Annotated in this window: 58 protein-coding genes and 1 other RNA gene (1 of these 59 cut by a window edge); 41 read left to right on the top strand and 18 right to left on the bottom strand. The window is 48.4% G+C overall.

Annotated features, from left to right (window positions below; genetic code table 11):
• The 7 genes from FHS16_RS06280 to FHS16_RS06250 form a co-directional block, all read left to right on the top strand.
• Positions 1-261: the 3' end of a M14 family metallopeptidase gene (locus tag FHS16_RS06280; RefSeq protein ID WP_183560037.1), read on the top strand. Its footprint begins 624 nt before the window's first position; only the last 261 of its 885 coding nucleotides appear in the window; the start codon falls outside the window, past its left edge; it ends in the stop codon at positions 259-261.
• Between the two features lie 59 nt (positions 262-320).
• The gene (locus tag FHS16_RS06275) at positions 321-560 is read left to right on the top strand and encodes a hypothetical protein (RefSeq protein WP_183560034.1); all 240 of its coding nucleotides are present in this window, start codon (positions 321-323) and stop codon (positions 558-560) included.
• A gap of 44 nt (positions 561-604) precedes the next feature.
• The gene (locus tag FHS16_RS06270; protein WP_183560032.1) at positions 605-907 is read left to right on the top strand and encodes an iron-sulfur cluster assembly accessory protein; all 303 of its coding nucleotides are present in this window, start codon (positions 605-607) and stop codon (positions 905-907) included.
• A gap of 35 nt (positions 908-942) precedes the next feature.
• Complete coding sequence (locus FHS16_RS06265; protein ID WP_183560030.1) at positions 943-1,167, top strand: YuzB family protein; 225 nt, start codon at positions 943-945, stop codon at positions 1,165-1,167.
• Positions 1,168-1,246: 79 nt separating this feature from the next.
• A complete protein-coding gene (locus FHS16_RS06260) occupies positions 1,247-1,861 on the top strand; it encodes a DUF3990 domain-containing protein (protein WP_183560028.1) in 615 nt (204 codons plus the stop codon).
• Entirely contained in the window at positions 1,824-2,123 is a 300-nt protein-coding gene (locus FHS16_RS06255) for a hypothetical protein (protein ID WP_183560026.1), read from the top strand. The genes FHS16_RS06260 and FHS16_RS06255 overlap by 38 nt, the downstream gene beginning before the upstream one ends.
• A gap of 85 nt (positions 2,124-2,208) precedes the next feature.
• The gene (locus FHS16_RS06250) at positions 2,209-3,639 is read left to right on the top strand and encodes a S16 family serine protease (protein WP_183560024.1); all 1,431 of its coding nucleotides are present in this window, start codon (positions 2,209-2,211) and stop codon (positions 3,637-3,639) included.
• 1,010 nt (positions 3,640-4,649) lie between these two features.
• On the opposite strand, the gene FHS16_RS06245 is transcribed toward FHS16_RS06250, so the two are convergent.
• Together FHS16_RS06245 and FHS16_RS06240 are read right to left on the bottom strand one after the other, a co-directional pair.
• Complete coding sequence (locus FHS16_RS06245; RefSeq protein WP_183560022.1) at positions 4,650-6,683, bottom strand: LTA synthase family protein; 2,034 nt, start codon at positions 6,681-6,683, stop codon at positions 4,650-4,652.
• A gap of 18 nt (positions 6,684-6,701) precedes the next feature.
• Positions 6,702-7,853, bottom strand: coding sequence for a THUMP domain-containing class I SAM-dependent RNA methyltransferase (locus tag FHS16_RS06240; protein WP_183560020.1), 1,152 nt, complete (start codon positions 7,851-7,853; stop codon positions 6,702-6,704).
• A 146-nt stretch (positions 7,854-7,999) separates the two neighbouring features.
• Between FHS16_RS06240 and FHS16_RS06235 the strand changes: the two genes are divergently transcribed.
• On the top strand, positions 8,000-8,629 hold the full coding sequence (locus FHS16_RS06235; protein WP_183560506.1) for an O-methyltransferase: 630 nt from the start codon (positions 8,000-8,002) through the stop codon (positions 8,627-8,629).
• A gap of 511 nt (positions 8,630-9,140) precedes the next feature.
• On the opposite strand, the gene FHS16_RS06230 is transcribed toward FHS16_RS06235, so the two are convergent.
• Positions 9,141-10,361, bottom strand: coding sequence for an MFS transporter (locus tag FHS16_RS06230; RefSeq protein ID WP_183560018.1), 1,221 nt, complete (start codon positions 10,359-10,361; stop codon positions 9,141-9,143).
• 394 nt (positions 10,362-10,755) lie between these two features.
• Between FHS16_RS06230 and FHS16_RS06225 the strand changes: the two genes are divergently transcribed.
• The 5 genes from FHS16_RS06225 (at position 10,756) to FHS16_RS06205 (ending at position 16,164) form a co-directional block, all read left to right on the top strand.
• Positions 10,756-12,423, top strand: a complete 1,668-nt coding sequence (locus FHS16_RS06225; protein ID WP_183560504.1) for a GspE/PulE family protein — start codon at positions 10,756-10,758, stop codon at positions 12,421-12,423.
• A 34-nt stretch (positions 12,424-12,457) separates the two neighbouring features.
• Complete coding sequence (locus FHS16_RS06220) at positions 12,458-13,495, top strand: type IV pilus twitching motility protein PilT (protein WP_183560016.1); 1,038 nt, start codon at positions 12,458-12,460, stop codon at positions 13,493-13,495.
• Positions 13,496-13,528: 33 nt separating this feature from the next.
• A complete protein-coding gene (locus tag FHS16_RS06215) occupies positions 13,529-14,740 on the top strand; it encodes a type II secretion system F family protein (protein WP_183560014.1) in 1,212 nt (403 codons plus the stop codon).
• 217 nt (positions 14,741-14,957) lie between these two features.
• A complete protein-coding gene (locus FHS16_RS32235) occupies positions 14,958-15,323 on the top strand; it encodes a prepilin-type N-terminal cleavage/methylation domain-containing protein (protein ID WP_183560012.1) in 366 nt (121 codons plus the stop codon).
• A 67-nt stretch (positions 15,324-15,390) separates the two neighbouring features.
• Positions 15,391-16,164, top strand: a complete 774-nt coding sequence (locus FHS16_RS06205) for a prepilin peptidase (RefSeq protein ID WP_183560009.1) — start codon at positions 15,391-15,393, stop codon at positions 16,162-16,164.
• Here the strand turns inward: FHS16_RS06205 and FHS16_RS06200 are convergent.
• Both FHS16_RS06200 and FHS16_RS06195 read right to left on the bottom strand, forming a co-directional pair.
• A complete protein-coding gene (locus tag FHS16_RS06200) occupies positions 16,161-16,676 on the bottom strand; it encodes a PulJ/GspJ family protein (RefSeq protein WP_183560007.1) in 516 nt (171 codons plus the stop codon). The two genes, FHS16_RS06205 and FHS16_RS06200, sit on opposite strands and share 4 nt — an antisense overlap.
• Positions 16,677-16,690: 14 nt before the next feature.
• Positions 16,691-17,146: a prepilin-type N-terminal cleavage/methylation domain-containing protein gene (locus FHS16_RS06195; protein WP_183560005.1), complete on the bottom strand. Its 456-nt coding sequence runs from the start codon at positions 17,144-17,146 to the stop codon at positions 16,691-16,693.
• Between the two features lie 72 nt (positions 17,147-17,218).
• On the opposite strand from FHS16_RS06195, the gene FHS16_RS06190 reads away from it, so the two are divergent.
• The 12 genes from FHS16_RS06190 to FHS16_RS06135 all read left to right on the top strand — a co-directional run bounded on the left by FHS16_RS06190 (position 17,219) and on the right by FHS16_RS06135 (position 30,118).
• A complete protein-coding gene (locus tag FHS16_RS06190) occupies positions 17,219-19,159 on the top strand; it encodes a hypothetical protein (protein ID WP_183560003.1) in 1,941 nt (646 codons plus the stop codon).
• A gap of 36 nt (positions 19,160-19,195) precedes the next feature.
• Positions 19,196-20,239 (top strand): type IV pilus biogenesis protein PilM, encoded by a 1,044-nt coding sequence (pilM, locus tag FHS16_RS06185; RefSeq protein WP_183560001.1) that lies wholly within the window; start codon positions 19,196-19,198, stop codon positions 20,237-20,239.
• Positions 20,236-20,838 carry a PilN family protein gene (locus FHS16_RS06180; protein ID WP_183559999.1) on the top strand — a complete coding sequence of 201 codons (603 nt, stop codon included), beginning with the start codon at positions 20,236-20,238 and terminating at the stop codon, positions 20,836-20,838. The genes pilM and FHS16_RS06180 overlap by 4 nt, the downstream gene beginning before the upstream one ends.
• A 2-nt stretch (positions 20,839-20,840) precedes the next feature.
• Entirely contained in the window at positions 20,841-21,530 is a 690-nt protein-coding gene (locus tag FHS16_RS06175) for a hypothetical protein (RefSeq protein ID WP_183559997.1), read from the top strand.
• A gap of 209 nt (positions 21,531-21,739) precedes the next feature.
• The gene (gene hemE, locus FHS16_RS06170; protein WP_183559995.1) at positions 21,740-22,810 is read left to right on the top strand and encodes a uroporphyrinogen decarboxylase; all 1,071 of its coding nucleotides are present in this window, start codon (positions 21,740-21,742) and stop codon (positions 22,808-22,810) included.
• Positions 22,803-23,756: a ferrochelatase gene (hemH, locus tag FHS16_RS06165; protein ID WP_183559993.1), complete on the top strand. Its 954-nt coding sequence runs from the start codon at positions 22,803-22,805 to the stop codon at positions 23,754-23,756. The genes hemE and hemH overlap by 8 nt, the downstream gene beginning before the upstream one ends.
• A 5-nt stretch (positions 23,757-23,761) precedes the next feature.
• Positions 23,762-25,231, top strand: coding sequence for a protoporphyrinogen oxidase (gene hemG, locus FHS16_RS06160; RefSeq protein WP_183559991.1), 1,470 nt, complete (start codon positions 23,762-23,764; stop codon positions 25,229-25,231).
• A 95-nt stretch (positions 25,232-25,326) separates the two neighbouring features.
• Entirely contained in the window at positions 25,327-26,655 is a 1,329-nt protein-coding gene (locus FHS16_RS06155; RefSeq protein ID WP_183559989.1) for a CapA family protein, read from the top strand.
• 28 nt (positions 26,656-26,683) lie between these two features.
• Positions 26,684-27,409, top strand: a complete 726-nt coding sequence (locus FHS16_RS06150) for a glycerophosphodiester phosphodiesterase (protein WP_183559986.1) — start codon at positions 26,684-26,686, stop codon at positions 27,407-27,409.
• Positions 27,410-27,499: 90 nt separating this feature from the next.
• The gene (locus FHS16_RS06145) at positions 27,500-28,360 is read left to right on the top strand and encodes a DUF92 domain-containing protein (protein ID WP_183559984.1); all 861 of its coding nucleotides are present in this window, start codon (positions 27,500-27,502) and stop codon (positions 28,358-28,360) included.
• Positions 28,361-28,518: 158 nt separating this feature from the next.
• Positions 28,519-29,385, top strand: a complete 867-nt coding sequence (locus tag FHS16_RS06140) for a serine/threonine-protein kinase (RefSeq protein ID WP_183559982.1) — start codon at positions 28,519-28,521, stop codon at positions 29,383-29,385.
• A gap of 34 nt (positions 29,386-29,419) precedes the next feature.
• Positions 29,420-30,118, top strand: coding sequence for a GNAT family N-acetyltransferase (locus FHS16_RS06135; protein ID WP_246431627.1), 699 nt, complete (start codon positions 29,420-29,422; stop codon positions 30,116-30,118).
• 68 nt (positions 30,119-30,186) lie between these two features.
• Here FHS16_RS06135 and FHS16_RS06130 read toward each other — a convergent pair whose 3' ends face one another.
• The 4 genes from FHS16_RS06130 to FHS16_RS06115 all read right to left on the bottom strand — a co-directional run bounded on the left by FHS16_RS06130 (position 30,187) and on the right by FHS16_RS06115 (position 33,790).
• Positions 30,187-30,900 carry a glycoside hydrolase family 25 protein gene (locus FHS16_RS06130; RefSeq protein WP_183559980.1) on the bottom strand — a complete coding sequence of 238 codons (714 nt, stop codon included), beginning with the start codon at positions 30,898-30,900 and terminating at the stop codon, positions 30,187-30,189.
• A gap of 177 nt (positions 30,901-31,077) precedes the next feature.
• A complete protein-coding gene (gene pepF, locus FHS16_RS06125; RefSeq protein WP_376769659.1) occupies positions 31,078-32,868 on the bottom strand; it encodes an oligoendopeptidase F in 1,791 nt (596 codons plus the stop codon).
• Positions 32,869-33,062: 194 nt separating this feature from the next.
• A complete protein-coding gene (locus FHS16_RS06120) occupies positions 33,063-33,245 on the bottom strand; it encodes a hypothetical protein (protein ID WP_183559976.1) in 183 nt (60 codons plus the stop codon).
• Between the two features lie 311 nt (positions 33,246-33,556).
• Positions 33,557-33,790 (bottom strand): hypothetical protein, encoded by a 234-nt coding sequence (locus FHS16_RS06115; RefSeq protein ID WP_183559974.1) that lies wholly within the window; start codon positions 33,788-33,790, stop codon positions 33,557-33,559.
• A 145-nt stretch (positions 33,791-33,935) separates the two neighbouring features.
• Between FHS16_RS06115 and FHS16_RS06110 the strand changes: the two genes are divergently transcribed.
• The 3 genes from FHS16_RS06110 to FHS16_RS06100 all read left to right on the top strand — a co-directional run bounded on the left by FHS16_RS06110 (position 33,936) and on the right by FHS16_RS06100 (position 35,799).
• Positions 33,936-34,637 (top strand): class I SAM-dependent methyltransferase, encoded by a 702-nt coding sequence (locus tag FHS16_RS06110; RefSeq protein WP_183559972.1) that lies wholly within the window; start codon positions 33,936-33,938, stop codon positions 34,635-34,637.
• Positions 34,638-34,716: 79 nt separating this feature from the next.
• Positions 34,717-34,914, top strand: coding sequence for a cold shock domain-containing protein (locus FHS16_RS06105; protein ID WP_053376915.1), 198 nt, complete (start codon positions 34,717-34,719; stop codon positions 34,912-34,914).
• Between the two features lie 165 nt (positions 34,915-35,079).
• Positions 35,080-35,799, top strand: coding sequence for a YebC/PmpR family DNA-binding transcriptional regulator (locus tag FHS16_RS06100; protein WP_183559970.1), 720 nt, complete (start codon positions 35,080-35,082; stop codon positions 35,797-35,799).
• 92 nt (positions 35,800-35,891) lie between these two features.
• Here the strand turns inward: FHS16_RS06100 and FHS16_RS06095 are convergent, their stop codons facing one another.
• On the bottom strand, positions 35,892-37,079 hold the full coding sequence (locus FHS16_RS06095; RefSeq protein WP_183559968.1) for an MFS transporter: 1,188 nt from the start codon (positions 37,077-37,079) through the stop codon (positions 35,892-35,894).
• A 132-nt stretch (positions 37,080-37,211) separates the two neighbouring features.
• Here FHS16_RS06095 and FHS16_RS06090 point away from each other — a divergent pair, with 132 nt between their 5' ends.
• The 3 genes from FHS16_RS06090 to pfkA are packed head-to-tail and all read left to right on the top strand — an operon-like array spanning position 37,212 to position 39,636.
• A complete protein-coding gene (locus FHS16_RS06090) occupies positions 37,212-37,529 on the top strand; it encodes a hypothetical protein (protein WP_183559966.1) in 318 nt (105 codons plus the stop codon).
• 25 nt (positions 37,530-37,554) lie between these two features.
• The gene (locus FHS16_RS06085; protein WP_183559964.1) at positions 37,555-38,637 is read left to right on the top strand and encodes a tetraprenyl-beta-curcumene synthase family protein; all 1,083 of its coding nucleotides are present in this window, start codon (positions 37,555-37,557) and stop codon (positions 38,635-38,637) included.
• A gap of 30 nt (positions 38,638-38,667) precedes the next feature.
• Positions 38,668-39,636 carry a 6-phosphofructokinase gene (gene pfkA / locus FHS16_RS06080; RefSeq protein WP_183559962.1) on the top strand — a complete coding sequence of 323 codons (969 nt, stop codon included), beginning with the start codon at positions 38,668-38,670 and terminating at the stop codon, positions 39,634-39,636.
• A 76-nt stretch (positions 39,637-39,712) separates the two neighbouring features.
• On the opposite strand, the gene FHS16_RS06075 is transcribed toward pfkA, so the two are convergent.
• The 3 genes from FHS16_RS06075 to FHS16_RS06065 all read right to left on the bottom strand — a co-directional run bounded on the left by FHS16_RS06075 (position 39,713) and on the right by FHS16_RS06065 (position 42,248).
• Entirely contained in the window at positions 39,713-40,909 is a 1,197-nt protein-coding gene (locus FHS16_RS06075) for a putative glycoside hydrolase (protein WP_183559960.1), read from the bottom strand.
• 207 nt (positions 40,910-41,116) lie between these two features.
• A complete protein-coding gene (locus tag FHS16_RS06070) occupies positions 41,117-41,305 on the bottom strand; it encodes a hypothetical protein (protein WP_183559958.1) in 189 nt (62 codons plus the stop codon).
• 145 nt (positions 41,306-41,450) lie between these two features.
• Positions 41,451-42,248, bottom strand: coding sequence for a YitT family protein (locus FHS16_RS06065; protein WP_183560499.1), 798 nt, complete (start codon positions 42,246-42,248; stop codon positions 41,451-41,453).
• A gap of 196 nt (positions 42,249-42,444) precedes the next feature.
• On the opposite strand from FHS16_RS06065, the gene cshA reads away from it, so the two are divergent.
• The 4 genes from cshA to FHS16_RS06045 all read left to right on the top strand — a co-directional run bounded on the left by cshA (position 42,445) and on the right by FHS16_RS06045 (position 45,951).
• On the top strand, positions 42,445-44,061 hold the full coding sequence (gene cshA, locus FHS16_RS06060) for a degradosome RNA helicase CshA (RefSeq protein ID WP_183559956.1): 1,617 nt from the start codon (positions 42,445-42,447) through the stop codon (positions 44,059-44,061).
• Positions 44,062-44,442: 381 nt separating this feature from the next.
• A complete protein-coding gene (locus FHS16_RS06055; protein WP_183559954.1) occupies positions 44,443-45,219 on the top strand; it encodes a YesL family protein in 777 nt (258 codons plus the stop codon).
• 47 nt (positions 45,220-45,266) lie between these two features.
• Positions 45,267-45,449: non-coding RNA, 6S RNA (gene ssrS, locus FHS16_RS06050), on the top strand.
• 109 nt (positions 45,450-45,558) lie between these two features.
• Positions 45,559-45,951, top strand: a complete 393-nt coding sequence (locus FHS16_RS06045) for a DUF1499 domain-containing protein (protein ID WP_376769655.1) — start codon at positions 45,559-45,561, stop codon at positions 45,949-45,951.
• Positions 45,952-46,027: 76 nt separating this feature from the next.
• On the opposite strand, the gene tpx is transcribed toward FHS16_RS06045, so the two are convergent.
• Positions 46,028-46,546 carry a thiol peroxidase gene (gene tpx, locus FHS16_RS06040; protein WP_183559952.1) on the bottom strand — a complete coding sequence of 173 codons (519 nt, stop codon included), beginning with the start codon at positions 46,544-46,546 and terminating at the stop codon, positions 46,028-46,030.
• Between the two features lie 99 nt (positions 46,547-46,645).
• On the opposite strand from tpx, the gene FHS16_RS06035 reads away from it, so the two are divergent.
• Positions 46,646-47,293 carry a rhomboid family intramembrane serine protease gene (locus FHS16_RS06035; RefSeq protein WP_183559950.1) on the top strand — a complete coding sequence of 216 codons (648 nt, stop codon included), beginning with the start codon at positions 46,646-46,648 and terminating at the stop codon, positions 47,291-47,293.
• Between the two features lie 34 nt (positions 47,294-47,327).
• Positions 47,328-48,224, top strand: coding sequence for a glutamate biosynthesis transcriptional regulator GltC (gene gltC, locus FHS16_RS06030; protein ID WP_183559948.1), 897 nt, complete (start codon positions 47,328-47,330; stop codon positions 48,222-48,224).
• 79 nt (positions 48,225-48,303) lie between these two features.
• Here the strand turns inward: gltC and FHS16_RS06025 are convergent, their stop codons facing one another.
• Positions 48,304-48,984 (bottom strand): zinc metallopeptidase, encoded by a 681-nt coding sequence (locus tag FHS16_RS06025; protein WP_183559946.1) that lies wholly within the window; start codon positions 48,982-48,984, stop codon positions 48,304-48,306.
• Positions 48,985-49,020: 36 nt separating this feature from the next.
• Positions 49,021-49,446 carry a MerR family transcriptional regulator gene (locus FHS16_RS06020; protein WP_183559944.1) on the bottom strand — a complete coding sequence of 142 codons (426 nt, stop codon included), beginning with the start codon at positions 49,444-49,446 and terminating at the stop codon, positions 49,021-49,023.
• Positions 49,447-49,952: 506 nt separating this feature from the next.
• On the opposite strand from FHS16_RS06020, the gene FHS16_RS06015 reads away from it, so the two are divergent.
• From FHS16_RS06015 to FHS16_RS06005, 3 genes are read left to right on the top strand one after another with little or no spacing between them, the layout of a single operon-like run.
• Positions 49,953-51,317, top strand: coding sequence for an ammonium transporter (locus FHS16_RS06015; RefSeq protein WP_183559942.1), 1,365 nt, complete (start codon positions 49,953-49,955; stop codon positions 51,315-51,317).
• A gap of 40 nt (positions 51,318-51,357) precedes the next feature.
• Positions 51,358-52,425 carry a DUF294 nucleotidyltransferase-like domain-containing protein gene (locus tag FHS16_RS06010; protein WP_183559940.1) on the top strand — a complete coding sequence of 356 codons (1,068 nt, stop codon included), beginning with the start codon at positions 51,358-51,360 and terminating at the stop codon, positions 52,423-52,425.
• Positions 52,426-52,437: 12 nt separating this feature from the next.
• Positions 52,438-53,172, top strand: a complete 735-nt coding sequence (locus tag FHS16_RS06005; protein WP_183559938.1) for a 3'-5' exonuclease — start codon at positions 52,438-52,440, stop codon at positions 53,170-53,172.
• Here FHS16_RS06005 and FHS16_RS06000 read toward each other — a convergent pair.
• Complete coding sequence (locus FHS16_RS06000; protein ID WP_183559937.1) at positions 53,158-53,604, bottom strand: M67 family metallopeptidase; 447 nt, start codon at positions 53,602-53,604, stop codon at positions 53,158-53,160. The two genes, FHS16_RS06005 and FHS16_RS06000, sit on opposite strands and share 15 nt — an antisense overlap.
• 250 nt (positions 53,605-53,854) lie before the next feature.
• Here FHS16_RS06000 and FHS16_RS05995 point away from each other — a divergent pair, with 250 nt between their 5' ends.
• Positions 53,855-54,394 carry a TlpA family protein disulfide reductase gene (locus FHS16_RS05995; RefSeq protein WP_183559935.1) on the top strand — a complete coding sequence of 180 codons (540 nt, stop codon included), beginning with the start codon at positions 53,855-53,857 and terminating at the stop codon, positions 54,392-54,394.
• A gap of 132 nt (positions 54,395-54,526) precedes the next feature.
• Here FHS16_RS05995 and cimA read toward each other — a convergent pair whose 3' ends face one another.
• On the bottom strand, positions 54,527-56,143 hold the full coding sequence (gene cimA / locus FHS16_RS05990; protein WP_183559933.1) for a citramalate synthase: 1,617 nt from the start codon (positions 56,141-56,143) through the stop codon (positions 54,527-54,529).
• Positions 56,144-56,297 lie beyond the last annotated feature (154 nt).

Below are 56,297 nucleotides of genomic sequence, written 5' to 3'. Positions count from 1 at the left end.
AGGGAAATTTATTGGAACTACCGTGATTATGAGCCTGCCGATTCGGAGCAGCTTGCTAAGAAGCTGGCAAGGGCAAGCGGATATGAGGCGGTGAAGTTGTCCGGCAGCGATGCAGGTTACAAGGATTGGTATATTCAGCGCTATCGCAGGCCCGGATTTACGGTAGAGGCGGGGTATGGAGAGAATCCGCTTCCGATGAGCAAGTTTGACCATATTTACATGGAGCTGCAGCCGCTGCTGCTAGAGATGCTACGTCTTTAGCGGCCTTCGGCCATTTATGCTATAATAGTTCGAAAAGCTCAGCAAAGGTGGGGTGTCAGATGCGCAAGTTGCTGTCGCTGCGGCATTGGCAGCGGACGTTTGTCCGTATTTTCCAGCTGCTTCGGTCAAAAAACGTTTCACTGCTGGACAAGCTGATTTTTACCGTGCCTGTTTTCCTCTATTGGGTGCTGCCTGACGTGCTGCCGCTGCCGTTTCTGCCTATTGACGATATTGCAGTTACGATGGTCATTGCGGAATGGTTTGCCCGTAGAATGGAGACCAAGTATAATATAAAATAATAAATATTGCCGCAAGGCTAACGATAAGAGGAGCTGGATGATTAATGAACTGCAAAATTTCGAAGAATGCCGCTAAAGTATTGCAACTCGAGCTGGACAAGCCTGAAAACGAAGGCAAGCTGCTTCGAGTTTACGTAACTCATTCCCATGGCGATCATGCGCATTATGGCATGGGAATTGACGAGCCGACTGAAAAGGATATTGTTGTATCTACGGACAAAGGAATTGATGTCATTCTCGAGAAAGACAATGCTTTCCTGGACGGCGTACGCATCGATTATTTCTATGTGCCTGAAGAGGGCTTTGCCATTACGAATCCAACCAAGGGCAACCACGGCGATCACTAAGCTCCCTCGGTATCCGGTTGAAATAGGAAGATATCATGGCAAATGACATACGTGTTTGCGACAAATGCAAGCATACACAATTGAAATCAATCGTACCGAAGCTGCAAAAGCTAGCTCCTGACGCTGAAATCCGCGTGGGCTGCAAGTCTTATTGCGGGCCATGCGCCCGCTACGCATTCATTTTTATTAATGGCCGGTACATCAAGGCAGCAAACGAGGATGAGGCGATCGAGAAGGTCCGTCCTTATATCAAGAAATAATCGTACTTACACCAGGACCCTGCGAGCTATTTTTCGTAGGGTCTTGTTGTCTACACAAGGATATGAAAGGAGCAAGAGAGTGGATATTACGACTCCGCAGCTGCTATATCATGGGACGACAAGCGATACTGTACAATCCTTTGGGCAAAAGCTGCTCAATTCGCCTTATTGGAAACCAGGCAAAGACTTCGGGGAGGGCTTCTACACGACGATCTCCATCGCGCAAGCGCGGAAATGGTCGCATAAAGCGGCGAAGGAGTCGTGGAACGGCAGCAAGCCCTGCGTGCTTGTTGTCGAGCTGGCTTCCGTGCCAGAGAAGGTGGAACCGCTTTTGTTTCTATCGGATTCACCGGCATGGGCGTCCTTTATTTATGCCCACCGGAGGGCAAACGTCAAGGGAGAAGACCCCTGTACAATCCATCCCGATATCATTATAGGTCCGATGGCAGACAATGATACTGGAAAAATCGTACATAAAGCAGTACAATTATATAAGGATGAGCAATGGTTTTATGAACAAATAACGGTGTCGCGCAAGGGTAGGAAGATGGACTCGCTTCGGCTCGGCAATCAAGTTGTTTTTTGCTCCGAGCGATGGGAGTCGCATGTAAAGCTTGTTGGCTACCATATTTATACGGGAAGCAGGTGGACGTATCATGAAAGTGAAGGCACAGGTGAGGTTAAGCTTGTATGAGCGGGGAATCGTTGAAGCTCTGTCTGCGGATCACGGTTATCCTGCTTCGGAAGCGAGGGCGCTGGTGGTGGAATATATCGAGATCGTACGCAAGCTTGGCGGATATGAGAATTGCACGCATTACGCACAGCTGCTGGACCTAGCACGGCGGTCTGAGCATTCCCCGGCGGAATGGCTTGAGCGTATTCAAGGCATAGAGAAAGGCGAGCTTAGGGATCGGGGCATCGGATCGGAAGAACGCCAATATTTGCAGACGAAGTAAGACCCCGCGACGTCGTTCGTCGGGTCTTTTGTTTGTTATGCGGCTGAAAACGAGATGATCTAGAGGAATAGTAGGAGGAAAGTGAATGCGCAAGCCAGCCGTTTATTATTTGTTCGGGTTAACAGCAGCCTTTGCTTGTTTAATCGCATCGGAGCTCATTTGGCTGCCAGCACCTCTAAAGACAGGAAGCGGCATGCAATGGATTGAGATGATTGATTGGCTATTTTACTTCGTTGCATGCATCCCGCTTAGCTGGGCTGTAGGTGCGCTGCTTGCCATTTGGGAGCAGCGGAGTGGGAAAGGGATCGTTTTTGCCATGCAACTGCTGCGGGCTGCTATAGCCATCCTTAGTGCAATAGGTACATTTTACATTGTATTTTTGCCGGAGGAGCTGTTTCGGCTGCTGCTCGTGACTGGCGCAGCTGTGCCGCTCGTATACGTTGATTTGCTGATCAGTGAGGGAATCGAGAGAAGAAGATCAGCGAATCGAATGAGCGGCAATGGGCGGCAGCTGAGCCGCGGTAGATTGCCTGTATGGCTGCCAAAGCGGGGTGGGACTGTACTCGTTGTGTCGCTTATGCTGCTATTTGCTCTGCTGTGTCCAACCGGCTATCAGGTTACTTATCCAGGGATGACTTTGAATATGAATCGATATGCGCATGTGGATGGCGGTCAGCATGGGGGAACGGTCAACGGGGTTCTCGTATTTGATCGGCCTGCCGTACCTGCGGATTGGCTGTATGCGAGTATTCTGCCATTGTACAGTTTCCAAAAAACGCCGGAAAATGAGCCACCGCTTACAGAAACATATGCACAAGTCGTCATGATGAAGACGGATGCGAACAGCGTGGCAGCCGCCGTTGCTATGAAGATGGCTGGAATAGGAGAAGGATTAACACCGGATGGCGTTCGAGTTGTCGCTATTGTGAAGGACAGTCCAGCCGAGGGTCGTCTGATGGCTGGTGATATTATTGACAAGCTGAATGGACAAGCTGTACGAACGATAAGCGATATGACCGGTTATATGGAGGAGTCGGTTAAGCCGGGGGATATCGTTGAGGTTACCCTTAGAAGGGCAGGAGAAGTTAAGAGGGAAGAGGTTGCTGCAAAAGCTTCGGCTGATCAGGCTGAGAGGCCGGTATTCGGTATTTCCGTACAGACGGAGCTGCTGGTCGATATTCCTCGCAGCATCGATTACAAACGATTTATGGCCCATATTGGCGGGCCCTCGCATGGAGCGATGCTGACGCTAGCCATTCTGGATCAACTGACGCCAGGCGGGATTACGTTCGGTAATCAGGTCGCAGGCACGGGTACCATCGAGGCGGATGGAAGCGTAGGCCTTATCGGCGGCATTAAACAAAAGGCATATGCGGTGAGCCGAACGGATGCGGACGTCTTCTTTGTCCCTAAGGAACAGGAAGCGGAAGCACGCAGCGGGGCGGCTGAGCTTAATATTGTGCCGGTAGAGAAGCTGGATGACGCGGTCGACTGGCTGAAGCAGCATAAGAAATAATGCTTGCAATAGCTATTGAGATAGAAGTTGAAAGAAACGAAGATATATAAAGTGAAAGTGAAAGTGAAAGTGAAATAAAAGATGGAATTAAGGATGGAATTGAAGATAAAACGAAACAAAAGATGAAATAGAACAGCGAAAGTTACATGTGACGCAAAAGAAATTGATTATGTAAGCTTAGAACTCGCAATTGAAGAAGCAATAGAAGTCATAGAAGCCATAGAAGCCATAGAAGCCATAGAAGCAGCAAGTGAAATGGAAAATGAAATCCTATTTGAAAAAGCGCATGAAACAAAGAAGCTCCCTGGCCGCTGGCTGAGGAGCTTCTTTGTTTCAAATATAGGAAAGTATATGATTTCGCCAACTTTCTCTAAATTTCTACGCGAAACGTATGCTTAGCCGCCAGAGGACGGCTTCAGCCGTTTACGCTTGCTGCGACGCTTGATAGGTTGAACTAAACATTTACGTTTTGGACGCTTCGCTAAATCTTCATTTTTAAGTTCCAGGTATATCGTTTAATGAGAAGCAGCCTAGCCTGCACTTTGTACAATAGAAACCTCACATGAGAACTGTTTCGGATGGCTACACTGTAATTATGCAGTAGAATGAGCTCCAAACTAACGAATATCTCCTTAGAATAGGCCATCGATTGCACAAAGTACAGTGTATGTATCGAGTTAGGCAAGTTACGTCGATTACGTTGTACAAACCGCAGCGCAGCCTCGTCCGATAGCGCTATTTTCTAAACAAACTACCCCAACTATATAAGTTGAACCACAGAACTCGGCGATGTCCTTTACTGATTTTCCCATAAGATATACATAGCTTGATATGGTTCATACCTGCGGCGTTCTTTTGTATATTTCATAGCTTGTGTCACTTCATTTCGTGATGTTTAGTTTTCCAACTTCATCTCTGCCTGTTCAAATTATTTTCTTTCTTATTCGACATGCAGGTCGTTATTTTCTTACCATAGGTTTCTAAAACTTTAGTTCAACGTATATAGCAGATTATTTTGCTGCGGTTTCCAGTTGACTGCCTGCACGCGCTTCCGTGGCCGATTGCTCTTTGAAGTGCTCGATCAGGTTGTTCATAACGATCTGATCGGATACGGTGAGCTCGGTACGAGCGTTCTCGGCTGCGGCTGCGCAGGCGTTCATATCGGTTAATGCCTGACTAGGGATGCTCCAGCAGGCACCATTGTCCATTATTCCATCCGATGATGGCAAATAATAGACAGAGCCGTCAGTGAAAGATCCATTCCGCTGTACAACAAGCTTGCCTTGAAGCGGGAGCTCGGTTAGAAGAGGCGTCCCGATTAAGTACTGATCAGCAGTCGACATGCCAAGCAGATGCATGATCGTCGGCGTTACATCAAGCTGTCCGCCCACTCCCGAATAGGTGCCGGCATGCTCGTCGCCAGGCAAATGTACGAGCAGAGGAACCTGCTTCAGCATCATCTGGCGCTCCATTTCATTGAGAGGCTTGCCAAGGAATGTCTCTAGCAGCGACCAATCCTTTATCGAATTGTCGTGGTCGCCGTACATCGCTAGAATCGTGTTGTCCCAAAGTCCTTCTGCTTTCATCCGTTCAATGAGCTCGCCGAGCGCGGCGTCAACATAATGGATAGATTGCAGATAGTCGCCCATGATCGTACCGTCCAGCTCGCCTAAGCTAAGCTGCTGCTCCGCTTTGGGCATGGTAAAGGGATAATGGCTCGACAAGGTAATAAGAAAAGAGTAAAAAGGCTGCTTTTGGTCCGAAATCACGTCCATGGACTGCCTGAAAAAGGATTTATCTCCGAGCGCCCAGCCGATTTTCTCATCGAGCGTGAAATGCTTCAAGCTGTAAAACTGATCATATTGCATATTGTGATACATTGTGTTCCGATTCCAGAATCCACCCTCGTAAGCGTGGAAGACGGAAGTTCCGTAGCCACTCGTCTTTAAGGTGCTGGACATGCAATCAAACTCATTCGGCGCATATTGAATGAATACGGAGCCGTTCGGAACAGGCTGCATGGAGCAATTGGCCGTAAAATCTGCATCAGAGGTCCGGCCTTGCGCGGTCTGGTGATAGAACTGGCTGAAATAAGCGCTCTGCTTGATCAGGCCATTCAAATGAGGCGTAATTTCTTGACCGCCAATCGATTTGTTGATCATAAAATTTTGGAAAGCCTCGAGCTGAATCATAAGAACGTTGCTGCCGGTGTATGCTCCAAAGAGCTTGTCCTGCTCAAGCGCTCCGCGAAGGGCACCGCGGGCCTCGATCCAGCTTTTCGTTTCCGACGCTTGCTCAGCACTGACCGTCTCCGCGTCCAGCCAGTTCCGTTTCACATAGCGGTAAGCGTCATAGCCATGGAAGCCGAGTGCTCCAGTCACGTTGTAGATGGATAGGTTCCACCAATTCCCTTCAAAAATGCCCTGGCCCCACGTACGCTTCGCCTCATTGACGTTCGTGAAAACGAGCGAGGCGCCAATCCCGAAGATGGCTGCGCTCATGACGATGCGGACGAGCGCTTTTTGCCAAACGGGAGAAATCCGGCGATACTCATTAGCGAGGCGCAGATCACGCTTCCCGCGCATAAGCATGTAGATTGCAAATGGCACTATGACAATCCAGTCAAGGAATAGAAGGAAGTCTTTGACGTGCAGCAGAGTGCCGATGCTCTCTCCGAGCGAGTCTACTTGGCTGAATTGCAGCAGCACAGGTATTGAAATTAAATCTTGGAAATAACGATAGTAAATAATATCTGCGTACAATACAAAGGACGCAAGCATGTTCAAGCCGATAAGTGAAAGTATCCTGCCCCGCGCGGGAAGCCAGACTGTCCAAAAGCTGAACAGCATAATGGCGCCAAGCTCGATGATAGCGTCCGTGCTGGTCATTTTCATATTCTTGACATGCAATATGTCCGAGAATAAATATACTTTTGCCAGCAGCGCGGCCGTGAACAACAGCAGGTCGATAGCTTTATAGCGTTCAAGCCAGACAAGCATCATGCTCATGCTGCGGCGCAATGGTTTTTGATGATTCGATAGCATTTGTATTAAGCTCCTCCCTTATGGCTGCGAGCGATTGCCGCGCGGAGGAAGCGGGCCGAAAAATTGCAAGTAATTACATTCGATGCGGCCGTTGAACAACTTGCGTTTTTTATCGGCTGGACGGCCAAAGTAATGCTCTATGGAAGTTGACGGGCTGATCGAGAAATAGGACCATGTCGGATAATGAAGTGCAGTTAAGCCGAATTGGCGCATGGCTGCTTCTGCTTGGACATCATCGCCAAGACGTTCTCCGTAAGGCGGATTCGTAATAATGACGCCATAATCGCCTTCCAGCTTTACTTTAGCGACAGGCTGCACGCTTAGCTTGATTTCTTTGCCAAAGCCCGCTTTCTTGATGGCAGCTTCGGCGATTTCAATGGCGCCTGGATCGATATCGGAGCCGGCAATCTGAAGCGGAACGTCATCTTTTACTAGATCGAAGGCTTCGTCGCGCGCTTCATCCCAAAGCTCATTCGGGATCAAGGGCCAGCCCTCGCTGTTGAAGCTGCGGCGAAGTCCCGGTGCGATATTCCAGCCTATCATGGCTGCTTCAATGAGGATCGTGCCTGAGCCGCAAAACGGATCATATAAAGGACGCTCCGGATTCCAACGGCTCAGTTGCACAAGTGCTGCGGCCAGCGTTTCTCGAATCGGCGCCTCTGTCGCTACTTTGCGGTATCCGCGCTTATGCAAGCCGTCACCGGTCGTATCGAGCGTCAGCATGGCGCGGTCGTTCATAAGCGTAACCTCAATCACGTAGCGTACGCCGTTCTCGGGGAACCATTCGGTGCCGTATTGTGCGGACATTTTGTCAACAACGGCTTTCTTAACGATGCTTTGACAGGCGGGTACGCTTGTCAGCTGCGATTTCTGCGAACGGCCATTAACGGGGAATTCTCCATCGTTCGGAATCCATGTCGGCCAATCAAGCGCTTTTGTGCCCTCGAACAGCTCATCAAAGGTCGTAGCCGGGAATTCTCCCATTTTGATAAGTATGCGGCCAGCTGTGCGCAGCCAAAGGTTGGTACGGCAAATGTCGAGCGGACCACCTGTGAAATTGACGCGTCCGTTCTCGACCTGCAGGTCGGTATAGCCTAAATCTTTCAGCTCACGTGCGACAACCGCTTCAAGTCCCATCGGCGCGGTTGCGATTAGCTGTAATTTTTCCATTGTACACTCTCTTTTCATTCATACTTTGCAATATTGGATGCTGCTTCATAAGCCTATGCTTGTATCCCCGTGAACAAAAACATACAATCAAGTATAGGGCAAACTAGATGGTTTTTACAAATTGTAAAATTGGAGAGAGTGGAATGATGTTACAAGACGAGCAATATGTGGATTCCCTTTATAGTACGGATGATGATTTAGAGCGTGTAAAAGCAGGGATTGCAGCAAACGGAATGCCGGATATTTCGGTTGCGGACGGCTACGGGCGTTTGCTTACGATGCTCGTATCGCTATCCGGCGCAAAAACGATCGTAGAAATCGGCGCTCTCGGCGGTTACAGCGGCATCTGTCTGGCACGTGGGCTGAAGGAAGGCGGAAAGCTTACATCGCTTGAGCTTTTGCCGAGCTATGCGGAGCTGGCACAGGTGCATATGGAAGCAGCAGGACTGGGAGAGAAAGTAGAGTATATGGTCGGGGATGCAAAGCAGAGCTTGGCACAGCTGCAGGAAGCGGGCCGGAAGTTTGACTTCTTTTTTATCGACGCAGATAAGGAAGGTTATCCGGTATATCTGGAGCATGCAATTGCGCTTGCCAATCCCGGAGCGGTAATTGTAGGGGATAATATTTTGCTGCGAGGCAGGACAACTAACCCTGCGAAGGCAGGGCCGTCTGTACAGGCGGTGCGTTTCTTTAATGAAACGATTGCATCGGATGAACGCCTGCAGAGCACGGTGCTGCCGGGATATGACGGACTCGCCATCGCGATTGTAAAGTAACTCTCATTGGCACCATGAGCAGGTTCGGTATTAGCCGATCCGGCTCAGGGTGTTTTTTTGTTTGCGGTTTGGTCTGTAACTGCGGATATGTGCTTACGTAGTGACATCGGTGTGGGGGGAGGCGGGAATGATGCTGTAAGCACGCAAGCGTGCATACGGAGTGAAATCGGTGTGGGAGAGAGGTGGGAACGATACTGTATGCACGTATGTGTTCCAACCGCGATTATGTAACTGGTTTGTTTGTACTGAAAGCACGCATGCGTACTTACAGCGTGAAATTGACTTTTTTACTTACTGAAGTCGGAGCAGCCGGTTTTTGGGAAATAGCCGTTGGAGATGTTTAAACCAGCGTAACTCTCGTTAGATTATATGAGCTGCAATGAAATTTGTCGGAAAACGACAATATATGTCATTGACCGTGGCGGAGAATTTCCAGCTCGTCGGACAGCGGAAAAAGGGCACACGAGGAAGTAGAATTCCCGTATGCCCTTTTCTAACTCATCACAACGAATCAGTTATCTTTGCCCTGCTGCGAAAACGGACTTTTGCGCAGCAGGGATTGGTAAACCCACCCCGCGTTGATCATCAGCATGACCGCAGAGAGCAGAAACAGTCCTTGAATGCCAATCCAGCCTGACAATGCTCCACCCGTGATCGGGCCGATCATATTGCCGAGGCTCATCGTACTGGTGTTGAAGCTGTAGGAGCGGCTCTCCATGCCGTCCGGCGTATATTTTCGAATCAGGGAGTTTACGGCTGGAATAAGACCCCCCAGAAAAATACCCAGTATGAAGCGTGCGATCAGCAATTGCCAAACGGTTCCCGCTAAAGCCTGCGGAATAAAAGCAAGCGATGAGCCAACGAGCGCGACGCCAAGCACTCGTTCTGCACCAACCCGGTCGCTTAACTTTCCTAGCAGAGGCGAGGCGACGAGATTGGAGAGGCCGGTAACCGAGCCGACGAAGCCGGCAAAAAATGCAAGGTTGGCGGTTGTTCCATGCAGCTCCTGTACATATAGCGGGATAAGCGTCATCGGGCTCATCATCGCGAATTGGATGAGGAAGGTGACGGCAAACAGCGCTGTTAGCTGAGGAATCCCGCTTAGCTTGCGAAATCCTTCGATTACGGAGGCTTGTACGCGCTGCGCGGCTTTCATGCGGTCAAAGGGTTCTTTGACCACGAATAAAGCAAGCAGCGAAGCAGCGAACAGCAACGCTCCTGTCAAATAAAAAATGGGTCGAAAGCCGATGCTGTCAGCGAGCAAACCGCCTATAAATGGACCGAGAATCGTGCCGGCAATGCCGCCGGATTGAATGGTTCCCATCGCAAAGCCCATTTTGGCTTTGGGTGTTGTTGCTGAGATGAGCGCGATCGAGGCTGGGTTGAAGCCCGAAATCGTACCATTCAACATGCGGAGCAGCAGCAAATGCCAAGGGTTCGTCGCGAAACCCATCAGCACCATAACGATGGACATGCCGAAGCCCGAGCGGAGCAGCATCATTTTACGGCCGTAGCGGTCCGCCATTTTGCCCCATATCGGTTGGAATATAAAGGAGGTAACGAAGTTGCCGGCAAAAATAATGCCAGCCCATATCCCGATCTCATGCGTATCGGACAAGCCTAGATCAAATTGCAGATAGAGGGACAGGAACGGAATGATCATCGTCATTCCAGCCATAACGAGAAACTGTCCGAACCACAACACGACCAGATTTTTTTTCCATTGTTCCATTTCAAAAGTATAGCACAGGTTGCTGAGTCATTTCTTCAAGCCGAAATCACCTCCGATATTAAAATAATTGCATTTAAATTTTATTGATGAAGACGCAATTTAATTGGGAACTTGGACTCTTCAAATTTTGTCGAATTGTAGTAAAATTAGGACAGAATTCGACAATAAATGCGAGTGGTGTTTTAGTCGCTATATAATATGTTGTTCAAATATACCAAGTGGAAATGCTTTCAAAATTGCGTGGTAAAATATGCCTATTTAAAAATGGATAAAATAGGTCCAAAGTCATTGACAGGAAATCTATTCCTTGCTTTAATTAAGTCAAGTTTCAACATTGTTTGCGGCGCATTCTACTTTATTTGCAAATCTATGATTAGTTGGTTGGTGATGAATGATGTCAGGAGCCCGTAAGCGAATAGGAGATTTGCTAGTCGAGTCTGGTGTAATTACCCAAGAGCAGCTTCAGCAGGCATTGGTTCAGCAGCGGGAATTAAAGACAAGACTCGGTGATGTGCTCATTTCCAAAGGATACATAACGCAGCAGCAGTTCATTGAAGCACTGGAGTTTCAACTGGGCATTCCGCATGTGCAAATTTATCGTCAGAAGATCGATCCGAAAATTATTCAATTAATTTCCCAGAAGCTTGCAGACCAGCATTGCGTCATGCCGCTTCGCATGGAAGGCAATAGACTGATTCTTGCAATGGCCGATCCACTGGATTATTTTGCGATTGATGAGATCAGAATTGCAACGGGACTTCGAATTGAACCGGTGATTGCTTCTAAGGATGAGCTTGTTCGTGCTATTAATCGTTTTTACGGATTGCAGGATACGATTGAGCAAATTAGCCAAAACCTGCAGCTAAAAGATATAGATGAGGATCATGCAATACAGGATGAAGATTCTCCTGTCGTAAAAACCGTTAACCAAATTATCGTGCAGGCCGTTCAACTTGGCGCAAGCGATATTCATATGGACCCGCAGGATGGCAGTTTTCGGATCAGATACCGGGTGGACGGCGTTATGCGGACGGAGCGGACACTGCCGCCCAATATGCACGGCATTATCGTAGCCCGCATCAAAATCATGGCTAACTTGAACGTTGCCGAACGCCGTTTGCCGCAAGATGGCCGGGTTGAGCTGGATATCGATTTTCGCAAGGTTGACGTTCGGGTTTCCACGCTTCCGACCATTCATGGGGAGAAGGTCGTCATTCGAGTGCTGGATTTAGGCAATTCACTCGCTGACATATCGAAGTTAGCCTTATCCGAGCGCAATGAGGCGGTCTTCCGCAAAAGCATAGAAATGGCCTACGGCGTCGTCCTCATTACGGGACCTACCGGCAGCGGCAAATCAACGACATTGTATTCCGCGCTCGCGCATTTGAATAAGGAAGATGTCAATATCATAACCGTAGAGGATCCTGTTGAATATCAGCTGGAAGGCGTTAATCAGGTACAGGTCAATCCGCTGACGGGCCTAACGTTCGCAAGAGGTTTAAGGGCGATACTTCGGCAGGATCCGAATATCGTTATGCTTGGAGAGATCCGTGACTCGGAAACGGCGGAAATATCAGTCAGAGCAGCTATGACAGGGCATCTCGTATTAAGTACGCTGCATACGAATAATGCGGTCAATTCGATTACGAGATTGATCGATATGGGCGTAGAACCTTTTCTCATTTCCTCAGCGGTTAATTGTATCGTTGCGCAGCGGCTAGTCAGACGTATATGTGTGCATTGCAAACAGAAATACACGCCAATCGATAAGGAGCTGGAATTAATTGCTGAGCAAGGCATCCATGTTGAGTATCTTTATCGAGGCGCCGGCTGCGGAGAATGCGGTCGTACGGGATATAAGGGACGATTGGCGATTCACGAGGTTTTGCTCATCGACAATGAGATGCGTGCATTAATTATTTCGAAGCGCTCCGACAATGAGTATTACGAGCATGCCTTAAAGCAAGGGATGATCCCGATTATGGCTGATGGATTAAGCAAGGCTGTTGAAGGCCAGACAACAGTAACCGAGGTGTTCCGCGTTCTTGGACACGGAGAGTAGACAAGCATTGTTCGGGAAGGAGGTTGCTGTTCATATGCAAGCGGAAGAATTGCTTTATCTCGCGCATGCCAAGCAGGCGTCCGATATACATATTACAGTCAACTCACCTGTCATTTTCCGAATACATGGTGAGCTGGTGCCCTTAAACGATACATTTCTTAAGCCAAAGGACACGCTGGAGCTCGCGAAGCAATTTATGACCGATGAGAGCTACGAGACGCTGCAGTTAAACGGCGATGTTGACTTTTCATACGGCGTTGCAGGCTTAGCAAGATTCCGGATTAATGCCTATAAACAGCGCGGAAGCGTGGGCTTAGCCATTCGGATTGTCCCGGGAAGAATTCCCTCAATGGAGGAGCTGAGGCTTCCCCGTATAGCAGCAGAGTTTGCCAAAAAACCACAAGGCTTACTCCTCGTAACGGGGCCGACGGGGAGCGGGAAGTCAACGACATTAGCATCGATTATCGATCATTTGAACCATACGGAGAACGCTCATATTATTACGCTTGAGGACCCGATTGAATTTATTTATGACCATAAGAAATCAATGGTTAACCAAAGGGAAATTGGACTCGATACACCCTCCTTCTCCCAAGGCTTGCGGGCTGCACTGCGGCAGGACCCAGACATCGTACTGGTTGGCGAGATGAGAGATTTAGAGACGATCAGCACGGCGATCAGCGCAGCTGAGACGGGTCATCTCGTATTTGCCACCTTACATACAGCCGACGCGCCGCAAACGATCGACCGGATTATAGATGTCTTCCCGCCTGCTATGCAATCGCAAATTCGGATTCAGCTTGCGGCCGTTCTGCTTGGTGTCATCTCTCAGCGGCTGCTGCCGAAGCCGAACGGCAACGGGCGGATTGGAGCATTCGAGGTGCTCGTCAATACACCGGCCGTAGCCAACTTGATTCGAACGGAGAAAATTTATCAAATTCGCTCCGTTATGCAGACTGGCAAGTCGCAGGGCATGCAGACGATGGAGTTCGCGTTGCGCGAGCTTGTCCAGCAGGGACATATCCGAATGGAGGATGCCCGCGAGGCACTGTTCGGATTCGGTGAGCTATAGGAATGACAATCGAGTTTTAATGGGGTTGGTATGATGCCGAAATATCGGTACAAAGCGGTTACTTCCAGCGGCAAGAAGTCTTTCGGTACCCAAGAAGCGAATACGATGCAGCGGGCACGAGAAGCGCTAGTTGAAAAAGGCTTGTGGGTAACAGAGATTATGGATGCGAACGACACGACGCTGTACAAGGAAATTTCGCTTGGCGGTCCTCGAGTCAAAATGGATCATTTTACGGTGTTCTGCCGGCAATTGGCTACGACGTACCGTGCGGGTGTCAGCTTGGTCGAATCCGTGCAAATCCTAAGCGAGCAGACGCCAAGCAAAACGTTGTCGAAGCTGCTGGTCATTATTGCCGAGGAAATGAGGGGTGGCAAGCAGTTCTCGGAATCGGCTGCGGAATATCCGACGGTATTCACATCGGTGTTCGTCAGCATGGTTCAAGCAGGCGAGGTTGCCGGTAATTTGGACACGATGCTGGACAGGCTGGCCGTTTTCTTCGAGAAAGAGCGCAACACGAGAGAAAAGGTTAAATCAGCCATGGTTTATCCGGCGGTCATGCTTGTGATGATGGTGCTTGTCGTTATTTTTATGATGCTGTTCGTCATACCGCAGTACGTCATTAGCTTCGAAGGAATGGGCATTGAGCTTCCGCTGCCGACTCGAATTGTCATGGCAGTCAGTGAATTTATGCAGGGCTACTGGTACGTGGTCATTGCCGCGATGTTCGTGCCAACTATCGTATGGAAGCTGATCAGGCGTACGGCAGCAGGCAGGCAAAAGCTCGATTATTTCCTGTTGAAAATTCCTGTATTCGGCACGTTGTGGCATAAACAGGCTATCGCTCGCTTCGCCCGTACGTTTAGCTCCTTGATTGCAGCGGCGATCCCGCTTATGCAAGGCTTATCAATCGTATCGAACGTAGTCGGCAATGAAGCGATTGGCAAGGTCATTTCCGACATTCGTGAGAAGGTGCTTAGCGGGGAGTCGATGTCCGAACCGCTGAAGCAATCCAAGCTGTTCCCACCGATGGTCGTGCAGATGATCGCGATCGGCGAACGGTCAGGGGCAACGGAGGACATGCTGGATAAAGTAGCGGATTTCTATGAAGCGGATGTCGATCAGATGGCCGACCGTTTAAAGGCGCTGCTGGAGCCGTTAATGATCGTCCTGCTAACTGGCGTAGTCGGTGTGATCGTCATGGCGGTAATGATGCCAACGTTCAAAATGATGCAAAGCTATTTGTAGCCTTTGACAGGTGCAAGATGGCAATTCGGTCTGAGCATAGGTGTACCCCATGCTCAGAGCAGCTCTACCTTTAATTGCTAGTCTTGTTATTCAAGAAACTAGCCATTGCATGTATCTAATGTTAGTAGGCAAGTGCGCAATTTCTTGTCCTATTAATATAGTTTTATTCGTGTTACCCGTACCAAAAAAAGTTTGTCAAATTGAGAGGAGAATGTTTATGTTGATGGCATTGAAACGGAATCAAAAGGGTCTAACGCTTATCGAGTTGCTTGCAGTACTAGTTATCGTGGGGATTATTGCGGCTATTGCTATTCCGGCTATTAGTGGGACGATTGAAAAATCAAAAACTAAGGCGGATACAGCAAGTGAACAAATGATTGAAGAAGCAGCATTACGTTATTTTCTTGAAGAAGATCCAACACCAACTACTGGAAATACTGCTACTGTTGCTCAATCTGATCTTGTCACAAAGGGATACCTTAACAAAGCAGTGGTATTTAATGATAAAGCAGATAGAACAATTACTGGAACAAAAGGAACCGGCGGTTGGACAGTCAAAGTAGCCAAAGTACCAGCAACATAATGTTTCGGTAGAAAGGCAACCCACTAGGGTTGCCTTTCTATAAAATTTCAAGCAAGGAAGAGAGAAAATGATTGTATTATATATATTTGTTATTGCGCTTTTGGGCATGCTTGTAAGTGGCATTCTAAGTGCTATAGCGATACAATGGGACACACGCTTTCAGTCCGTGAACCCGCCAATCTATGCTCTGAATAAGCAAACCAAACAGCGTTATTTCACCCTAATACCGCTATTTAAAAAAATAATGTCCGGCATTAACCAAAGAAAAATAAAACCTTCAATGGCATGGCGTTATGCCCTAGGGGAATTTATGACTACGGTTTTGTTTGCGCATGCAGCTTACACAATTGGATGGGAGCCTGAGCTGCTCGCTGTGTTGTTTTTTATTTCCATTCTCGTCATCATCGTGCAAACCGATCTTACCGATATGATTATTCCAAATAAAGTGGTGGCGGTCGGCGTAATCGGAGCTATTGTGATTCGATTATTCATTCATCCGCTTCCGTTGTTGAATTATGGTATCGCTGCGCTTGCTGGCAGCGGAGCTTTGCTGCTCATTGGCATCATTAGCAGTTGGATATTGAAGAAGGAGACGATGGGTGGAGGGGATATTAAGCTTTACGTGTTCATCGGCTTAATACTCGGGGTAAAGCTAACCTTGCTCAGTCTGTTTCTCGCCAGTTTATTTGGATTAATCGGGGGAATCGTTTTACTTGCAACCGGGGCTCATTCAAAGGGCAAAACAATACCGTTCGGCCCGTATATCGCAGTTGGAGCATTAGCGGCCTATTACTGGGGGAACGGCTTAATCGATTGGTATTTATCTTTTTTATCATATTAGCTCTGTCTCTGCGTGGTATATACGACGGTAGTCGTCTTTTTGCTCGTATGGTTGGGCAGGATCATGGTGAGCGTAATTTCGATACGGCCATCCTTCACATTAAAGAGAATATCCTCAATCTTATCCGAAAAAGTATATGTGGAGGAGGGTGAGGCTGCATCGTTTCCGTTCGCATCTCTTGGGGTGTAGGTGACGGTAAGCGACTTCTCGGAGCTGTTATACCTGTAATCAACAGCCTCGTCATTCTCGGCGCTTAGCAAGCGAAGACTGCTGGAGCTGCTGACCAGCGTCGCGGGAGCGTAGCCATTGCGAACCGTCTTGACAACTTGGGTCACAATATCGCGAGATTGCTGCAATGTTTTCTCTCTGCTAGATACTTGTTGAAGACTCGTATTCGAATAGTTGAGCAGGTAGATTAGGAATCCCAAAATAATGGCTGTAAGGACGAGAACACCGGTTACTTCGACCAGCGTCAGCCCTTTTTCGTTTTTTAGCCATTTATGCATCATCATCACCCGCAATCCTCTTATTTAAATTCTACAAAGGCTTCCAGTTCGAATTCTTTTTGTGTGGATAAATCGATGCATGTAACGGTTACGCGCCTGAAAATAGAGTCTAAATCAGACACGACGCTATTGGTAAGCGGTACGGCACCTAGCGTAGTTGCGTGCGATTGAATCTGTAATTCATACCGTCGATTGCTGGCATCCGGATAATAGATAATAGATGACGAGCGGTCGCGAAGCTGTTGGAGCGGTATTGCTTGTCCGTACACAGTCGTACTTGTCGCAGTGGATTTCAGCTTGTTCTTGATTTCTTCCATCACGTTTCTGGCAGCAACAACGGCATCATCGGTTTTTTCGTTAGATTTGGTATCGATAGAGGACTGCTGCAAAATGTATGTAATGCCCAGTACGGCAATGCCGAGCAGAACGATCGAGCCCATGACTTCGATCAACGTTAATCCTTTCTGATTGCGCATCGGCAGCTCCTTTATAGTAAAGTAGTCGGATTGATTTACTCATAGAATAATATGTTTAAGGAGGAAAAGGCAATGACAAATTCTCTGAAGTCCGAAAAAGGCGGAACGCTTATGCTTGTTTTTGGATTTATCGTCATGCTTTCGATCGTGGTTGCTCCGCTAGCGATGAGTACGAATATCGGTCTGCTTCAAGCTAAAACGAATGCAAATTCGGAGCAGTCGTTTACTGAGGCCCACTCGGGCATGACCGTTTTCGCGAGAATGTATGAGGATATGAAAAAGGTAGATAACACGGAGAATACAGTTGCTAATATCGAGCGTCTTGTCCAAGCCGTTAATGATATGGATGAATTGGATGTCCAAGCAGTCATTGTTAAAAACAGCTCGGGTAAACCGATTGCCGTTACATTTGAAGCCAAACATGGTGTTGGCAATCAAGTAAGGTCGAGCAAGCTGAACTATAAGCTAGAGCCGGTTTATGTTCCGACTACACCGCCGACAGTCGTCATTCCGACGCCATCGCCGACACCAGGCCCAACACCTACGCCGACGGTTCCTGCACCGGGAACAGGCAATAAGGTCCTACTTAAAAATAGCACGACAGTCCAAAACAATAAGCTGTTTGCGGCTTGCTACATTTTGCCGGCAACAGGTCAGGCCCTGCCTTTGACTCATATTCTGAATACCTTTACGGATACACAATTTCAAGGCTGGTTCGGTGACACGGCAAATTACTATTTAAACCAATCTGCTGCCGCGATTACGAACGCCTTCCAAAATGTATTCTCCGACAGTCGGTACAGCGACGTTGCGGCACTGAATAGTACGGTGACTTCTACAGAAATCTCCAAATACCAGACGGGACCTGCGATTATTAACGCTGGAAATGTGAATATAAGCGGATCGCCCAGCACGGTTATTACGAGCCCGGTAGTCATTAATAAAGACAGCAACGGCAACGCGGTCGTCGCGAACGGCAATTTATACTTTAAGGATATCGTTAAAGCGCCTATATTGTTTGATGGTGATGTGCGTGTAGGCGGCAATTTGGTTTTTCGACAACTAGATGACAACAATACCATTACCTTTAACCATAATGTACTTGTCAAAGGAAATGTGGTGATAGGCGAAGGTACCATAGATAACCTTGTTATCGAAGGGGATCTCATCGTAGGCGGAAATCTAACGGTCAAAAACACATTTGATAATCTCATCGTGAAAGGCGATATCATTGTTGCGGGAGACGTAAATATCGACAGCACGGTTCTGAGATGGCATGTCAACGGAGGTATGGTAGTCAAAGGCAATATGACAGCTACGAATGGCATTACGAGTTTAGACGTGAAAAAGAGCGTGACGGTTAAGGGAAACTTGAAACTAACCAATCCCGTGTCTGAGAGCAGGGAAGGCGTTACGGGTAAATTCGCGATCGGAGGATCGCTGCAGGTCAATGGCGTGTTGGAAATAAGAAATTCAGTGTACGGTTTCACGATTGAAGGAAACGTCATCGTAAATCAGGATTTCACGTTTTTTAACGTGATTGAGAAAAATATGAAGGTAAAAGGCTCGATTTATGTGAAGGGGAATTTCTCGCTGAATAACACGGTTCACGATTTCAACGTTGACGGGAACGTTGTCGTAGATGGAAACTTTACGGCAGCCAGTACGCTCGAACGAAATTTCGTAATTGGCGGCTCCTTGGTAACAAAAGGGAGCATTGCCTTCCAGAATACGATTAAGTCTAATGTGACAATGAAAATCGGTGAGAACCTTATTAGCAAAACCAATCTCACATTTAATCCATGGACGCTATACGGAAGCCTTGATATTGGGAATATGCTGCTCGTGTTCAAAGATGCCACATTTCACAATTTGGACAGCGATTGGAAGAAAAACACGATGAAAGGCTTTTATGTCGGCGGGACAACCTCATTTAACGAACAATATGCGCAAAGCTGGTACGTGAATGACCTGGACTCAGGCGGCCGGCAAGAAAGCATATGCATCAAATAATAAGATTAAGCTTAGCTGCCGTGAGGGGGATGCAACATGAATCAATCCATACTAAGAAAGCTAGCAAACGGGCATCAGACCTTAGGCATTGAAATTACAGACAGTCAAGTAAAAGTTTGCGAGGTACAGCAAAAGGGGAAAAAGGAGCTTCGGCTGTTGAACTACGCCTCGGCGCCATTGCAGGCGGGCATCGTCGATGACGGTAAGGTCATCGATAAGGTAAAGCTGCAGGAAGCGTTAAAATCCGTTTTGGAATCCAAAAGGTTTACTACCAAATACGTTCATTTTGCGATTCCGAGCCAGATGGTTATGGTCAGAAGCTTGAAGCTTCCAGACATCATCAATGTGGAGCTGAAGAAGCTTGTGCAATTCGAAATGAAAAATAATCTAAGCATGGCGTTCGATGATCCCTCCTATGATTTCATCAAGCTGCCAAAAGCAGCGCCGGAGACGAAAGAGCTACCGCCTGAAGAAGACAACTTGCGCGATGTGCTTGTCGTCGCCGCATCAACAAGCATTTTGCAGGATTACGTCGATGTTTTCGAACAGTTGAAATTAATACCGTGCAGCATCGAAATCAAATCATTTTCGCTGCTAAGGCTTGCAGAGTGGGGACGTATTCAGTCCGAAGGCATCCATCTTCTAGTCCACGTAAATGAACTAAGCGCTGACATTACGATTATAGAGGACGGCCAGTTCAAGCTCATGCGCAATGTTGAAGTTTCATTCAAAACGATCTTAAGCGAGACTTCCGAAGAGAACAATGCGTGGCTGAACAGCTTCTCGAGTCCAGAGCAAACCTATTTGAACGCTGTTCAGGATCTAATAGGCGAGCTAGAGCGGCTAATGAATTTCTATTACTACAATTTAAATAAAGGCGAGCGAACCTTCAGCCAAATTTGGCTAACGGGTGACGTGCCTAATATCGAAAAACTTACGGCTTTAATGGATGATGGCTTGACGCCTCCCGTATCCCAGCTGATGTGGGACAGCTTGCCCGTCGCAGGCAATGCGGGAGCCTGGAGCGTTCCTGCGTATGCCGTGCCGCTTGGCCTGGCATTAAGGGGGAAGGAAGCATGAAGTCGATTAACTTATTGCCCGCAAAGCAAAAAAACAGCTCGCGCAATCCTCAATTGCTTCCGCTCCTCTTATTGCTTTTTATTCTGCTGCTAGGCGCTCAGGTGTATTATGTTGCTTCATGGCACTCGGAAGCGGGCGGCGTAGAACAGGAAAGGCTTCGTCTGGAACAAGAGATTAACCAGATCCGAACGAGCGGGGACTTGAAGGTTAAGGTGGACGCGTACAAACAGGCGGAGCAAGCATTATCAGGCTTGGAACAATCACGGACCGAATGGAAGCCATACCTAAAGGCGATCATCGGAAACCTGCCATTAACCGCCAAAATCGTAACGGTGAGCGTAGCGGACGGGTCCAAAATAAATATGGAGCTTGATTTCAAAACGAGTGCAGAAATCGTCATCTACATGCAGAAGCTTGAAGAGCAAGAGATACTGAAGGACGTGGTCTTGACCTCTTATTACAAAAAGGTAGACAACGACACTTCATCAGTTGCTGTCCCATCGGGCGCAAATGGTGGTACGACGATCAAAACGGTAAGAAAAGAAGTGTATAAGTTGACGCTGGACATTGCTATTGCGAACGAGAAGGGAGCTGAATGAAGATGGAACTGAAATGGAAGTCTTCCAAGCAGCCCCTTTCACAAAGCCAGATGCTCTATATGATCGGAATTGCATTGTTTGCGGTTTTAAACATAGCATGTTTGTTTCTATATATACTTCCCGAGCTGGATACGCTCAAGCTGGCCAAAAAAGACGTCGTACAATTCGGCGCAACGCTTGAGTCGGTACAAAATGAATATTCGACCGAAAAAATACCGGATGATCAAATCGCTAAGCTAGCGACACGCATACCGTTTGAGAGAGTCGATTCCGCAAACCTTGTTTTTTTTCGTCAAATCGCTGCAGCATCAGAAACGCCGCTTGCCTACGTCAAGCAAGCAACAGGGAATGAAGGGGAGCAGGGGCAATCAGACAGCACCGTAAGCGACAACGGAACGGTAATAACTAGCTTTGAGGTTGTGGTCGTCGGCCACTTGCCGAATCTTCTAACGTATATTGACCAGCTGCACAATTTCCCTCGCCTGTTCGGCTTGAAGAAGTGGAGCATGACCGAGTTGACGAAGGAAGCGATAACGACAGAGTATCCGGATCTCTACACAAACTCCTTCATTAAAAAAGACCAACCGATTCTTTCGTTGCGAATGAACATCCAATCCTATATTTTCTCGCAATTCGCAGACGCTTTTCATCAAGCTAACGCGCAAGAGGAAGTGCCGGATAAAGCGGCATAGAATAAAGTATATAATGTGGTGTAAGATGGCTTTGTTAGCGGCGCAAGCTTGCTAATAGATAAAGCCATCTTTTTTTCATCCATCCTTCATGCTCGATATGATTGATTGTCATACTATTGTCATAGGAACCTTAATGACGGCGGTTGTTAGGTTTGATGAAAAAGGGCATAATGGTTACATAGGAAAATACTTAGAAATGGGGAACGGGAATGTCTTATAACGACCGTTTCATACGGGCTTGCCAGAGAGAACATGTCGATCAAATACCTGTATGGTACATGCGTCAGGCAGGAAGATACGATCCGGATTATCGCAAAATCAAAGAAAAATATTCATTGCTCGAAATATGCAAGCAGCCGGAGCTGGCGGCAGAGGTTACATTGATGCCGGTGCGCAAGCTGGGCGTGGATGCGGCCATTCTGTATTCTGATATTATGAACCCAGTAGCTTCGATCGGCATAGATTTTGATATTGTGGCGAACATCGGCCCGGTCATAGCGAATCCGATCCGTTCGGCTGCTGATATTGAGAGGCTGAGGCCAATCGATGTTGAGGGCGACTTAGGCCATGTCATTGAAACGATTCGCATTTTGGATAAGGAGCTTGAGGTTCCGCTTATTACGTTCGCGGGAGCTCCCTTCACGATTGCAAGCTATTTAATAGAAGGAAGACCCTCCAAAAACTATTTGCGCACCAAAGAAATGATGTACAGCGAGCCTGAGCTTTGGCATGAGCTAATGCGCAAGCTCGGCGATATGGTCATTACTTATTTGCGTGCGCATATGGCAGCTGGCGGCAAAGCGTTTCAAATATTCGACAGCTGGGTTGGCGCATTGACGCCTGCTGATTTCCGGAAGTTCGTATTGCCAACGATTGAACGGATTTTCTCGGAGCTGTCGGATTTGCCGCAGCCGAAAATTTATTTCCCAGGCGTAAGCTCGGGCGAGCTATTGCCTGAATTGCATAACGTTAAAGCGAATGTCATTGGTCTTGACTGGCGCGTTTCCATTGAAGAAGGCAGACGCAGGCTGGATAACGGCTTTGCCGTGCAAGGGAATCTAGATCCTACGATTCTGACTGCGCCAATAGGGGTAATTGAATCCTATGCGAAAGAAATTATTGACAGCGGAATAATAGAGCCTGGATTTATTTTTAATCTAGGACATGGGCTGTTCCCAGAAGCATCCATCGAGAAGCTTACGGAGCTGACCGCATTTGTGCATGCTTATTCAAGGAAAGCAATTGCGGCGCGCAGTCAAAAGGAGGCAAGTCATGTCTAAGCATGATGGCAAACGGATCGGCGTATTGGTTATGTCTTATGGCACACCAGAGTCGATGGATGACGTTGAAGCGTATTACACGCATATCCGTAGAGGCAATGCACCAACGCCAGAGCTGCTGGCCGAGCTCAAAGGACGATACGAAGCGATTGTAGGCGGCGTATTCCCGCTGCGCGAGAATACGAACGGACAAGTGGCCGGATTGCAGGACAAGCTTGAGCAGCTGGCGCCTGGGCAATTCAGCTGTTATCAAGGCTTGAAGCATGCGAAGCCGTACATTGAGGATGGCGTTCAGCAGATGGCTAACGACGGCATCACTGAAGCGGTCGGAATCGTATTGGCGCCGCATTTCTCCACCATGAGCGTAGGAAGCTACATTAAGCGCGCAGAAGAGAAGGCGAATGAGCTTGGCATCACAATGACGTTCGTTAAGCAATATCATATGCATCCGAAGCTGCTCCTGGCGCTGACCGAACGCGTAGCAGACGGCGTAGCCAGACTTGCGCCCGCGGCAGGGGGAGCAGACAAGGTGAAGGTGCTGTTCAGCGCGCACAGCTTGCCGGTCAAGATTCGCGAGCTCGGCGATCCTTACGAGCAGCAGCTGCTTGAAACCTCAGCAGCGGTTGCTAAAGCGGCGAACGTGAGTGACTGGCAGTTTACGTGGCAAAGCGCGGGGCGGACACGCGAGCCTTGGCTTGGTCCCGATATTTTGGAAACCTTGCCTGTGCTCGCGGAAGAAGGCGTGAAAGCGGTGCTTGTCGCACCGGTTGGCTTTGTTTCGGATCATTTGGAGGTATTGTATGATCTGGATATTGAAGCGCAGGCTGCTGCAAAGAAACTGGATGTGGCATTAGATCGAATCGCGATGCTCAATCGCGATCCACTATATATGGAAACGTTGGCGGAGTCGGTCATCGAGGCACTGGCTAGCCTTGGGAAGGAATGAACGAGATGCGGAGAATCGGAAAGCCTGATCGAATTGTCATTATTGGCGGGGGGATCAGCGGACTGAGCTCCGCTTTTTATTTGCAGCGGGAAGCGGAGCGGCAGGGCAGGGAGCTTGAACTAACTATCGTAGACAGCGCTCCTGTTTTTGGCGGTAAAATAAATACGCTGCAGCGTGACGGTTTCGTCATCGAGAAAGGGCCGGATTCTTTTTTGGCTCGCAAGCTAGCTATCATTGATTTGGCAACGGAGCTTGGCCTAGAGAAAGAACTGACAACGACCAATCCCGGAGCGAAAAAAACATATATTCTGCATGAGCGGAAGCTGTTTCCGATGCCTGCGGGGCTTGTTCTTGGCATACCTACCGAAATCGCGCCATTCGTAAAAACGGGCTTGCTGTCTTGGGGCGGCAAGCTGCGCGCACTTATGGACCTGGTGATTCCGGTGCGCAAGGAGGAGACGGATGAATCGCTGGGAGGATTTCTGGAGCGACGCGTCGGCAATCAGGTTATGCGCCGAATTGCCGAGCCGCTGCTAGCGGGCATTTATGCCGGAGATCTGAAGAAGCTTAGCCTTCTGGCAACCTTTCCGCAATTTGCGGCATCCGAGCGAAAGCACGGAAGCTTGATCCGCGGCATGCAGCATAACCGCAGAGCAACCGCGGCTGCTGGTGCTCTGCCTGCCGTTGCAAAGGGCGGAACCTTTTTGACCTTTAAGGGAGGCTTGTCCACGCTTGTCCAAGCGCTGGATCAAGCACTGAGCAAAGCAGATCGGCGTCTGGGGACAAAGGTAACAGCCATTCATCGAAATGATGAGCACCATGCAAGTGCAGGAGGCAGCAACAACGAGACTGTCGAAGGAGCCAGATACGAAATCGTGCTCGACAGCGGCGAGAAGCTGCAAGCGGATCGCATTGTCATGACGGCACCGGCGTATAACGCGGCAGATTTGCTTGAACCGTTAGCGGATTGCAGCGAGCTGCGGGCTGTCAATTACGTATCCGTAGCTAACGTCGTCATGGCATTCGAGAAATCGACGTTCGGACTTGATTTTGACGGTTCGGGCTTTGTCGTGCCTCGCTCCGAAGGCTTGCGGATTACCGCTTGCACATGGACATCTAATAAGTGGCTGCATACGAGCCCGGATGATAAAGTTCTGCTGCGCTGCTATGTAGGCCGCTCCGGCGATGAGGACTGCGTCAAGCTGCCCGATGCCGAGTTGACCAAGGCGGTGCGCCGCGATATCGAAGAGACGATGGGCATTAAAGCAGAGCCGAATTTTGTCGAAATTACAAGACTGCCGAAATCGATGCCGCAATATCCGGTAGGACATGTAACCAATATGAAGCGGCTCCGGGAACGCTTCGAACAGGAGCTGCCGGGCGTATGGATAACCGGCGCAGCTTTTGACGGCGTGGGGCTTCCGGATTGCATCAGACAGGGCAAAGAGGCGGCACAAGCCATATTGAATCCTTAAAGCAATATTTGTTTTCCTCTAGCAGGCGGTTCGTTGCTATAATGGAAGAGTCTAACTATTCATAACTAATTTCTATGATAGAGGAGCCATCTTCCATGCAAATATCACGTTCCGAATCACATCAGCAGGACAAGCTTAAACGCAAGAAACGGCTTCGTAGAATCATTATACTTAACTTCACACTGTTAGGCGTGATTATAGTCGTGCTTGGCGCTTGGCTGGCAGCAGCGAATTCCGATAAAGTGAAGGACATGTTCGGCAGCGGGGACAGCGAATCCGTAAACCAAGCGGAAACGAAGCCGGCGGATCAGAATGAGTCTGTCGAAGGCGAAGAGGAGCCTGGCTCTATTGCTGATACACCTGACTCCAACATCGGCAATGAGCAGGAGAATGGACTCCCTGCTGCGGATAACGGAGAGGCAAATATCACGCCTGAAGACGGAGAGGCCATCGTCGCGCCTGAAGACGATCCTGCTGCCGGGGAGCGGATCAGTCTATCGTTTGTAGGGGATTTGCTCGTTGCGGATTATGTCAGCGCCATCACGGCTAAGGAGGGTTATCCCTTTCTTTATCAGCCTTCCATGCTATATTTGAGCGAGCCCGACATTACGGCAGGCAACCTGGAATTCCCGGTTACGACACGGGGAGTACCTGTAGAGGGCACTCCTTATGTTTTTAAGGGATCACCCGAGGTGCTGCCAGCGATGCGCGATGCCGGCTTTGACATCATGAGCTTGGCCAACAATCACGCACTCGACCAAGGCGTGGAGGGCATGCTCGATACAATGAAGCATTTGGATGAAGCGGGCATTTCGCATATGGGAGCCGGCAATAATGATACGGAGGCTTTCGCTCCGGTGATCAAAGAGGTCCGGGGCATCAAGGTTGCTTATATCGGATTAAGCCGCGTTGTGCCGTTCAACTCGTGGAAGGCGGACAGAAACGTACCGGGCGTAGCGGAAAGCTATGATACGCGACGTGCGCTTGAGGCCATTGCCAAAGCGAAAAAAGAAGCGGATCTCGTCGTTGTCATGGTCCATTGGGGCAAGGAGCGCGTGACTGAGCTGGAGAAGCACCAAACCGACTTCGGCAAGCAATATATTGATGCCGGAGCGGATCTCGTCATTGGCAGCCACCCGCATGTGCTTCAGGGGTTTGAAAGGTATAAAGGGAAATGGATCGCATACAGTTTAGGAAACTTTATTTTCAGCTCATATCCGAAGGAAACGGCAGGCGAGACAGGCGTTCTGGACGCCTTGTGCACGAAGGATGGCGACTGTGAGATGACCTTCCATCCGATGTTCACGGTGAATGCTCAGCCTACCCCGCTGGAGGGAGAACAAGCCAAAGCAGTGCTTGACCGCCTGACTTCGATTTCTTTTGGGGTAAAACTGGCCGAAAATGGGAAGCTTCTATCTGAATAATGCTTTGGTTAGAGAGGATGATCGCAACATGCACAATCCGTGCGTAGCGCACCGAGGCTGGTCTAGCCGCGCGCCGGAAAATACGATGGCAGCCATCCGTCTTGCGCTTGCAGACCCAGACGTGGCATGGATCGAAATTGACGTTCATTTGTCAAAGGATCATGTTCCGGTTGTCATTCACGATTACACGCTGCGCAGAACAACGAACGGCAAAGGCGATGTGAAAAGCTTGACTGCCGACCAGATAACGGCATTGGACGCGGGAAATTGGTTCTCGCAAAAATACCAAGGGGAGCCTGTCCCGACGCTGGCCCAAGTGCTGCAGGAAGCGGTCGGCCGCTGCAAGCTCAACATCGAGCTGAAGACGGATGGGATCCGTTACCCGCATATCGAACAAAAAGTGCTGGAATGTATCGAGACTTACGACGCGTTGAAGGAGGTCGTGATCACCTCCTTTCATGAAGGTACGCTGTATCGAATGAAACGGCTGTCCGACAAGATCCGCACGGGTCTCATTATTGACGGCTGGCGCAATACGCTGCCGAAGGAGCTGAAGGAGCTCGGAGCAGATTTCCTTTCGATCAGCTATACGAAGCTGAACAAGGAGCGCGTAGCGCTGATGAAGGAAGCAGGCATTCAGATTATGGCATGGACAATCAACGAGAAGCGTGCAATGCGCAAAATTGCTGCTCTCGATCCCGAGCTCATGATTTGTACGAATTATCCGGAACGCTGGCATGAGGTTCGCGTATAGAAGGCTGCCATACGTATCCGGTCGATAGATCGGATACGCACAGCCCCAATATGGCGAATCAGAAGTGAAAAGCAGGAGGTTGCCCGCTACATGGTTGGATGGATAGATGAATGGTGGCTTAGGCTGCTTGCTGGTTTGCTGGCGAGCGGTTTTGCGGCTGCAGCGGCTTACCACGTACGGTCGCTGTCCCTTTCTGGAGCATGGTCGGCCGTCGTAATGGGGACGGGCTTCGTCACGCTTGGAGAGCCTGTATGGTTCGGCTTGTTAATCGCGTTTTTTATTTCTTCGAGCGCTTGGTCCCGTTACAAAAGGAAGCACCGCACCAAGGCGCTGGCTGAAGCGAAATACGAGAAGACCGGCCGCCGCGATGCCGGTCAGGTATGGGCGAACGGCGGAGCAGGCTTGCTGCTATGTGCCGCTCACGCGATTTGGCCGGATCAAGGGTGGCTGTTCGCGTACATCGGCGTGATGGCCGCCGTGAACGCCGATACGTGGGCCACCGAGATCGGCGCGCTGAGCAAGTCGGCGCCGCGATCGGTGACGAGCGGCAAGCCGGTAACGGCCGGCACGAGCGGCGGTGTCACGCCGCTCGGCAGCGCAGCAGCGCTCGCAGGCGCCGTCTTCATCGGCGCCGTTGCCGCGCTGCTGCTGGCGGCCCCGCAGCCTGCAGAGGCTGCTGCGGGTACGCTAGGCGGCGCAGCGGCGGCATACATCGCCGCAGCGGCCGCCGCTGGCCTGGCCGGTGCCTTCGCCGACTCGCTGCTCGGCGCAACCGGCCAGGCCATGTTTCGCTGCCAGGTATGCGGCAGCGAGACCGAGCGCGCCGCGCATTGCGGCAGCGCGGCGGTGAAAGTGCGCGGCTTCGCCTGGCTGAACAACGACAGAGTGAACCTTCTGTCGTCGTTATTCGCAGGCGCGCTAGCATGGCTGATCGGTCATGCGCTGCTATGACCGGACCGTGAACAGCTCAGGGAGTACTCCCTGAGCTGTTTTTTATTGTGCTGATCCAATCCAGATAATGGTACAAATATGTATATCCGTATGCTATAACCATTATAGATGCAAGCGGAATTACGCATGAACAATCGAATGAACGAAGGAGGCAGCAAATGCCGCAACAGCCATACGTTTACGAGCTGGATCATGTCACCTTTCAATTAGAGGAAAAACATGATTTTGGTTGGATAAAGAAGCTAGGCAGCGTTTTTCAAGTTTTTGATCAGCAGGACTCGGGCAATATCAGCTTCGGTATCGAGAAAGCAGGCAGGAAATATTTCGTGAAATACGCAGGTGCAAGACTCGCTTCCTACATCGGAAATACGGACGATGCGATCGCACGCCTGCGATCCGCCATCCCGCTATATGAGCAATTGCAGCATCCCTCCCTGATTGAGCTGGTTGATCGAATCGAGCTTGATGCGGGTTATGCGGCTGTTTTTCAATGGTTTGAAGGGGAATCGCTCCATCCGCATTGGTCATTTCCTCCTCCTGCGAAGTATGTGGACCCAGCTTCTCCATACTTTCGATTCAAGCAGCTGCCGCCAGCAACAAGGCTGCTTGCACTGGATCGCATATTTGCCTTCCATGCTTATATGGAGCAGCAAGGCTTTGTGGCTGTTGATTTTTACGACGGCAGTCTGCTTTACGACTTCAGCAGAAATGAAATAAAAATTTGCGATATTGATGTTTATCAGAAGAAGCCATTCATCAATACGATGGGCAGATTATGGGGATCCTCGCGCTTTATGTCGCCGGAGGAGTTTGTGAGGGGCGCTGCGATTGATGAAGTGTCTAACGTATTTACGATGGGAGCTGCGGCTTTCGCACTGCTAGGCTCAGAGCAGGATCGATCCTATGCGAAGTGGGACGCTTGCGAACGGCTTTATAACGTTGCCATGCAAGCGGTTAATCCCGATAGGGAAGGCAGATTCGCTTCGGTCAGCGCATTCAAGTCGGCTTGGGATGCGGCATTGTAGATAGCGGCTGAAGCGTTCATCATAAGGAGGACTTATGCAGGAGCATGTTGGGAAGTGCCGCAAGTGCGGCATGGATATACGGTGTTTGGACGGTTTTCTGAACGGAGTCGTTGCCGCTGGTGGAGAGCTGTATTGCTTTGGCTGTGCGGATCATTCATTTACGATAGATTGCGCCGACATTCTGCTGCGTGAATATGAATGGCGTGATTTGGACGCGATTCACATGCTCACCTGGCAGCCGGAAATTCATGAATGGCTGCCAGGCTGGAACGTTGGCAAAGAGCAGCGGATGGATTGGTTATCCAATTATGAAATCAAGGAGAATAAAGCGTTTCTGCATGCGGTTGCCGCAGGCGGACAGATCGGAGAGCTTCGCCTGCGTATGGTTATTGTTTTGAAAGAAACGGATGAAGTCATCGGCTGGTGCTGTACGGGTGTGAAGGAGGAGTTTCCCGCGAAGGGGAGGCAAATCATGTTTGCAATTTCCAAGGATCATCGCGGGAAGGGCTACACGACGCAGGCCGCGCAAGGCTTAAGCGATTATTTATTTGCGAATACCGATACGTGCGAGCTTCACGCGGCAGCCCTTCTAACCAATGAGCCATCGAACAGGGTCATTCAAAAAAGCGGCTTTGTTTTTTCAAGCACAATAACAATGGAAGGCGAACTGTACCATCATTATGTGTACGGCAAGCCCGACTGGCTGCGCCGAAGACAAACAAATCTATCGTAAAATGTATCCGCCGTCAGGAAATAGCGTGCTCCCCGTCGTATAGCGGGTAGTCGTGTTTTTTGTTCTGATTAACGAGCTGATCTTCGAAATCTAAAATCAAAATCCGCTTGAGTGCCGTTATACACGTTAATGTCGACGTATGCGTCAATTCCATCTACTCTCCCGCGATTGCAATATTGCCAAAGCAGCCACTCCTGCTTGTTTTTCAAAGCGGGGTGCTTCACAATATCCCGAATCCAGATTTCATAGTTTTCGAATCCGGTGGCCGTATATTGGTTGTAAGTATCATACGTAACATAGAGAATGGGTTTTTGATGATACACAGCTTCAAGCATGCCGATCATCGATTTAAGCTCTCGTTCAATAACCGCTGGATCATGGTTCAATGTGATTTCGAGATCGATGACCGGAGGCATGCTGCCTTTCTCTACAGGAACGATGCTAATGAAATGCTCGGCTTGCTCCGCCCCGCTGCTTCTCGTTGAGAAAAAATGATAAGCACCCGTCAGAAATCCGTTTTCTTTGGCACGCTCCCAATTTTGCGCAAAACGGTCATCGGCATAATCATGGCCTTCCGTCGCCTTCATATAGACGAACTGATATTTATTCGTATCGGCAACCGCAGTCCAGTTCACCTTTCCTTGATAATGGGAGACATCGAGTCCCCTAACCTCATATTTCATAGCAAACAAACTGTTATGCCATATGATGCCCTTGTACTCCAATACGCATAGAACGAGTGCAATTCCGAGTAGCGCTGCGATTATTTTTTTTGCTTTCATAGAGCCTCCTTGAGAGATCGTATGGCAATCTAGCGGAGCGCGGAAATACAATTATGTATGAATTTACTAGTAATGAGGACGGCAACACTAGCCGAAAAGTTGCAACACGTGAAAAAGACCACCAATATGCTTGGCGGCCTTGCTTGTGAAAAGGTGTTCCGTTTTTTCGTTTTTTCGTTATTTCGTTAATTGCTCCATCTGTCCAATCAGCTCTTCGAATACGCTCATTGCCTGCTCGATCGGCTCCGGGGATGACATGTCAACGCCGGCTTTCTTCAGGATATTAATCGAGAAGTCACTGCCGCCGCTTTTCAAGAAACCTAGGTAACGATCGACTGCTGGCTGACCTTCCTCCAATATTTGTTTGGAGAAGCTTGTTGCCGCAGAGAAGCCCGTTGCGTATTTGTAGACGTAGAAGCTGTTGTAGAAATGAGGAATGCGCGCCCATTCCATCTCGATTTCCTTATCAATAACCATGCCAGGACCGTAATATTGCACATTAAGGTCGTAATAAATCTGGCTAAGATCCTGAGGTGTCAGCGATTCGCCCTGCTCAGAGCGCTCATGGATGATTTTCTCGAATTCAGCAAACATCGTTTGGCGGAATACGGTCGTGCGGAATTGATCGGCATAATAGGTGAGCAGATACATTTTTTCTTTCGCGTCCGTTGATTTGGCTAATAGATAGTCCATCAATAGCGCTTCATTAAGCGTCGAAGCAACCTCGGCCAAGAAAATGGTGTATTGCGCGTCACGGTAATTTTGATTCGTATCCGAGTAATGGGAGTGCAGGGCATGACCCATTTCATGCGTCAGCGTAAACATGCTGTTCAAGTTGTCCTTGTGATTGAGCAAGACATACGGATGCGTGCCGAAAGCTCCCCAGCTGTAAGCGCCGCTGCGTTTGCCTTCGTTTTCATATACGTCGATCCAACCGTTGTCGAAGCCATCTTGCAGCACGTTTAGATAGTCCTCGCCGAGCGGCTTCAAGCTTTCGCTTACCGTTTTTTTCGCTTCCTCGAACGTGATGTCCATCTTGAACTCGTCTACAAGCGGAGCGAACAGATCGTACATATGAAGCTCATCCAGCCCTAGCAGCTTCTTCCGAAGCTCCATATAGCGATGCATAAGCGGAAGATGTTTATGAATCGTATCAATGAGATTCGTATAGACGGACTGCGGAATGTTGTCGCCATACAGGGACATATCCAGTACGGAGTCATACTTGCGCGCCTTCGCGTAAAATATATTTTTGGTGACATTTGAAGTCAAGGTAGTCGCTAACGTATTTTTCAGCTTGCCGTACGTATCATAAACCGCTTTGAACGCTTCGCGGCGAACGTCTTGGTTTTTGCTTTCGAGAAATTGTATGTAACTGCCATGAGTCAGCTCAACCTCGTTGCCTTCTTCATTCTTTACCTTTGGGAATTTCAAATCGGCATTGTTCAGCATGCTGAAGACCGTACCGGGAGCAGAGCTGATATTGCCAACCTGCGCAAGCAGCGCTTCTTCGTTTTTGGATAAAATATGAGCCTTCTGGCGGCGCATCTCTTCAAGCGTGTGGCGGAATTTAGCTACCGATTCATCCGAAATAATGGCTTCGAGCTTCTCGTCGGATAGGCTGAGCACCTCAGGCGTTATGAACGAAAGCGCTTCGCCTGATTCTACGCTGATTTTTTTGGACTTATCCGATAAGGATTGAAAGGCTGCTTCAGCCGTGTCCTCATGATGCTTCATATTTGCGTATACATAAAGCCGTTCTACGAGCATGGACAGCTCATCCTCCAGCTCAAAACATGCTTTGAGCTGAGCGACGTCGGCGAGCTTGCCTTGGAACTCCGGAATTTTTTTGATTAATGCTTTCGCTTCCGCATATTCCTTATCCCATGCCGCTTGGCTTTCGTAGATGTCTTCAAGCTTCCAGCGGGTCTCAGGTGCGGATTCAGATCGTTTCAGTACGTGATTCATCGAATTCCTCCTAGGTATGGTTAAGGTTGGTGTGGCATTCTCGGTAAGGGCAGCGGCATGCTTGGAGGCAGCGGCGCCCGGTACGAGGCTTAAAGCAAGGAGCAGGGGAAGCCATTTCATCCATTATTCACCTCTGGACACAATTTGTTTCTACTATGTCCGTACGTGATTCTGAATATTCAGCTGCCTGCGTTCTAAGCTGAGCCCATCGTAAAAAATGCATAAACGATTAGAAAAAACGCAAACGCAATAAATGCGATGGAAACGAGTGCAAGTCCCCGGCGCAGGCCAGGGGGCAAGGAGTCGCGCTTCATAATCACGATTGCTCCGAGCGAGAAGGCTGCGATAATAAAAATGACTGAAGCTGTAGCATCCATTTGCGGACAGATCCTCCTGACACTAGTCTGGCTGTAAAAGGCAGCGCAATAATGGTACCTATGCGCAAATACGTTACGTTATGTCCAATATAGGAAAGTATATCTTTAGGCTATACATTCTCTATATTTCTCGGAATGAAACGCGCCGCGCCGCTTAAGGACGACGATAGCCGTTTCACCTCGGCGTATGGGAGTGGATATGATTTAGTTCATACTCTCTCTATACGTTTCGCCGAAACGATGGCGTCAATAGAAGGGACGCCTTCATGCGTTTCTTCTTACCATATGCTGCCTTTGATGAAGCGCTGATGTTACACTTCTTTCAGCGCAGCCATAATGGCTTCGAGCTCTTCTTCCCGTCCAACAAAGTCAGTGGCGCGGAAGCGGTTTTGTGCCCAATGCATCATTTCAGGACGGCTGATGAACGTATGCGTATCTTCGCCCCACTGATCGGAAATTTCTCGAACGATAAGCGTTTTGCCTTGTACCTCAACCGTCAGCATATTGTATTTGTCGGTTTTGTAAATTTCGTATTTCTTGAACATGTGAGTTTCCACCCTTTTAGTAGTTAATTATGGTATTCTTATCATCATAGCCATTATGGCGGCGGTAATCAATATGGCGCCGTTAGAAGAAGGCTGGCTGAGCTGAGTTTTAGATGAGATGAGACGAGCAGAGGAGCGTGCAAGAATGGGCAAACAAGGCTATGAACAAGTCGGCGTCGCTATGACATGCCGAGGCTACGATGAGTATGTGCGGATGTTTGATCTGCAGCCTGTTGATTTGGAGCGGGGAGAGATGCTTGACGTCGCAGCAGGAGGTTCATCCTTTACTGCGGATGCGAATGCTAGAGGGTATCGCGCATTTGCGGTTGATCCACGTTACGACAAGGGCATTGAAGAGTGGATCTCGGAGGCTGAGCAGGAGATCGAAACCTCGACGGCTAAGCTCGCTAAGCTGCAGGAGCGGTTCGATTGGAGCTATTACGGCTCTATCGATCAGCATAGGGCGGGCAGAGTAACGTCAATCGAACGGTTTAAAGAAAGTGTTCGAGATAGCATGAATAAGCACCGGTATGCGGCAGGCAAGCTTCCCGAGCTGCCGTATTCAGATAATCGGTTTTCGTTGATTTTGTGTAGCCATTTCATGTTTTTGTATGCAGACCAATTCGGAACGGAATTTCACATAGAAGCAATGAAGGAGCTCATGCGCATTTGCAAACCAGGCGGTCAGATACGGATCTATCCGCTGCTGTCGTTGAACTGGGAGCCGTATCCTGGGCTGGAGCAGCTCTTGCATACAATAAAGGAGAACGGGGGAAGTGCTGAATTATGCCCATCCCACCTCCCTTTTATTCCCGGATCCAGCCAATATTTGAAGGTTTCCCTTTAATTGCTTTTTGATTGTTGTATCGCTATAATAATTTTACTCGCCGCTTCGAAGCGGCGGTCATATCTAGGAGGTTGTTTAATTGAAAGGAACAGTTAAATGGTTTAATGCGGAGAAAGGCTACGGCTTTATCCAAACAGAGGGCGGAGAAGATGTATTCGTGCATTTCTCAGCTATTCAGAGCGATGGTTTCAAATCTTTGGATGAAGGGCAAGCGGTCGAGTTCGACATTACTGAGGGCAACCGCGGTGCGCAAGCGGCCAACGTCACGAAACTATAGGATCAATGTGCGAATAAACGATGAAAGGGAGCCCTCTGGCAAGCAGAGGGCTCTTTCTTATTTGCAGAGCCGCTCGAAACGGCCGCTTCCCGTCGCTTTCATTGACCAAGGGCTGCTTGCGGTGATAAACTGTAGCTTGGAAACTTTGTCAGGGGAGCGAGCATAATGAAATTTAAATTGTTCAAGGACCGTAAAGGTAAGGCCGACCAGGCTAAAAATAACAAGTTCGTCAAGCTGGGGCGTGAAATATACGTCCAGGCGCGGAGAGGTGGACCGAACCCGGACGCAAACTTTGGACTGAAAACCGCAATCACGAATGCGCGCGCAGAGCAAATGCCGAATGACAATATCGAGCGTGCGATTAAAAAAGCTGCAGGTGCAGGCGAAGGCGTCGAATATGACGACATTATGTATGAGGGCTACGGGCCGGGCGGCGTTGCCATTATGGTGAAATGCTTGACAGACAACCGGAATCGCACAGCGGCAGATGTTCGTTCCGCATTCAACAAACGCGGAGGCAATATGGGCGAGAGCGGCTGCGTAGCTTATATGTTCGATCATAAGGGCTTGCTTGTCGTAGACCGTGAAGCGCATGAGACGGACGAGGATTCGATGATGATGATCGCTTTGGACGCAGGTGCGGAGGATGTTGTCGTGAACGAAGACAGCTTTGAGATTTTGACGCATCCGCATGAGTTCGAGCAAGTGAAGAATGCGCTAGAGAAGGACGGTTTTACTTTCGTGAACGCGGGTGTTCGTTGGCTGCCGCAGAACATGATTAAAGTAGAAGGCGAGAATGCGGACAAGCTGCAGAAGATGATGGACGCTTTCGAAGATAACGATGATGTGCAGGACGTTTATACGAATTTCGAATTCGCAGAATAAATGATCGTCGCAATCATCCGAAAGGGCTGCCAAGCACGTTGGTCACTCAACGTGCTTGGCAGCCCTTTTTGCTTTTTGCATGAGTCATTCAATTATCGTTCGGAGCGGCTGAAGTAATAACGGGCAAGGAAAGCGGCGGCTGCAACAATAGCGAAGCCCGCACCCATTTTGAAAAACGTTTCCCGGCCAAAATGCTCATAGACATAACCGCCGAACATGCCGCTAATGACGCCGGCAAGGCCCGTCCAAACAACGGCATAGACCGCTTGGCCGGATGCGCGGTACTCATCGGGTATAAGCCTCGAAAGATAGCGGAGAGCGGTCGAGAAGTAGATGCCGAACGAAATGCTGTGCATAGCCTGCGTAGCGATGACCCAGCGCGGATCTTGAATATCGCTGAGCAGCCATAAACGAATCGCATACATGATGGACGCGATCATGAGAAGCGGGAGCTCCTTGAACTTATGGCCGTATTTGCCGAGCAGAAACAGGATAGGGATTTCGCTCAAGGCAGATACGAGCCATGCTAGCCCTACTAGTGAATCGCTTGCCCCCATTTGGCGCATCGTGACAGCGAGAAAGCCTTCATACATGCGATGGGGAATCGAGATGGTCAGAATAATGAGAAAGAACAGCAGAACATCGCGCTGACGAAGCAGCTTGAAAAATCCGGAAAAATCAATTTTTCGCGCGCTTCCCTGGTAGTCTCTAATTCTGGTTGTTAGGGCCAGCGTAATTGCTATCGTGCATAGGGCGAGCGGAAGAGTCCAGGCTGAGCCGATTTCTTTCAGTATAAGCCCGAATGTATAAGCGGTTACGGCAAAGCCGAGCGAACCGAATATCCGCACCAAAGCGTAAGGAGTTCCCGTATATGAGCTGGAAAGCAGCAATAAGCTGTCGCTTAACGGATTAATCGGCGTCTGGAAAAAATAAAAGCCCATCATAACCAGACAAACAAGCGCAAAATTTTCAATGGGAAACAAAAGTGAAATCATGACAAGCTGTCCGAAAAGCAGCAGCATAAGAAGCTTCTTTATGGTCCTGAATTTATCGCTCGCCATTCCGAGAATGATATTGGCGAATATGGAAATGAAAGGGCCCGTCGAGTAGATAATGCCAATTTGCTGCTCTGAGAATCCCCTGTCCAAGAAGTACAAGGGGATAAAGGAAACGACCATAGCTGCCGTGGAATAAGCGGAAAAGCTGTAAAGGCGTAACGAAAATGTTTCTTTGCGTGCCGTAGAGGAGCGCTCTGTGCCTGCTAACTCAGTTGTGTCCATCTAATAAAGCTCACTCCGTCCCTGTCATAAACATATGGTTACCAGTATAGCACGGATTAGTATTCCGACCAATGTGATTTGAAGCTGGATTATTATGTGCTGAGATGATACATTTAGAGGTGGAGGTTCACAATGAGCGCTTTTCGTTTTGAATGGAATGAACGGCTTCGGATCCGTCTTCCCGTGCTGGAGATGGAATGGGAGCAGTATGAAGTGAGTGAGCAGCGAGTAATTATTTCGCAATGGGAGCTAATCCGGGGGACGATTCCTGACAGGGTGATGGAGTTTGAGCATCATATCAACCGCAAGCAGCTTGAGCTCTTCGATGAAGAGAGCTTTGAGCGGTCCTGTATACTAAACTATGAAATTGCCGATTATGCAAGTAGGATTAACGATCTACACATTTGGTATCGTATCGACCAGCAATTGGAGTCGCGCCGGCATTCATGAACGTGATTTAGAGGAGAGGTGCATCATGAGATTGAGAACATTATCTGGAAATCGGGTGCCCCAGAGTCCTCTGAAGCTCATGCACCGCGTGTATAAGTATGTGCTTCCCGAGGTAGAGCTTGAGCTTGCGAAGCTCCGCGAGCTCGCGGAGCGGATACCGGATCAAGAGCTGCGCACGCAAGCGATAAGCAGCATGGATAGCAAGAAATTCCACTGCCAAGGCGGAGGCGTTTATGCAGCCGCGAACTTGGAGCATAGGCATGTGCTTATTCCATTGATCGTCGCACTCCAAACCATTAGCGACTACTTAGACAATTTATGCGATCGAAGCACTTCGCTGGATCCAGACGATTTTCGACTGCTGCATCAATCCATGCTCGATGCTGTCAATCCGGAAGCTACGCTTCAGGATTATTACGCGTTGCGCAGCGAAAACGACGATGCAGGCTACTTGCACCATTTGGTTCGGCTATGCCAAGCCCAGATCAATCGGCTGCCCTCTTACAGGAGCGTCCAAAAGCATATAACCGAGCTGGTATGCCTGTACGTTGATCTGCAGGTGTACAAGCATATTCACAAGGACTTGCGGGAAGAACATTTGCTTGCCTGGTGGGAGCTGCATCGCGAGCAATATCCCGACTTGCAATGGAATGAATTTGCTGCGGCAACAGGCTCTACGCTAGGCATGTTCATGCTGTTTCTAGCGGCGAGTGAGGAGCGGTTATCCGAACAGGATGCTTCAACCATCCGCAATATTTATTTCCCGCATGTTTGCGGGCTTCATATATTGCTTGATTACTTAATCGATCAAGAAGAGGACCTTGCAGGCGGAGACCTTAATTTTTGCAATTACTACGCGAATGAAAGTCTGCTTGTTGAGCGCATCGGCACTATTGTGAACCGCGCGCGTGAGGATGTGAAGCAGCTGCCTGCTTCCCGTTTTCATCGTTTGATTATAGAAGGGCTACTCGCCTTATATTTGTCAGACCCGAAGGTTCGCCATCAGGCGGATGTCAAAGATGTATCGAAGAAGCTAATGAAGAATAGTCCGTTAACGCGATTGTTTTTCCTAATAAACAGCATCTGGATTCGGAAGCAACAGGCTTAACTATAAATAAACAATGTGGAGGTATGAACCATGTCTGCAGTCAAATCAATCGCAGTACTGACAAGCGGAGGAGATTCGCAAGGAATGAACGCAGCCCTACGGGCTGTCGTAAGGAGCGCTCTGTTCCATGGGTTAGATGTATACGGCGTACAACGCGGTTATCAAGGTCTTATTAACGACGACTTGCGCCAAATGGATTTGCGCAGTGTCGGCGACATCATCCAGCGCGGAGGAACCATTCTGCAAACGGCAAGATGCAAGGAGTTCATGACGGCTGAAGGCCAGCAGCGCGGGGCGGAGGTTCTTCGCGCTAGAGGAATCGACGGCTTGGTCGTTATCGGTGGAGACGGTTCCTATCAAGGAGCGAACAAGCTAAGCAAGCTGGGTATCAAAACGATGGGGATTCCGGGAACGATCGACAACGATATTCCGTTTACCGATATTACGATCGGCTTCGATACGGCGGTAAGCATTGTCGTAGACGCGATTAACAAAATCCGTGATACGATGTCCTCGCACGAGCGTTCGTCTATCGTTGAGGTTATGGGCCGTCACTGCGGCGATATTGCGCTGCATGCCGGACTTGCCAGCGGTGCAGAGACCATTCTAGTGCCAGAGGTACCGTTTGAGCTTACCGAAGTAGCAGAACGCATGAAGAACAATTTCGCTAAAGGTAAACGCCATAGTATCATCGTAGTAGCTGAAGGTGCTGGAAAAGGCGAGGAAGTCGCGCATCAGATTACGGCTAACAGCGGTATCGAGCCGCGCGTAACCGTACTTGGGCACATCCAGCGCGGGGGAACGCCGACCGCCATTGACCGTATATTGGCGAGCAAGCTAGGCGACTTTGCAGTAAGGCAGCTAATGGCTGGCGATTCCGGCAAAGCCTGCGGCATCATTCGCGGCGAGCTGGTAACGACTGATATCGATACCGTCGTAAATACGAAGAAGCCGTTCGACATGAACATGTATGAGCTTGCTCTACGTTTATCCCAATAGTTTTCTTTAGTTGCAAAAAAAGTCCACCGTGCCGGTAAGGCATCGGTGGACTTTTTCGTTTCTGCGTGGAAGCTGATTACTTATAATCGACTTGAGGCGTGTATTTGTTTCCTGCATTCCATAGCAGATATTCGTTAACGTTAGTATCCTTGAGCGCTTTAATCTGGGCTTCGACCTCGGCTTTGCCATATTTCATGTAATGGCCGTTGCCTAGCCAGCTTGCTGTGAAGTCCTGAATCCAAGGGCGGATAATCGGTTTCAAATCTTTTGTCGGGTCTAGTTTTTTATGTGTATCCGTCATTGCTCCTTTAATCGTCTCATAAGGACTGCGATCGGGATCCTTTTGCTTAAACCAGCCGGTACTGTAATGGCTTGGATAGACCATAGGTGAAATGACATGAACGTCGTTGGATATTTTCACAAAGTCTTGACCGATTCCTTCAGCGGCAGGTACCGATGCAGCATAGCCGAAAATATCGACCGAAACACGAACGCCAAGGGACTCGAGCTGCTCGCGCGCATATTTAACAAATCCGGCTACCGCGTCAACGCGGCTTAGCTCGGATTGGGTATAGGTCAGCGACGAAGCTTTGTTCTCGAAGCCTTCGGGGAACCGCACGTAGTCGAATTGAATTTCTTTGAATCCGAGTTTGGCTGCTTCTTTGGCCACCGCGATGTTGTATTCCCATACTTCCTTGCGGTTCGGATTAACGAAGCTTTCTCCGCGGCCGTTTTTCCATATCGTTCCGTCCTGGTGAAGGAAGGAGAGCTCAGGCTGTTTGCGGGCTAACACCGTATCTTTAAAGACGACGATTCTCGCGATCGGATAAATGTCATGCTTCTTCAGCGTCTGCATTAATTCATTAATATCTCGAATGTATTTCTTAGATGCGCCAACCTCCTGAAGCTCCGGCGTCGCAGTAGGATATGTAATGTACCCGTTGTCATCTTTAATATCAATAACCATGCTGTTTAGCTCCGTATCGTCAAGCAGTTTAAGCAGCGTCTCCATACGTGCTCCGCCTGCGCTATGAGCTGTCACATAAATCCCCTTGATAGGCGGTGTTTCCGGCTGAGGATCTTTTTTGACCGCGTTCTCATTTGTGGATCCACCAGGATTATTTCCCGTACCTGTTTGATTGGGTTGTATGATCGTGTGACCAGCCGCGGAATTTAAGTATGCAATCGCGAGCTGCTTGGCTGCGGCGCTATGCTCTCCGCTTCCAGTGAGCAAGCTGTACAGCAGCAGCAAAGTTGAAATGATGATGTCCATTTTGCTCTCTCCCCGTTAGCTATTCTGTATAAATTATAAAGCAGATAATGGGCCCCGGTCATTAACTTTTTGAAGTCTTATGAAATATTATGCGGTTTCATTGGTCTTAAGCTCTGATTTTACTGCTTTTTTTCACCCTGAAAATAAACAAAAAGCCAGTCGAGGTTGTCTCGACTGGCGCATACATAATCCGTGTGTCCCGCATTGTCATTGTAACAAAGCTTCTCTCTGCTGATTGCAAATACTGTGCTGCACAATTTCCATTGCGTCTGCGGGCTCAAGCAAGGAGAGTCCGTCACGCAGCACAATGCTGATGTCCAATTCGCGTTTCGTAAGAAAAGGACTAAGCTCTGGGGCAAGCTTCTCTACAATTTGAGACAATTTGACCGTTTCCATATCCACCTGAGCCTCACCCTTTCATATCGAATGTTTAGGGGAAATCATATGGCAAGAAACCAAAGCTACGGGATACAAACATTATATCAGGATCATTTTCAAAAACATAGGGATACAGCGGAAAATCCATACTTGCGTATATGATTCAGTCTTTTGGCTTGGAAAAGTCGCCAATGACTCCGACTGTCTCCACGATGTTAATGAAAGCACGCGGGTCGATCGTCGTAATGGTTTTGCTAAGCTCAGCTAATTCATACTTCGTTCTAACAGTCATCAGCATATCGCGATCAACCGAGGAGTATGCCCCGCGCGTCTTTATTACCGTAATGCCGCGAGGGTGCGAGAGCAGCTTCGCAAGCAGCTCTTCGGTCTTTGTTGTTACGATAAAGGCTGTTAATTTAATATGCCTAACATGGATCAGATCTACTACCTTACCGGCAGAAAAAATCGAAACGAGCGAATATAACGCTAAATCCCAATTCTTTGTAAAGATAACCAATATCGCAATAACCGCCCCGTTTAGAATAAAAATAATCATGCCGACTGGCAAGTCGCGTTTGCGGGTCACAATCGAAGCGATGATGTCGAAGCCTCCCGAGGATCCCCCATACCGCAGGGCAAGTCCGCTGCCGAAGCCGATGATGATGCCGCCAAATACAGCCCCGAGCACGATATCATCGACGATTTTCACAACGGGAACGAGTTGCAGGAAAAGGGTAGAAGCTCCAACCGTGAAGACGCTCCACATAATAAAGCGTCGGCCAACGGCGAACCAGCCCCACAGGAGTACAGGCATATTTAGGATAAAATAAAGCCAGCCGATGTTCCCGCCGGTTAAATAACCGATCATCATGGATATACCGGAAATGCCGCCGCTCAGCAGCTGGTGAGGAATGAGGAAAAGATTGAAGCCTAGCGCGATAAAGAAGGCGCCGAGAGTCATGACCGGTACCGTGATGAGGTAACGAAGGGAATGCGGATTCACTACAATCGCTCCAATGCAACCGACATATTGTTTTGAACATATTGCCATCATTAGTATGCCTTTCTTTGCTTTACTGGTATTCATGACTGAATGTGTGCTATAATGATTTGGATATTCTTAAGTAGGCTGCAGATAAAAGGAGTTTGAGAAAAGTTTGAAAACATTTGCTGAATTTGGCTTGGAACCGAAAGTGTTGCAAGCAATTACCGAACTTGGATTCGAGGAATCTACCCCGATTCAAGACAAAGCGATCCCTATTGCTATGGCAGGGCAAGATCTAATTGGCCAAGCACAAACGGGTACAGGAAAGACAGCGGCATTCGGAATTCCGCTCATTAACAAAATTCCGACAAGCGAGGAACGCATTGTCGCATTAATAATGACGCCAACCCGTGAACTCGCTATTCAAGTGGCAGACGAGATCGGGAAGTTGACTCGATACAAAGGCCTTCGCTCGTTGCCGATTTACGGCGGTCAAGAAATTGGTCGTCAAATCCGTGCATTGAAGAAAAAGCCACAAATCATTATCGGTACGCCTGGTCGTTTGCTTGACCATATTAACCGTAAGACGATTCGTCTTGAAGACGTTCAAACGGTTATTTTGGATGAAGCGGATGAAATGCTTGACATGGGATTCATGGAAGATATCCAATCGATCCTGAAACAAGTGCCAGACGAGCGTCACACGATGCTGTTCTCAGCAACAATGCCGGCTAACATTCAGAGGCTTGCACAGCAGTTTCTGAAAAACCCGGAGCATGTTTCGGTTATCCCGAAACAAATCACTGCTCCACTAATCGAGCAATCGTATATCGAAGTGCATGAACGTCAAAAGTTCGAAGCGCTTAGCCGTTTGCTTGATATGGAATCTCCTGAGCTTGCGATCATCTTCGGCCGTACAAAACGCCGGGTTGACGAGCTTAGCGAAGCACTTCAAAAACGCGGCTACACAGCTGACGGTTTGCATGGCGACCTGTCGCAGAACCAACGCGATAGCGTAATGCGTAAATTCCGTGACGGCAGCATCGACGTACTAGTGGCAACTGACGTTGCTGCGCGCGGTCTTGATGTATCCGGCGTAACCCATGTTATCAACTTTGACCTTCCGCAAGATCCGGAGAGCTACGTTCACCGTATCGGCCGTACAGGACGCGCAGGCAAAGAGGGTACTGCATGGTCATTCGTTACACCTCGTGAAACGGATCACCTACACTTCATCGAGAAAGTTACGCGCCAGAAGATGAACCGCAAGCCGCTTCCAAGCATCGCAGAAGCGATTGAAGGCAAACAACGCGTAACTGCTGAACGTCTTCTTGAAGTCGTTCAGAATGAAGAGTTCTCCGAATACAAAGCGATTTCGATTCAATTGCTTGAGCAATATGATTCCGTTCACTTGCTTTCGGCAGCAATCAAATTGCTGACAGGCGAGAAGAAAAACGTGGAAATTGAATTGACGCCGGAAGATCCGCTTCGCGCCAAAAAACGCAAGCCGGACATTCGTTCCAATGGACGTCCATTCAACCGCAGCGGTTCGTCGTCATACGGCGGCAATCGCAGCAGCAGTAGCAGCAGCACTGGCGGAAGCGGCGGCGGTGGATACCGTGGTCGCGATGACAGACGCAGCAGCGGAAGCAGCACGGGCGGAAGCTCGCGTGGCGGTTATGAATCGCGCGGCGGAAGCAGCGGCGGATATGCTGGTAAACGGCCAAGTGAAGGTCGCCCAGAGAACCGTCGCCCGAAAAGTTCTTCTGACGGTTACGTGAACAACTAACTTAGCGTCAGTCACCTTTATTTTTGAAAAAACCGAGGTTGTCCGTGATCCCTAACGGGCATCCGTTCGACTTCGGTTTTTTATTATTTTTGGACAAGCCGTGGCCTTCGCTGCTCATCAGGCGACCTCCGTATCGGCTTCACATCAGGATATTTAAGCAATGATCCTGTGCGGTTAGGTTTCTGCCGTTTGACGTTAGCCTAGGGTGCTTGGAAGCGAGCGGTTTTGTTCATATATAAGAACTTATATGTTTTCACATAAATGTGCTTATATATCTCCGCGAAACGACTGCTTTTGCCACAGAGGACGGCGACAGCCGTTTACGCTTGCCAGTGTATGGTAGTCTGTAGGAGTAATTTTACTTTTCTGGAGGCAGATCCGATGGAACCAAGAGGGCTAATGGGTGGATTTTACCGAATATCCGAATGGATTATGAGGTTATCGGTTATTAATGTGTTGTGGCTTGCCTGCTCCATACCATTCGTGTTCTTTGCATGGGGATTGGTTTTGTCGCAGGATGTCAATCAAGTGTATTCTGCTCTTATAGCCATGGCGGTTGTTGCTCCCTTTACATTGTTTCCGGCTACGGCAGCTATGTTTGCCGTTGCGCGCAAGTGGGTTATGGGTGAAACTGACGTAGGGCTCTTCAAAACGTTTTTCCGCGGGTACAAAGAGAACTATAAACAAAGTATGCTTGGCGGTATCATTTACACGATATTGCTTGCAATAATGATTGTTGACTTTATCGTTTATCGTGAACAATTAAATTTGCTGTCATACATCTTTATCGCGTTTTTAGTCCTTTTAGTCGTATCCCTGTTTAACTTTTTCTCGATGCTTGTCCATTATCACATGAAAACGTTTCAATTGCTGAAGAACGCTGTGCTGATCACTATCGGCAAACCATTCCGTTCGTTGTCAACCGCGATTATGAGCGGTGCGGTTATGTACTTCAGTACGAGATTTACGTTTCTCATTCCGTTTTTTATGGGCAGCATTATCGCTTACCTGGCATTCTGGAATTTCCATTTAATTTATCAGAAGCTGCAGGATCAAGCGGAGAAAGCAAGGCTTGCAGAGGAAGAAGAAGCGGAGAAAGCTGCTGAGCTTGATCGGATTGACTTGGTAAAAGACGATTCGAACGGCGCCAATAAATAACAGCGGCAAGAAGTTTACTTTTTCGTTTGATAAGTCTATAATAGCAATACCTCCTGCGATGCTCGTTACGGCTTTACGCTGTTTTGAACCAATGGCTGTTTCACGGGAGACCAATATCGAAGCGTAGCTGACATGCCCCCGAAAGGGGATCTCAAAAGCGGTTCTGCGGTCACCCACCTGCGTAAGCGGGTTCAGAAACATGTGAGTCGGACGGCATAGGCGGGTTCCATCTTCAAATTAAGAGCATTCGCTGGTTAAATCCAGTGATAGCTCTTTTTTCATTGGACAAATCATGGTATCATATAGAGTAATGTACATAGATGCCGGAGGGGGAGATCGTTGTTGTTGAAGCGGACCTTGATCGGGCTGCTGCGCAGTCATGAACAGACTGGGGACAGAGCCAAGGATCCAATGCTCAAATCTCATTTCTACAAGCTTTCGAAGGACAAGGCTTGGGATGAAGTGATTTCGACTCTTAAGAAGATGCAAGGCTATAAGGTGCTGCACGAGGTGCAATCCGTTGGGGAAATTGTGCTCGAGAAGCGCACGGCATTCGGAAGGACGATGGACATTACGGTTTCCGTCATTAGCGTGAATCCGCTGCAATCTGCAGTCGATATTTATTCAGCATCCCGTGGCTCGTTAGGGGATCTTGGTTCTAATTACAGAGTTATTCTGGATTTGTACCGTACACTTGATAAGAAGCTAGCCGCGTTCAAAGTGAATAGTTAATCAATAAACAAAGCGAGGAAGGGTAGCCTTCACTCGCTTTGTTTGCAATCATGAGTATGAAGCCGTTGCGTGGTTTCTACAGAAGCGTTTTAACTGCATCAATTGCTTGCTCGTAATTCGGATGCTCCGTCATTTCAGGCAAATATTCAACATATTGTATGGTATCGTTAGCATCGATAACGAAGATTGAGCGATGGTCAAGTCCAAGCTCTTTGATGTATACGCCATAAGCTTCGCCAAAGCTATGAGCTTTGTAGTCGGATAGCAATACGACCTTATCGATTCCAGCAGCGCCGCACCAGCGTGCTTGTGCGAAAGGAAGATCTACGCTTACGGTCAAGACGACAACATTATCGCCAAGTGAACCGGCAGCTTCATTGAAACGACGAGTTTGCGCATCGCAAACGCCAGTATCAATGGAAGGCACGACACTAATCAGCTTCACTTTGCCCGAGTAGTCGTTAAGGGATACGTTCTCGACAAGCGATTTGTTGAGATTGAAATCAGGAGCTTTATCGCCCGCTTTAAGTTCTGGTCCTACTAATGTGATCGGATTGCCCTTGAAAGTAGCAGCACCATTGCGTTCTTGTGTCATTGAAGTATTTCCTCCTCTATAATTATGGTCAATACTTGATTCATTATAATCGTTTTGAAACGACCTTGTCCAATTGTTGGATAGAAAAGGGATGATCCTATGATCTTCTTACGGTATGAGAGCTTTCGCTCTTATTTGAAGCTATATCCCGTTACTTCAACGCTTATAGCGTTAAATATTGTCTATTTTATCGTTGTGGCTTTGAATGGCAATCCGAATGCAGCTTATCATGCTTATCGTTTCGGAGCGTTCGCGACGGATGTCTCCATCGATCCGTTTGGTCTGCAGGAGCCTTGGCGATACGTAACATCAATGTTTATGCATTCAGGCATAGAGCATCTGCTTTTCAACATGTTTGCCTTGCTCGTGTTTGCGCCGCCGCTTGAGCATCGGTTGAAGCATGTCCAATATCTCATTTTTTATTTGCTTTGCGGCATCGGAGGCAATGCGATGAGCGCGCTAGTCAATGTGCTGGAGAAAGATCCTGAAGCACATATAGGTGTAGGTGCCTCGGGTGCTATTTACGGCGTTTATGGAGCGTTTCTGTGTATATCGCTGTTCCGTAAATCACAGCTCGACGAGAGCTCGCGCAAGACGGTATACACCATTCTTATTTTCGGCGTGATTTACTCGTTCCTTGTCCCAAGTATTGATTTGTGGGCACATGTCGGAGGTGCGCTTGCAGGCTTCCTGCTTTATAATGTGTTTGACCGCGTAAAGACACGAAGAAATCAGCGATACTCATGAAAACTACGTATGTACGGGAGAGAAACTAACCGGTATGGAACTTCGTCAGCTTCATTATTTCGTCAAGGTAGCAAAAAAAGAGCATGTGACGCAGGCGGCAGAAGAGCTGCATGTTGCTCAATCGGCAGTAAGCCGTCAAATTCATCAGCTGGAAGAAGAACTGGGTGTCAAATTATTCGTTCAAAAAGGAAGAAATCTGCAGCTCACGCCAGTCGGACAGCTTTTTCTGAAGCGGGCCGAGGTTATATTGGCGGATTTGGAGCGTGCGGTTATTGAAATACATGAGTTTCTAGATCCGGAAAAAGGCGAAATCAGACTCGGATTTCCGCATAGCTTAGGCATTTCATTAATTCCGCAGGTTGTGGCGTCCTTTCGCAAGCTCCATCCTAATGTGAAGTTCAGATTCAAGCAGGGGATGTATCCGTCGCTCATTCGCGATATGATCAAAGGTGAAATTGATTTGGCATTTATCTCTCCATTTCCGAATGAGCATGAATTCGTTTGCGGTGAAGTGCTGCTGACGGAGGAGCTGTATGCGATTCTGCCGCCAGGGCATCGGCTGTCGAGCGAGCAGTCCATTGCGTTAAAGGAGCTTGAGCATGAAACGTTCGTGCTGTTTAGCGAAGGGTACTCGCTTAGGCCGATCGTGTGGGATGCGTGCCAGGAGGCAGGATTCACGCCGAAAATTGGATTTGAAGGCGAAGAGACGGATACGATTCGAGGCTTGGTAGCGGCAGGAATGGGAGTTAGTCTATTGCCGGAGATGGCTCTGCACTACACTGGACCGCTGCAGGCAACTAAGGTTCGCGTGACTGAGCCTCAGGTAACCCGAACAATTGGTCTTATCCGCCGCTCTAATGAGAAGCTGCCGCTTGTTGCCAAGGTATTTCATGGCTTCCTGCTTCGCTATTTCAATAACACGAAAGAATAAATGGATACAGAAAGAAAAAAGAGCTTCTCCTACCGGTCATTGCTGACTGGGGAGAAGCTCCTCTTTGTTTAGCGATAACTTATTCCTGGCGACTGCCGCCTACAAAAATCAAAATGTACCTCACGAGCTCTAAAAGGGAGAGTAAGGCAGCTGCTACATAGGTTAAAGCTGCCGCGTTCAGCACTTTGGCGACGCCGCGCTCCTCGTCATTCGTGATGAATCCCTCGGCAACCATTATGTCCCGTGCACGATTGCTGGCGTTAAACTCTACAGGAAGAGTAATGACTTGGAAAGCAACTGCTACGGAGAAGAAAATGATTCCAAGTCCGATTAAGTTTAAGGCCGAGAACAGTATTCCTGCAATAAAGAGAAAAGGCGCGATGCCTGAAGCGAAATTCACGACAGGGAAAATGCGATGCCTTAGTACGAGCATTGGGTAATGTTCAGCATGCTGAATGGCATGACCTACTTCGTGGCAAGCGACGGAAATAGCAGATATTGAATTTTCGTAATACACAGGCTCCGAGAGGCGGACTACACGGTGAATGGGATCGTAATGATCGGTAAGCGTTCCGCGCACGGGCTCGATCGGAACATCGTGCAATCCATTTGAATCGAGCATTCGCCTTGCTGCTTGATAGCCTGTTAATCCGCTGTTTACTTGGACGGATGTCCATTTCTTAAACGTCCCTTTAACCCGAAATTGAGCCCAAATCGTTAATACAAAAGCGAGTATGATAAGAATGTAGATGAAAGTCATTGAGTCATTCCTCCGTTTCAAGGATGAGATCTGACGTTACATGAGGGAGCTTTTATTAATAATAAGCATAAGTGCTTCGATGCAAGCTGCTGTTTGTGGCATGAGACGCGTATAAAGGTGGTTTGCCTGCCTTGGTTTGAGTTTCTTAAGCACCGGCTCCAATTCCTTTACTTCACGTTCCAACTGGCTTATATGATGCTGTAGATCGGTTAGCTTCTGCGACACTTGCTCTTCCGGTGTAATTTTGCTCCAGCCCTCGATTGCAGCCTTGATCTCATCTAATGTATATTTGTCCTTTTTCATCTGTTCAATACGTGCCAAACGAACTAAGGTTTCGTCAGAATAGAGGCGATAGTTCTTGGCTGAACGCTCCGCAGGCTCGATAAGCCCGATCGAAGTGTAATAATCGATGGTACGCGGACTGATTTGGGCAAGCTTCGAGAGCTCTCCGATACGATACATGTTAATTCCCCCATTCGCTGAACATATATAAAAATAATTATCTTCTATTATAATAACTTTCGCTAACGCCAACTTCTGGCATTGAGTCTATTGTTGTACCTCTAATGATAATAGGAAAGTAACCATACAGTCAAACGTGTTACATCATAATCCCATTTGGTCATGCTGAAGCATGCGGGCAAGCTAATCATACGATGTTTCTACTATATAACGTTCTAGCATGCGTTATGAATCAGCGGCCAGCTATATTAATGAAAGCGATGGGAAGGCGCGTATAGGAAACGATGCCTAGAAAATGTCAAAATGCGAAGAATAAGCAGGCCTGATGGGTGATTTTAGAAGCAATTTGTTCAAAAACTTAACGTTCGTGTTAGATTTTATCCCGAACGTTTGATTTTTTTTATAAATTTAGTGAAAATGTATTGTCAAATTGAGCACTACTGACTATAATGACATTAAGTCTTTCCTCTCATGTAAGGAAACATAACACTTAGGGAGTGGTCGTAATGATTAAGAAAACGATGTTAGCTTTGGGGATCTTCACTTTATTGTTTCCAGTAATGGCGTTTGCAGAGGATCCTTCCGCAGCAACGTTGAACATGGGTCTGAACTCGCTTTGGGTTATGCTCGCATTTATTCTCGTACTACTTATGCAAGGCGGATTCATTCTTCTAGAGACAGGTTCTACCCGAATGAAAAATGCTGGTCACGTTGCCGGCAAAACAATCTTCACTACTGGTCTAGCAGCTCTTATTTATTGGGCTTTCGGTTATGGTATGGCTTTTGGCGGAGACAGCTCCGTTAGCGCATTGTTCGGCTGGGGAGATTTCTTCTTTAACCCTTCTGTTGCAGCAGGAGAAGGCGACAGCCTTCCATCAACAGTATTCTTCTTATTTCAATTAGCGTTTGCTGCAGTTTCGCTGTCCATTGCATGGGGCGGTTTCGCTGAGAGAGCAAAGCTTTCCTCTTACATTGTGTTTACAGTGTTCTTTATTGCAATCATTTATCCGGTTGTTGCTCACTGGATCTGGGGCGGCGGCTGGCTTGCTGAAGACGGAGCACAAGATTTCGCGGGCTCCACGGTTGTTCACTTAACAGGTGCGCTTGCTGCCTTTGCGGCAACGGTATTACTTAAACCGCGTATCGGCAAATTCAATAAAGACGGTTCTGCTAATGAAATTTTGGGACATAACCAAGTGTTTACTGCACTTTCCGTATTGCTTCTATGGGTGGGTTGGTTTGGATTCAATGCAGGCAGCACAGTAGCTATCGGCGATGGATTCTTCGGATATGTAGCTTTCAACACGATGCTGGGAGCAGGCGCAGGCGGCGTGGCAGCACTTCTTATTTCATGGGCAGTAACAGGCAAAGCGGATATTACGACCATGCTAAATGGTACGCTTGCCGGTCTAGTTGCAATCACGGCATCTTGTGCTTTCGTTGATCCATGGGCAGCAGTTGTTATTGGTCTTGTAGCTGGGGTTCTTGTATTCTACAGCGTGAAGTTTTTCGAGAAAATCAAAGTTGACGATCCGATCTACGCTCTGTCCGTCCACGGTGCAGCTGGGGTGTGGGGTACGCTTGCTAACGGTATCTTCGCAACACAAGCGCTTGCTGATAAAGTTGGCGTTGGTACTGGCGGATTGATCGATACAGGTAGCTGGAAACAGCTTTGGGTACAATTCGAATCCGTAGTTGTAGTTGGCGCATTCGTACTTGCTGCTTCATTCCTAGTGCTTGGCGTAATGAAACTTATCATGGGCTTCCGTGTAACGGAAGAGCAAGAAATTATCGGTCTTGACCTTAGTGAGCATGGCGCTTATGGTTATCCTGAGCAAATGAAAAAATCAGGTCAAAACATTCAAGGATAATGAAAACCATGATGGACTGACCGAAGGGAGAGGGCGTCGCATGAATGATCCAGTGCGATTGCAGCTGCTCAAGCAGATCGGATCTGCTGATCATGTTGAAGGGCTGCGAAACCTGCGGGATCAGATACACGAGCATATGGAAGCTCTTCTCCCTACGCGTCCGGTCGAACAATTTAATGAACAATTAAATGAGGTGCACGATGCGGTAATCGGACGCTCGGTCATCCTCGCAGAAGCGGAAATGGCACGGTTGGGGAAGGGTTCTCCCCCCGTGCCATACGCATATCTACTGTTCGGCAGCGGCGGTCGGAAAGAGCAAACCTTGTCAAGCGATCAAGACAGCGGTGTTGTCTACGTTGATCCAGTAGCTGATTCAGCAAATGTTAAAATGTATTTTAAAGAGCTGTGTGAGATCATCGTTCAGAATCTTCAACGGACTGGATATCCGCCTTGTGAGGGGAATGTTCTGAGCAGCAATTCTGAATGGTGCTTGTCGCTGTCGGAGTGGGGTGCCAAGCTTGACCAGTGGTTTGATGAGCCAGCTTGGGAAGCGGTTCGGTATTTGCTTATTATTGCGGACGGCCGCTGCGTCTATGGCGACAATAGGCTGCTAGACGAGCTGAAGGACTTGTTTTTCAGCGATATGCTGAATCATCCTATCATCTTGCAGCGAATGCTGGATAATACGCTGCGCCATAAAGTGCTTCTTGGTTTCTTTGGACAGCTGCTAAAGGAGCAGTATGGCAAAGATGCAGGGAGTTTGGACATTAAGTATGGCGCCTATATTCCGATGGTTAACTCGATTAGACTGTTATCCATTCAAGTAGGCATTCGCGAGACTTCCACGATTGAGAGAATTAAAATGCTAGTAAAAGCTGGAAGGTTGTCAGAGAATGATGCTGTTATATACGAGCAGGCCTTTCGTATTTTACTGCGACTTCGTTTAATGACAACGGAAGAACAATCAGACGGCTTATATGCCAATAATGGCAAGCTGTCCAGTCGGAAGCTGACGAAGGAAATGACGGATGAGTTAAAGAGCAGTCTGCGTCTAGGCAAGAAACTGCAAAGAGCGGTTTTTAAGCAAACAATGGGCAGGCTTACGTAAGGCGGTGGAGAAATGAAAGAACAAAAAGGCGTCGGTCGTATGTGGAACCTATACAAAATGGGAGGATTTACGCCTGCCATCGCTTCTATGCTAGGCTCGCAAAATGCGCAGCAAATGGCGTTTATTCGAAATGTCAATAAAGAGCAGCGCAAGCAGTCCATGTTCGACATGCCGCTGAAAGAGCTTGAGGTCGTTGTGTTTGATTTGGAGACTACGGGCTTCTACCCGAACAATGGGGATGAGATTATTTCATTCGGTGCGGTATTGCTGCGTGGAGGCGAGGTTGCGGAGAGCGAAACCTTCTATAGTCTTGTCAATCCAAAACGTAAAATTCCGAAGGCAATCATTGAATTGACTGGCATTACGAATGAAATGGTACAGGATGCTCCAGACTTAATGCAAGTACTGCATGACTTCATGGAATTTGTCGGCAGAAGATTGCTTATTGCCCATGCCTCTGGACATGATAAGCAGTTTTTAAACGCAGCACTTTGGAGAACCTCCAAGGTAAACTTGAACCATAGGGTTCTGGATACGATGATGGTTGCCAAGTGGCTGGAGCCGAACCTTGACGGTTACAGTCTGGATGACTTGTTAGACAGCTGCTGTATTCCGATCACGGAACGGCATCATGCGCTACAGGATTCGATTATGACGGCAAAGCTTTGGCAAAATTATTTGGCACGAATTCTCGAGCGAAATATTACGACGCTTGGAGATTTGTATGCTTATTTAAGCAAGCACTAGCTCGAGCGGAATAAACTGACCGTCTATGCGGCGGTATGGCTTAATCTCAGGCTTCTCGCTGCAGCGCAATGATACAATCCAATAAGAAAGCTCGGACGCAGGCAGGAAGCCCTCAGAGTCGCTAGAAGACGGGATGGCATCGGTACGCGGATGGGAATGGAACAAGCCGACAAGCGATTGTCGGTTTTTTTGCATGCTGTAATAAGCTGCCGTCCATTCGGACGGGTCGAAGGTGAAGGAGTGCGTTGGATCAATATGTGTATTGGTTATTGGAATGACAGTGTCGACAATGGCCTTGCCGCCTGCTTCTCCTCCGGCGATGCTGCTGGCGAGAATACCGCAAGCCTCGAGAGGCTTAGCATCCAAACAGATGCTCACGAGCTTTTCGTAAGCCAATTGCGTAATGAATTCTTTTGCGTAGGGCGTAATCATATCGACGCCTCCTTCTTCTTTATAAATATGTGATTAGTATAGCGAAATCAAATGAAATGCGCGAATCAGGCAGGAGCCCGCGTATGAACGATTGCGGAATAACCGATAATAGTGCGAGAATGAATCCTTCAACCTGTGAAGAATTGACGTTTTGGTGGCTAATAGGTTTCATGCCTTGAGCTTCCATAACGAGCATGTTACGATGAAGCCATACGTTTTGTATGAAAATGCGAGAGAAGGAAGGTACAACATGAAACGCGCCATTACGCTTTTTACCATTGCACTGCTGTTTGCTGGATTAGCTGTGTTTCAATATAGAACGGACGATAAGGAGTCGGTTACGCTTGCGGCTCCTTCTTCGGATTTCAAACCAAAAGCAGGATTCGAGGCAACAGCGTTTAAGCTGCCGGCTTTGGATGAACAGTCTTATGAGGTTGGCGGCAAGCAAGGCAAGCTGATGTTCGTTAACTTCTGGGCTTCTTGGTGCGGCCCTTGCGAGCTGGAGGCTCCGGATCTGCAGCGGTTGCACGAGGAATATGGAGACGCCATGCAGCTGTATGGCGTCAACGCGACGAAATATGATAAAGAGCGGGCGGCAAGAGATTTCGTGAATGAGCATGAGTTTACGTTTCCGATATTGATGGACCGTGTAGGGGATGTAACGAAGGAATATAAGGTAGACACGTTCCCAACAACGTTTCTGATCGACGGAGACGGAGTCATAAGGGAACGCATTAACGGCGTTATTCCTTATGAAGAATGGCAGCGGTTGATTGAGAAGTGGATGTAAGCAATAAAGGCGTATCCGGTGAGCGATAAGATCTGCTGGAGACGCCTTTTACTTTGTTCATGCATAATGGCAAGCAAATCGTGGCAACAAAAAAAGGCAGTTCCGAATTTGACTTCGGGACTGCCTTTCGCATTAATGATTAACGAGGCCAATTCGATCAAGCGGATCAACATGCGTGTTGTCGATTTTGACCATATTGAGAAGGGCATATCGAATGCTGTCCACTAGCGCTTCCCAGCTGGCTTCAATCACGTTGTTGGAAACACCGACAGTGCTCCATGTATTGTCAAGCCCAGTGGACTCGATAAGTACACGTACTTTAGCTGCTGTGGCGTCCTTCTCGTCGATTACACGCACTTTGTAATCGGAGAGGTGTATGCTATCTATCTTCGGATAAAACTGCACCAAGGCCTTCCGGAGAGCGTTATCGAGCGCATTTACCGGTCCATTGCCTTCAGCTGCGGTATAAACCTGCTGGCCGCCGACATTGATTTTGACGATCGCCTCAGAAATCATCTGCCCGTTCGTTTTCTCTACAAGCATTTTGAAGGATTCCACCTTGAATACCTCTTTAACCTCGCCGCCGAATGCCTCGCGCAGCAGCAATTCAAGTGAAGCGTCCGCGCCTTCGAATTGATAGCCTTGATGTTCAAGCTCTTTGATCTGGTCCATAATCTGTTTAGTCTTCTCATTATTGGCGTTCACGTCAAGGCCCAACTCTTGGGCCTTGGAAATAATATTGCTTTGTCCCGCAAGCTCGGACACAAGAATGCGCTGCTTGTTGCCGACGAGCTCGGGTTGGATATGCTCGTAAGTTTTGGAATCCTTCATAATCGCGGAAACGTGAATGCCGCCTTTATGCGCGAATGCTGCATTGCCAACATAAGCTTGACCCACGGGCATATGGACATTTGCAATTTCACTGACATAACGAGCCGTGCTCGTAAGCGACCGGAGCTGGTCATCTGTCAGCACATCATATTTCATCTTGATCTGCAAATTCGGGATAATCGAGCAAAGATTCGCGTTGCCGCAGCGTTCGCCGTATCCATTAATCGTACCCTGTACTTGGCGTGCGCCTGCTTGAACAGCGGCCAGTGAATTAGCGACTGCGAGCTCGCAATCGTTATGCGTATGGATGCCGATTGGCGTTACAAGCTCTTGTTTTACGCGGGAAACGATCTCATGGATTTCACTTGGGAGCGTACCGCCGTTCGTATCGCAAAGGACGAGCCAATTCGCGCCAGCTTCCTGTGCTTTCTTCAGTACCGCAATCGCATACTCGGGATTGTTCTTATAGCCGTCGAAGAAATGCTCGGAGTCGAACAAAGCTTCCATGCCGTTCTGCTTCAGAAAAGCTACCGAATCGTAGATCATCGCTAGGTTTTCCTCCAATGTGGTTTGCAGTGCGGTATGTACGTGGAAATCCCAGGACTTGCCTACCAAAGTTGCGGCAGGAACGCCGGACTCGGCGATGCGAACCAGACTCGCGTCATGCTCAGCTAGGCTGTTCTTTCGGCGGGTGCTGCCGAATGCGGTAATTTTGGCATTCAGGTTGAATGCTTTGATCCGTTGGAAAAACTCAATGTCTTTGCTGTTGCTTCCTGGGTTGCCGCCTTCAATATAATGAACGCCGAGCGCGTCGAGCTTCTGGGCGATTTTTAATTTGTCATCCGCTGACAGGCTAATCCCTTCACCTTGTGTACCGTCACGCAGCGTCGTATCAAATATGGAAATGTTTGTTGTCATTAACGGGACGCCTCCTTCATTAATAGCCTTTTCAAATCATAATTTACTATTATAACACTTGTCCGAACGAAAGTAGAGGGGGAAAAGTAATTTTTGTACGCTAACTACCCTGTCGTTGACTTGACCCTACTGGAATTGTATGCTGGTGGTGGGC

Source organism: Paenibacillus endophyticus, assembly GCF_014192395.1.
In the GTDB taxonomy this organism is placed as follows: domain Bacteria; phylum Bacillota; class Bacilli; order Paenibacillales; family Paenibacillaceae; genus Pristimantibacillus; species Pristimantibacillus endophyticus.
This window is presented reverse-complemented; position numbering and strand designations above follow the sequence as displayed.

Excerpts from the sequence above, each read along its gene's own strand:
- FHS16_RS06120 (WP_183559976.1), bottom strand. The coding sequence starts at position 33,245 with ATGGATGCTACAGCTTCAGTCATTTTTATTATCGCAGCCTTCTCGCTC.
- FHS16_RS06250 (WP_183560024.1), top strand. The coding sequence starts at position 2,209 with ATGCGCAAGCCAGCCGTTTATTATTTGTTCGGGTTAACAGCAGCCTTT.
- FHS16_RS06015 (WP_183559942.1), top strand. The coding sequence starts at position 49,953 with ATGATTAAGAAAACGATGTTAGCTTTGGGGATCTTCACTTTATTGTTT.
- FHS16_RS06265 (WP_183560030.1), top strand. The coding sequence starts at position 943 with ATGGCAAATGACATACGTGTTTGCGACAAATGCAAGCATACACAATTG.
- pilM (WP_183560001.1), top strand. The coding sequence starts at position 19,196 with ATGAATCAATCCATACTAAGAAAGCTAGCAAACGGGCATCAGACCTTA.
- FHS16_RS06145 (WP_183559984.1), top strand. The coding sequence starts at position 27,500 with ATGGTTGGATGGATAGATGAATGGTGGCTTAGGCTGCTTGCTGGTTTG.
- FHS16_RS06275 (WP_183560034.1), top strand. The coding sequence starts at position 321 with ATGCGCAAGTTGCTGTCGCTGCGGCATTGGCAGCGGACGTTTGTCCGT.
- FHS16_RS06020 (WP_183559944.1), bottom strand. The coding sequence starts at position 49,446 with ATGTATCGTATCGGAGAGCTCTCGAAGCTTGCCCAAATCAGTCCGCGT.
- pfkA (WP_183559962.1), top strand. The coding sequence starts at position 38,668 with ATGTCTGCAGTCAAATCAATCGCAGTACTGACAAGCGGAGGAGATTCG.
- FHS16_RS06130 (WP_183559980.1), bottom strand. The coding sequence starts at position 30,900 with ATGAAAGCAAAAAAAATAATCGCAGCGCTACTCGGAATTGCACTCGTT.
- FHS16_RS06270 (WP_183560032.1), top strand. The coding sequence starts at position 605 with ATGAACTGCAAAATTTCGAAGAATGCCGCTAAAGTATTGCAACTCGAG.
- FHS16_RS06025 (WP_183559946.1), bottom strand. The coding sequence starts at position 48,984 with ATGACTTTCATCTACATTCTTATCATACTCGCTTTTGTATTAACGATT.
- FHS16_RS06000 (WP_183559937.1), bottom strand. The coding sequence starts at position 53,604 with ATGATTACGCCCTACGCAAAAGAATTCATTACGCAATTGGCTTACGAA.
- FHS16_RS06190 (WP_183560003.1), top strand. The coding sequence starts at position 17,219 with ATGACAAATTCTCTGAAGTCCGAAAAAGGCGGAACGCTTATGCTTGTT.
- FHS16_RS06085 (WP_183559964.1), top strand. The coding sequence starts at position 37,555 with ATGAGATTGAGAACATTATCTGGAAATCGGGTGCCCCAGAGTCCTCTG.
- hemE (WP_183559995.1), top strand. The coding sequence starts at position 21,740 with ATGTCTTATAACGACCGTTTCATACGGGCTTGCCAGAGAGAACATGTC.
- FHS16_RS06240 (WP_183560020.1), bottom strand. The coding sequence starts at position 7,853 with ATGGAAAAATTACAGCTAATCGCAACCGCGCCGATGGGACTTGAAGCG.
- FHS16_RS06035 (WP_183559950.1), top strand. The coding sequence starts at position 46,646 with ATGATCTTCTTACGGTATGAGAGCTTTCGCTCTTATTTGAAGCTATAT.
- pepF (WP_376769659.1), bottom strand. The coding sequence starts at position 32,868 with ATGAATCACGTACTGAAACGATCTGAATCCGCACCTGAGACCCGCTGG.
- hemG (WP_183559991.1), top strand. The coding sequence starts at position 23,762 with ATGCGGAGAATCGGAAAGCCTGATCGAATTGTCATTATTGGCGGGGGG.
- FHS16_RS06195 (WP_183560005.1), bottom strand. The coding sequence starts at position 17,146 with ATGCGCAATCAGAAAGGATTAACGTTGATCGAAGTCATGGGCTCGATC.
- FHS16_RS06095 (WP_183559968.1), bottom strand. The coding sequence starts at position 37,079 with ATGGACACAACTGAGTTAGCAGGCACAGAGCGCTCCTCTACGGCACGC.
- FHS16_RS06070 (WP_183559958.1), bottom strand. The coding sequence starts at position 41,305 with ATGGAAACGGTCAAATTGTCTCAAATTGTAGAGAAGCTTGCCCCAGAG.
- FHS16_RS06200 (WP_183560007.1), bottom strand. The coding sequence starts at position 16,676 with ATGATGATGCATAAATGGCTAAAAAACGAAAAAGGGCTGACGCTGGTC.
- FHS16_RS06175 (WP_183559997.1), top strand. The coding sequence starts at position 20,841 with ATGGAACTGAAATGGAAGTCTTCCAAGCAGCCCCTTTCACAAAGCCAG.
- tpx (WP_183559952.1), bottom strand. The coding sequence starts at position 46,546 with ATGACACAAGAACGCAATGGTGCTGCTACTTTCAAGGGCAATCCGATC.
- FHS16_RS06230 (WP_183560018.1), bottom strand. The coding sequence starts at position 10,361 with ATGGAACAATGGAAAAAAAATCTGGTCGTGTTGTGGTTCGGACAGTTT.
- FHS16_RS06100 (WP_183559970.1), top strand. The coding sequence starts at position 35,080 with ATGAAATTTAAATTGTTCAAGGACCGTAAAGGTAAGGCCGACCAGGCT.
- FHS16_RS06205 (WP_183560009.1), top strand. The coding sequence starts at position 15,391 with ATGATTGTATTATATATATTTGTTATTGCGCTTTTGGGCATGCTTGTA.
- hemH (WP_183559993.1), top strand. The coding sequence starts at position 22,803 with ATGTCTAAGCATGATGGCAAACGGATCGGCGTATTGGTTATGTCTTAT.
- FHS16_RS06065 (WP_183560499.1), bottom strand. The coding sequence starts at position 42,248 with ATGACTCTCGGCGCCTTCTTTATCGCGCTAGGCTTCAATCTTTTCCTC.
- FHS16_RS06140 (WP_183559982.1), top strand. The coding sequence starts at position 28,519 with ATGCCGCAACAGCCATACGTTTACGAGCTGGATCATGTCACCTTTCAA.
- FHS16_RS06180 (WP_183559999.1), top strand. The coding sequence starts at position 20,236 with ATGAAGTCGATTAACTTATTGCCCGCAAAGCAAAAAAACAGCTCGCGC.
- FHS16_RS06225 (WP_183560504.1), top strand. The coding sequence starts at position 10,756 with ATGTCAGGAGCCCGTAAGCGAATAGGAGATTTGCTAGTCGAGTCTGGT.
- FHS16_RS05995 (WP_183559935.1), top strand. The coding sequence starts at position 53,855 with ATGAAACGCGCCATTACGCTTTTTACCATTGCACTGCTGTTTGCTGGA.
- FHS16_RS06055 (WP_183559954.1), top strand. The coding sequence starts at position 44,443 with ATGGAACCAAGAGGGCTAATGGGTGGATTTTACCGAATATCCGAATGG.
- gltC (WP_183559948.1), top strand. The coding sequence starts at position 47,328 with ATGGAACTTCGTCAGCTTCATTATTTCGTCAAGGTAGCAAAAAAAGAG.
- FHS16_RS06235 (WP_183560506.1), top strand. The coding sequence starts at position 8,000 with ATGTTACAAGACGAGCAATATGTGGATTCCCTTTATAGTACGGATGAT.
- FHS16_RS06215 (WP_183560014.1), top strand. The coding sequence starts at position 13,529 with ATGCCGAAATATCGGTACAAAGCGGTTACTTCCAGCGGCAAGAAGTCT.
- FHS16_RS06005 (WP_183559938.1), top strand. The coding sequence starts at position 52,438 with ATGAAAGAACAAAAAGGCGTCGGTCGTATGTGGAACCTATACAAAATG.
- FHS16_RS06090 (WP_183559966.1), top strand. The coding sequence starts at position 37,212 with ATGAGCGCTTTTCGTTTTGAATGGAATGAACGGCTTCGGATCCGTCTT.
- FHS16_RS06010 (WP_183559940.1), top strand. The coding sequence starts at position 51,358 with ATGAATGATCCAGTGCGATTGCAGCTGCTCAAGCAGATCGGATCTGCT.
- FHS16_RS06245 (WP_183560022.1), bottom strand. The coding sequence starts at position 6,683 with ATGCTATCGAATCATCAAAAACCATTGCGCCGCAGCATGAGCATGATG.
- FHS16_RS06155 (WP_183559989.1), top strand. The coding sequence starts at position 25,327 with ATGCAAATATCACGTTCCGAATCACATCAGCAGGACAAGCTTAAACGC.
- FHS16_RS06150 (WP_183559986.1), top strand. The coding sequence starts at position 26,684 with ATGCACAATCCGTGCGTAGCGCACCGAGGCTGGTCTAGCCGCGCGCCG.
- FHS16_RS32235 (WP_183560012.1), top strand. The coding sequence starts at position 14,958 with ATGTTGATGGCATTGAAACGGAATCAAAAGGGTCTAACGCTTATCGAG.
- FHS16_RS06075 (WP_183559960.1), bottom strand. The coding sequence starts at position 40,909 with ATGGACATCATCATTTCAACTTTGCTGCTGCTGTACAGCTTGCTCACT.
- FHS16_RS06115 (WP_183559974.1), bottom strand. The coding sequence starts at position 33,790 with ATGTTCAAGAAATACGAAATTTACAAAACCGACAAATACAATATGCTG.
- FHS16_RS06255 (WP_183560026.1), top strand. The coding sequence starts at position 1,824 with ATGAAAGTGAAGGCACAGGTGAGGTTAAGCTTGTATGAGCGGGGAATC.
- FHS16_RS06110 (WP_183559972.1), top strand. The coding sequence starts at position 33,936 with ATGGGCAAACAAGGCTATGAACAAGTCGGCGTCGCTATGACATGCCGA.
- FHS16_RS06135 (WP_246431627.1), top strand. The coding sequence starts at position 29,420 with ATGCAGGAGCATGTTGGGAAGTGCCGCAAGTGCGGCATGGATATACGG.
- cimA (WP_183559933.1), bottom strand. The coding sequence starts at position 56,143 with ATGACAACAAACATTTCCATATTTGATACGACGCTGCGTGACGGTACA.
- FHS16_RS06220 (WP_183560016.1), top strand. The coding sequence starts at position 12,458 with ATGCAAGCGGAAGAATTGCTTTATCTCGCGCATGCCAAGCAGGCGTCC.